The organism is Nocardia sp. NBC_00511, assembly GCF_045161165.1.
Taxonomy (GTDB): domain Bacteria; phylum Actinomycetota; class Actinomycetes; order Mycobacteriales; family Mycobacteriaceae; genus Nocardia.
The window spans coordinates 4,766,741-4,823,213 of record NZ_CP107849.1 but is presented as its reverse complement, the minus strand read 5'-3'; the positions used below and the strand labels follow the sequence as shown (position 1 = coordinate 4,823,213).

The following is a 56,473-nucleotide window of genomic DNA, read 5'->3' as shown; positions in this document are numbered from 1 at the left end:
CGTTGGTGAGCCGCTCGGCGGATTGATTCAAGAGCGAACCCCACTCAAGGGTGTCGCAGTAACGCTTCTGCCCGTCGAGGAGTGTGGCGTAGGCTATCCCGAGCCCGGCAATAAGAACGCTGGCGTCGGGGTAACCGCGCTCTTCTGCAATATTCGAGATCACCGTGTGAAAGATCAGGGCGGGACTGGACGCGGTGCCCTTCAACGCAATCGCCCGGGCTCCGAGCAGCAGCATCAGAGGGTTGTTCGCTGCCTCGTGCATCACATGATCGACCTGACGGACCAGCCACAGCGCGGTATCGGTGTCTAGCTGATAGAAGCTCTTCACGATCCGGCACTGCTCGTCTTCAGACATCGGACAGACCATGAGGTCGGTGGTGGTGACCGACCGGGTAAGCATGGCGCGCATTGCCGTGAGCCCGCGCCCGATCAATACCAGGTCGGCACGTCGGTCCGCCGTCAGGAACTGTTTGAACTCATCCTCAAGCTCCTCCCGCGTCCCGACTGGGATCTCGGTTACCCCGTCGACGGCGATGACGACGTCGGGGTCGGCCAAAGCTGCGGTACCCACTGCGGGATGAGCACCGATGAAGGTGTGCCGGTTAAGCCCCCCTGCGACCAGCGCCGCGAGCCGGCCGGGTATGTAATCCTCGGCGCTGACCGCGATTACCACCGCGCCGCGCTCGGCCGCGCGGCGCTGCATGTCGAGTACGACCGTGGACTTCCCGCTGCCCGATGCCCCAGCCAACAAGCGGACCGCATTTTTTTGTGCCCAGTTCTCCAGAAGCTGCGGCTCGGCTGCCGACCCGATGCCGATGGCAACGTCCGGCCGACACGCCAGCTCGACCGGTGAAACGTCGGGGCGTGCGAGGACCGACGCGCAGAATTTGCTCTTGAGCGAGGCATCCCATTGCGTGCTCGGTATATGGTCTTGCGGCGTTGCCAGCAACGCCAGCACTTCGTCGCGCGCGATGATCCGGGCGTCGTCGTCGGCCAAGCCGCTGCGTTCAGTGACGGTGTTGATCAGCTCAAGTACAACCCAACGACTCCGTTCTTCGGCTTCGGCCGTGCTGGTTACGTTAGGTAGGAGCGCCCTTGCGCGCTTCTGCGCCGCGTCGATGAGATCGGCATAGGCCAGCCCTTCGGCGCGAATAGAGGCCCGCATCAGGGACTCATCGCTGACGACTACGCTTCCCGTCTTACCGGCGATGAGCTGGCGGATATCGTGCATGTCGCCCGACGCGGCCCTTTCCAGCGCATCGCGCACTTTCACGCCCGTCGGGCCGAGCCGCCCGTCAGTGACGAATTCATAGGTGGCCCCGGGATTATCACCCGCCAGCCCCGACCAGCGAACCAGCTCGTCGATGAGCTCCTGTTGACCCCAGGTATCACTCTGATTGCGCAGTTTGAATTGAGAACCTTTGACAAGATGTCCATCCTGCGAACGGATTTCGACGTCAATGATGTCGTTCTCCGCCTCGACGCGGATGGCATGCAGGCTGGGGTCTGCGGCGATGGTCAAGGCCATTTGCACGGCCTGGGCGTGCTGATAGGCGAACCCTGCCGATGCATCGACACCGCCCATATAGTCTGCATCCTTTCCTGGATAGCGCCGGGCTGACCCCAGCCGCAGATTCTATCGCCGTCGCTGTGGTGGCCGTCGGCGACTCGGGGTAGTCCGGCGGGTCATGACGTGGCAACGTCATAGGACCAGACATCCAATGGGGAGTTCGAATCTGCCGCTGGCACTGCTTCGATCACGCCGCACAGCGTCCTCACCATCGGATCGCCGGACCTGAATCGATTCTGTGGACACGAGTTCTCAGGAGTCGTTCTCAAGGATGATCGGCTCTGACGGATCGGAACCCGCGGCCAGGTTCGTTATGCCAGCTCTCGCCCGGTTCGAGTCGAGAACGGCGCGGATGTCTGGTGCGTCGGGGTTGAAGGCGGCTTCGTTGTAGGGCTGGCCGGTGCCGGTGTGGTGGGCTATGCGGGGGCCGCGTTCGGGTAAGTCGGCCAGGTGGAGTCGTCGGGTAGTGGTGTCGCTCTGGGGTGTCCACAGTGCCCAGACCGGGCCTGTAGGTCCGTCGGGATGCGAATGGTCGCGGGCCGTGGTAGCGATCACGACGCCGGGCATATTGCCGGACAACGCCCGGTGCAGTGCTACCCGTAACGTCGTCTCGCGGCGGGACGAGTGCAGCGAGAACAGCAGGATTCCGAACTCGTCGGTGGGGAAGCGCTGGTAGGCGGCGAGTTTGCCGGTGAGAGTGGTCAATGATTCTGTGCCGGTGTCGTATTCGAGGAAGAACCGCACCGTGCGGTCATGCTGTTCCCAGCAGCCGTACCCGTCGGGGCGCAACCCGATGGTTTCCCCGGAATAGAGGTCCAGGCGGAAGCAGTTGGCGCACTGGCGCTCCGACCACCATTGGGTCAACCCTGCCACCGGATCCGGGTGGGTGGTGTCTCGGTGGAGGGCGGGGTTGCGTTGTGCGGCCAGGGCACAGAAGAAGTCGTTAACCCCGAGACGGTGGGCGAGAGTGGGCGAGCACGCCAGTCGTTCCAGCATCAGGGCGTGCGCACCAGGGGCGGGTGGTTTCTCGGCGTGTGTGGCGGCGATCAGACGTGCGCCGAGATAGCCGAGGGCGTGGCGGGTTTGGCTGGTGCCGCCGCCGTAGAGCGACTCACGGAAGGCGAACACCATGCCCATCTCGCGTAGTTTCCGCAGCCGGTCTTGTGCGCGGCGGGTCGAGGTGAATTCCAGGGCGGCGATCAGGTCGGTGGTGAGCACCTTGTGTTCGGCGAGGATCGAGAGCAGGCGTCGGTCACGGTCGAGCAGACGGAACCACGGACTCGCGTCCGGATGCCCACGACGGTGAACGGCGTGCCCACCGCGCAGCCGGGGGTGTGAGTGCGTATGAGTATCGATACTGAGTCTGGATTTCGCCCCACTACTCCGATTCTGTCGTTGACCGGCGCGGCCGCGGTAGCCATGTTCGGCGTTTGGGGTGGCGGCTATAGGACGCCGAGCGGGCGCCGCCCCAAACGCACTGCCATCCGCCGACCCATCCGCAACCGCACCATCGTCATTACCGGTCATCGGGCACCACCGCCCGCCATTTCCCGGGAACCCACCGGGCGAATCATGATGTCCGGCCCGTCGACCAGCACCGCCCGGTTCGTATGCTGGTCCGTCAGGTCCACCGAATCGAGGCCGATATCGCAGACTATGCGATGTCGGCCTTGTTTCTGTTTCTGGGGAGGTGGTGCATGAGCGAACCCCAGCGTCTGATGACGAATGTCGCTCAACGGATCGTCGGCGCGGTCAAGCGGGCGACCGAAGGCCGGGTGCATCCGGAGTTCGCCGGAACCAGCGGCCGGGTGAAGTCGACCGTGGTCGATGTCGAGGAAGCCGAGCGGCGCAACCTCGCGGCCGTGCAGGCCGCGGCGGAGGGCGGATCCCAACCCCGAATCGGATCACCCGGTCGTCTGGAGACCCTGCTACATCCCAGACGCACCTACCGGCCGAGTTCCGAGGAGAAGGAGATGCGGCGACTCTTCGGCCCTTCGGGTCCGGAGCATCGGATCGTCGGTCAGCACGACGAAATGGCAACGGCGGGTAGCGATCTCGAGCGAGGCGCGGTCAAGAAGCAGGTCTACCGCGCGGAGTCGACCGATGGCGCCCGCGCCCGCGCCATCGTCAAACCCTTCACCGGTGAAATCCGCACGCGGCGGGCCATCTTCCGGACGCCGGGCGCGCAGGGTGCGCGCGAGGTGGGTATGTACCGCCTCAGCAATATGCTCGGCTGGGATCGGGTGCCGCCCGCGGCGCTCGTCGAGGACGCGGCCGGGTTGGGTCCGAGCGCGGTGATGAAGTGGGTGCGGTCCCACGACAGCCTCGAGGTGTCGAAATACGATGTGGCCGACCAGCATCGGATGGCGGTGCTGGACTACATCGGCGGCAATTCCGATCGCAATCCGTCGAACTTTCGCACCGTCTTCGAGCATGGCCGGCCCCGGCCGGTCGCGATCGATCACTCGCTGACCTTCCCGGAGTACCGGGACGCGGAGTTCGGGATCAGCTCGGAGTTCATCGGGACGCACATGGCGACGAACGCGCCCCTGCACGCCGACGTCCTGCGCGATGTGCGTGCCCTGCACCCGGATGCGTTACGGTCCGGACTCCGGGATCTCGGCATGAGCGCCGACGCGACCGAGGGTGCGGTGGCGCGGCTTCGGGAGATCCAGACCAACGGCAGAATCACCGGCGAGGCATGGCATCCGGGCAAGTTCATTTGAGGATGGTGATGACGAAATGGATGAATACACACCGACTCTGATCGCGCTGTACGACTGTGGCGCATGGGATCCCGAGCGGGTGGCCGAGTTTCGATTGACGGTCGCAGGCACCGCGGCCCTCACCATCGTCGCGGCGGGTGGATGCCGGATCGCCGAGGAATGGCACGGTTCCGGCATCGAGATCCTCGATACCGGAACCCGGGTGCTGCCCGCCGAGGGCGCCCGGTTCATGCGCGCCCTGCTCCAGCCGTTCGGCATGAGCTACTACGACATCGTTGACGAGTCGCCGTAGCCGGTGCGGCCGGTTTTTCCCCGACCGCACCGGGTCATGGTGTGCCAGAGGCGATTATCAGAAGGAGCCGGTGCTCGGCTTGGGGGTGGTGGTGGGGGTGGTGGTCACGTCGGCGACGGTGACCGCCTGGGTGGTGGTCGAACCGGAGACGCCGGTGCGGCCGGAGAAGGTGGCGGTGATGTTGTAGTTGCCTGCGGCGCCGGGGGTCCAGCCGATGGAGGCGGTGCCGTTGGCGGCGACGGGGATGGTGCCGAGGACCTGGTCACCGGCGTTGAACTGGATGGTGCCGCCCGCGGCTGCGGGGGAGACGGTCGCGGTGAGGGTGGTGGGGGTGTTGACCTTCGCGCCGCTGACCGGGGCGAGGGTGGTGGTCGAGTTGGCGTCGCTGGACACGGTCAGGGACGGGCCCTTGTCGGTGTAGTTGCCCGCGCCGAGGGAGCCGTTGTAGCTCATGGAGGTCGACAGTGGGGTGTCGCGGGCGCAGTTGACGCCGACGGTGTACTGCACCTCGAAGGTCTGCGACTTCGGCGAGATGTTCGGGTACACAGGGTATTTGACGACGCTGAAGGAGGCGCTGACCGAGTCCGGGGCCGAGGTGTCGAGGCTGACCTGGTCGCCGCCCATCTTGCCCGAGCCCGCGACGGGGGTCAGGCAGGTGGGGTGCGCGTCCTTGACCGAGTAGATGTACTCGACCGGGATGCCGGTGCGCTCGAACATCGTTGTGACGGTGATGGTTTCACCGGCGATCGGGGTGGTGTCGGACACCGTGCGGGTGAACTTGCTGTTCCCGTCGGTCCAGGTGACCGTGCCCGATGCGCCGGAGGCGGTGCCGGGGAACGCCGCGACCGCGAGTCCGGCCGCCACCGCGAGCACGGCTGCCGAACCGGCTGCCCGCCGCATATTGCTGTCCATCATTTTGTGTCTCCCACAGACCTCGGGTGTCCCTCGACATCGAGGGTTTGCCGCACCCGAGTCGCAGCATTAGATCACGGTCAAATGGTCAGCGGACCAGTTTCTGAAATGATCGTGAGTCAGTTTTTGCGAAGTGTCTCGATCAAGGGACCGAGACGGGGCGCAGGCAGCTTTCCACCGGCGTCACGATGGAGCAGAGCGCGGGTTTGCGGGTTGGCCGGTAGTTGGCCGGGACACCGCCCTGTGCGGTGATGGCGCGGAACGCGGCGACGGCGTCGGTGGGGCGTCGGGTGAGAGTCGGGTCGTTCTTCGCGTCCACCGTGTAGAGGCCGAATCGCGGTGAGTAACTGCCCCATTCGTAGTTGTCGGTGAGGCTCCAGTAGTTGTAGCCGATCACGTCGATGCCGTCGGCCTTGGCGCGTTGCAGCCAGTACACGGTGTCGCGCAGGTGGTCTGCGCGGTCGTAGCCGTCGGCGCGCGGCGCCCCGTCGTCGGTGGGCATGCCGTTCTCGACCACGTAGACCGGTAGGCCGGGGAACTTCTCGGCGTAGGTCCGCATGTCGTAGTAGATGCCCTCGGGTTCGATGGCGTTCTTCCACAGTTCGCTGCCGAGTAGCGCGGTGGTCGGCGGATTCGACAGGGACGCACCGTAATAGAAGTCCAGGCCGATGTAGTCGAGTTTGGCGCGGACCCGGTCGGCGAACAGGATGTCGGTCAGGTTCTGCACGATCGGGTACTGCGCGATATTGCTGGTGACCCGCGCGCCGGGCTGGCGGGAGTGGATGTAGTCGTAGATCGCGCTGTGCGCCTGCACCAGTCGATCGAACATGGCGGGCGCGTCCAGCAGCCCGATATCGCCGATCTGGATCGATTGCGCGACATAGCCCATCGGCTCGTTGATGGTCACCCACATCGGGTCGTCGGCCGCGTACCGGTCCACCACCCGCCGCATATTGGTCAGCCAGTCGGTCACCATGCCCTGGTTCTTCCAGCCGCCGCGGTCGGCCTCCCAGCCGGGGATCACCCAGTGGTCGAGGGTGAGCATGGGCCGCATCCCCGCCGCGCGGATCTTCGCGATGACCGCGTCGTAGAACCGGAAGCCGTTCTCGTCCCACGCATTCGCCTGCGGCTGCACCCGCGCCCACTCGATGCTGAGCCGGTAAACCTTCAGTCCCATGCCCGCCGCCAGGTCGATGTCCTCGGCGTAGCGGTCGTAGAAGTCGACCGAATTGCCGTAGGTGTCATGGGCTTTGCCGGAGTTCGCGTAGCGGCTCCAATTGCTGTCGGGCGCATGTCCTTCGGACTGGAATCCCGCCATGGCCACGCCCCACAGGAAGTCCGGTCCCAGTGGCTGGACGCTGCTCGGCGCACCGCCCGCGCTGCCGGTTGCGGACCCGCTCGCGCTTCCCGACCCGGACCCGCTGGAGCTGCCCGACCCGGATCCGGAGCCGCTGATATCGGCCGGTGCCGCGCCCGCGGCGGTGGATCCGCTCGCGGTGATGGCCACGGCGGCCAGTAGTGAGCACAGCATTCGAGTACGTCTCATAGCAGCGAAATCTCCCGGAGTGAGGCGAGCACCGGCCGCCGCCCTATCGGCGTGCCGAACTGGCCGGACTTTACTGGTCGAATGTCCAATTCGGGTCGATTTCGGAGCATTGCCCCGCGTCCGGGCGGGCAGGGGTGATGCGGATGCGCGGCCGGGGGGAGACGCCGATAAAGTTCGAGTGGATGAGTCGTTCTACCGCTGTTGCTGTGCCGGAGTCGCTGGACCGCCGTTTCGGGTGGGGGATGTGGCTGGTTCCGGCGTTTTGTGTGGCCTTGACAGCCCTGTGCCTGATGCTGCCGGTGTATCCGTTCAAGCAGATCACCGGCGGGTTCATCGACCTGCAGGTGTATCGGCTGGGCGTGCAGACGCTGTGGCACGGCGGGGACATGTACGGGTCCCTACCGCAGACCACGATCGGTATCGGGCTGCCGTTCATCTATCCCCCGTTCGCCGCGCTGGTGCTGTCGCCGTTCGCGCTGTTGCCGTGGGACGCGGCCCGATTCGGGTTCTTCATCACCTCGGTGGCCGCGCTGGCGCTCTCGTTCTATCTGGTGGCGCGGCGGGTGTGGCCGGGGGAGAACCGCAAGTTGCTCGGGCTGTGGGTGACCGCGTGCGCGACGCCGCTGGGTCTGCTGCTGGAGCCCACGCATTCCACCCTGGATTTCGGGCAGGTCAACCTGCTGCTGATGGTGCTGGTGGTCGCGGACTGCCTGACCGAGAAGCCGAAGTGGCGGCGCGGCATGCTGGTCGGCATCGCCGCCGCGGTGAAGCTGACCCCCGCCGCGTTCATTCTCTACTTCCTGATCCGGCGTGACTTCAAGGCCGCCGCGACCGCCGCGGTCACCGGTGCGGTGGCGACCGTGATCACGTTCGCGATCCTGCCGCACGCGTCGATGAAGTACTGGTTCGGCGGCCTGGGCAATGTGTCCGGGCTCAGCGGTTCGGCGTTCCACACCAATCAGTCGATCCAGGCGGTGCTGGCGCGCTTCGAGATCCAGCGCCCCATGCTCACCATCCTCTGGCTGATCCTGAGCGCGGCCCTGCTGGCCCTGGTCGTTCCGGCCATGCACCGCGCCGCGAACTACCCGCCGCTGGCGCTGGGCATCAACGCTGTTTTCACCCTCCTGGTCTCCCCGATCTCCTGGTCGCATCACTGGATCTGGATCGCCCCGGCCCTGCTGGCGATGCTCGGCTACGCGACCCAGATGCCGTGGCGTCGCGCGGCGGGCTGGTATCTGACGACCGCGATCACCGCCGCCATCTTCGTGATCGGCCCCCAGAACTGGCTGCCCGACGCCGAACATCGCGAATCACATTGGACGCCATGGCAGCACCTCATCGGTAACACCTACGTCTGGTTCAGCGTGGTGCTGGTGGCGCTGTTCCTGTTCAGTACCCGCCATGCGCGACAGATCGACGAGTCGCGCGATCTGACCACCACTGGGTGATCGCTCGGATCACTGGCGTCGAATCGTCCGGATCAACAGTCGGAGTTCGGTTTCCAGCTGGTCGAGCGCCGGGGGAGCGTCGGGTCCGCGGGCTTCGTCGTGCGTGAAGACCGATCGGGCGAGTCCGGTGCCGATCAGCACCAGGGTCAGCAGGTCGATTTCGGTTGCGGGGATCGGTGATTCGATCTCGCCGCGGGCGCTCGCGCGGTCGATGACGATGGCCAGCCGGGCGCGGGTGGCCAGGTAGACCTCCTCGTGCAGGATGCGGCGCAGTTCGGGATTGTGCGCGGCGTGGCCCATGAGCGACAGCAGCGCGGGTCCCGCGCCCGCGTCCAGGACGCGTTGTTTGCGGGTGAGCAGTTCCCGGATGTCGCCGTCGAGGGCGCCGGTGTCGATGTCGCCGAGTTCGTCGAGGGTGATCTGGCGGGTGACGGCGGCGGTCAGTTCGTGTTTGGACGACCAGCGCCGGTACAGCGACGCGGTGGAGGCTCCGGCGCGCTGGGCGACGGCGGCGGTGGTGAAGGCCGCGTAGCCGGACTCGTTGAGTTCCTCGATGGCGGCCGCGATCAGCGCGCGATCCACGCGGGGATCGTGGCGTCGGCCTTTGCGAGGGGCGCCGGGCGGAGTCGTCATGTCATGGATTCTCCCGTATCTCGCCGGAGGTTCCGACCATATACGAAACGGACTGATTTCGTTTCGCATATGGTGGGGGCATGACCATCGCGACCAGCACGCCGATCACCGACACCGTGGCCGCCGCGCGCGCCGTCTTCGACACCGGATCCACCCACCCGCTGCCGCGGCGCGTCGCGCATCTGCACGCTCTGCGAAACCTGCTCGCCGACCACGAGGCCGAATTCGAGGCGGCGCTGTGGTCGGATCTGCACAAGAACGCCACCGAGGCGCAGGTGACCGAGCTCGAGGTGATCCGCGCGGAGATCGCGCACACCCTGCGCCACCTGCGCCGCTGGGCCAAACCCCGCCGCGCCCCGATTCCCCTGGCGCTCATGCCCGCTCGCGCCCGCCTGCGCCCCGAGCCGCTGGGCGTGGTGCTGATCATCGCGCCGTGGAACTACCCGGTGCAGTTGCTGCTCGCGCCGCTGGTCGGTGCGCTGGCGGCGGGCAATACCGCGGTGCTCAAACCCAGTGAGCTGGCCCCGGCGACGGCGGCGGTCATCGCCCGCCGGATCCCGGAGTACTTCCCGGACGGCGCGGTCCGGGTCGTCGAGGGCGCGGTCGCGGAAACCACCGAACTACTGCGCGAGCGGTTCGATCACATCGTGTTCACCGGCAGCGGCACGGTGGGCCGGGTGGTGATGCGGGCGGCCGCGGCACATCTGACGCCGGTGACCCTGGAACTGGGCGGCAAGTCCCCGGTCTGGTTCGACGACGACGCCCATCTCGACGCCGCCGCGCGCAGGCTGGTGTGGGCGAAGTTCGTCAATGCCGGACAGACCTGTGTCGCCCCCGATTACCTGATGACCACACCCGAGCGAATTCCCGCCCTGGTCAACGCATTGCGCACGGCGATCGCCGAGATGTGGGGCAGCGATCCGCGGGCCGAGGACCATTACGGCCGGATCGTGAACGAGCGCCAATTCGACCGTCTGACCGGGTATCTCGACGGCGTCGACGTGGCGATCGGCGGTCGACGTGACCGGGCCGAGCGCTATCTCGCGCCGACGGTGGTGGTGCTGCCCGCCGGAACGCCGCCGGTGGTCGGCCCCGACGCGGCCCATCCGGTCCTGCGCGAGGAGATCTTCGGCCCGATCCTGCCGATCCTGCCGGTGGCCTCCGCGGCCGAGGCGGTGCGGCTGGTGAAGACCTGGGACAAGCCGCTGGCCCTGTATGTGTTCACCGCCTCGGCGCAGACCCGCGAGCTGTTCGAGCGCGAAACCTCTTCGGGCGCAGTGGTTCACAATGCGGGCGTGGTCCATGTGGCAGCCAGCGGGCTGCCGTTCGGCGGTGTAGGCGCGAGTGGCATGGGCGCGTATCACGGCGGCTACTCGTGGCAGACCTTCAGCCACCTCAAGCCGGTCCTGAACAAGCCACTGGCCCTCGACACCCTCCGGATGATCGCCCCGCCCTACGCACCTCGCGAGATCGGCCTGGTCCGCTGGCTGATGCGGCGCGGTTGATCGCCGCCCCGGAACGGTCGAGCCGGGCCGGGCTGATCGAGATCAAGGAGCTCTGACCGCGCGTTTTCGGGGGAATCGCGACGGTGAGAGCTCCTTGATCTCGCTGTGGGGCGGGGGAGGTGGGTGGGGGTTCGGAAAGTGGGGTTCGGCGGGATCGATACAGCGCGTTTGGTTTTCCTCGAGGCGCGCTCGAGTCGGCGTTTACATACTTCTGGCGCGGACAAGGTGGTTCGTGATCTGTATCGAAGTAGCTCGGCTACCTCCATGATTCGGGATACATCATGAGCGTCAATGTGATCGCGGCGGGCCTTCCTCTGGACGGGTCGACCGACCAGGGGGGACAGCGGCGGGTGCTGGCCATGTTTCCCGGGCAGGGTTCGCAGCGGGAGGGAATGGCCGCGCATTTGATCCGGGAGCACCCCGATACCGCGGGGGCCGTGTTCGAACGGGCCGAAGAGCAGCTGGGGCTGCCGCTGCGCGCGCTGTGCTGTGAGGGGGACGCGGACCGGTTGCGGGCCACCGAGGTGGCGCAGCCCGCGATACTCGTCACCGCGCTGGCCACCTTCGAGGTGCTGCGTGCGGAAGGTTTCGCGCCGGATCTGGTTGCGGGACACAGTCTCGGCGAGTTCGCCGCGCTGACCGCGGCCGGGGTGCTGGAGCTCGGCGATGCGCTCACCCTGGTGCGGCGGCGCGGCGAGCTGATGGCCGAGGTGGCGGCGGCGGTGCCCGGCGCCATGACCGCGGTGTCCGGGGTCGAGGCCGCGCGGATCGAGGAGATCTGCGCCGGGGTCGACGGGGTGGTCGAGCTCGCCAACTACAACGCGCCGGACCAGTCGGTGATATCCGGTACCGCCGACGCGGTCGAGGCGGCGGGGGAGCTGCTGCGCGCCGAGGGCGCGGGCAAGCTGGTCTCGCTGCGGGTGGGGGCGCCGTTCCACTGCTCGCTGATGGCTGCGCTCGAGGAGCGATTCGCGGCCGATCTGGGCCGCGTCGAATTCGCGGAGCCCACCATAGATGTCATCAGTTCCGTTACCGCGCAACGTGTTTCGAGTGGCGATGACGCCCGCGAGCTGTTGCGCCGCCAGCTGACCGCCCCGGTCCGCTGGATCGAGGTGATCGGCGCCGCCGCCGATCGCGGTTGCACCGACTACTTGGAGATCGGCCCGGGACGGGTGCTCTCGGGTCTGGCCAACCGCATGGTGGGCGGGGCCACGGTGCGCAGCACCCAGGATGCGCGCCGCATTGCCGCGGCCGTCGCCGAATACGCCTGAACTTTCCGAAATACCGGACCTCTGTGGTGCTTTCGCGCCACGGGGGCCGCAACCCTCCCCTGAAGAAGGAAGATAACCATGCCCGAAACCAGCACCGACTTCGCGCCCGCCGTCATCGACGCGATCGCCGACGCGCTCGGCATCGACCAGTCCGAGGTGACCCTCGACGCCACCCTCATCGACGAGTTGGGCGCGGAATCCATCGACCTGCTCGACATCCTGTTCCGCATCCACCGCGACACCGGCGTGAAGATCGCGGTCGCCGACGTGCAGCAGCTGCTGCAGGGCGGCATTCCCGACGACGAGTTCGGCGACGAGGACGAGATCGTCTCCGAGATCGGCCTCGCGCACCTGGAAAAGGTGCTGCCGCAGTTCGATCGGTCCAAGCTCAACGGCCCGCTGCGTGGTGAGCAGGTGCTCGGCCTGGTGACCGTGCGCAACCTGGTGGATCTGGTCGCGCAGCGGGCGGCCGAGGGACCGGCCGACGCCGAAGCGGCCGAAGAGGTCGCCTGATGTCGGGCGGTCAGGACTTCGCGGGCAAGGTCGCGCTGGTCACCGGCGCGTCCCGCGGGATCGGCCGGGCGGTCGCGACCACCCTGGCCAAGCGGGGTGCGGCGGTCGCCGTGAACTACCGCTCGCACAAGGATGAAGCCCTCGAGGTGGTCGCCGAGATCGAGGCGGGCGGCGGGCGCGCGGTCGCCATCGGCGCGGACGTCTCCGATGTCACCGCGGCCCACGATCTGGTGGAGCAGACCCGGGATCAGTTGGGCGGCTTGCACATTCTGGTCAACAACGCGGGCATCACCCGTGACGGCCTGCTGCACGACATGGATCCGGCCGCCTGGTGGCAGGTCATCCAGGTGAACCTGGGCGGCGCGTTCAACTGCACGCACGCCGCCGCGGGTCATCTGATGGCGCAGGGTGAGGGCGCGATCGTGAACGTGTCGTCGATCATGGGCGAGAAGGGCCTCACCGGGCAGTCCAACTACTCCACCTCCAAGGGCGCGATGAACGCGCTCACCCTGGCGTGCGCGGTGGAGATGGCGCGGTTCGGGGTGCGGGTGAACGCCGTGCTCGGTGGCGTGATCCCCACCGATCTCATCGGTGACCTGCTGCAACGCGACAACGGCCGGGGCCGCACCCATGTGCCGATGCGCCGCTACGGCGATGTGCAGCAGGTCGCGGAGGCGGTGGCCTTCCTGGCCAGCCCGGCCGCCGACTACGTCACCGGAGAGCTGCTGCGCGTGGACGGCGGCCTGGCGGTGCAGCTCAGTAACGGCCGCCTGGTCTCCCGCTGAACCGAAAGGACGTGACTGCCATGCGATTTCATCTCATCGACCGCATCGAATCCTGGGAACCGTTGCAGCACATCACGGCTCGCAAAATGACCTCGGTGTACGAGAACGTCTGGCAGCCGTCCGCCGCCGGGCCGGTGCTGCCGTTCGGTCTGGCGCTGGAGGCGCTGTGCCAGGCGGGTGCGTGGCTGGTGCTGCTGAGCTCCGGGCACACCCGCCGCGCCGCGCTGCTCACCGTGGGCGAGGTGACCATGTACCGCGACGCGGTGCCCGGTGACGTGCTGCGGATGACCGCGCAGGTGGTGCACGCGACGCCGGAGGCGGCGGTGGTGGACGGCTGGATCGAGGTCGACGGCGAGCGAATCATGGTCGCCCGCAACATCATGTGCGCCCTCATCGAGGCCGACCGGCTCGACGATCCGACCGACACCGAGCGGATGGCGCGTGCCCTGCTCGGCGAGGAGGTGATGTGATGCCCACGCTCACCGATGCCGCGGGCCGTCGCCGGGTGGCGGTGACGGGCGTCGGGGCGGTCACTCCGCTCGGCGTGGACGCCCCGTCCACCTGGGCCGGATTGACGGCGGGCCGCAACGCCATCGGCCCACTGACCACCTTCGACTGCACCACCTTCCCGGTCCGCATCGGCGGGCTGGTGCCGGAGGAGTTCGATCCGGCCACCGCGATTCCGCCGACCGCCGACCGTCGCTGGGTTTCGCGGCCGGGTTTGTTCGGGCTGGCGGCCGTCGGTGAGGCACTGCGTTCGGCGAATCTCGATCCCCGGCACGAGGATCCGTATCCGCCGTCGGCGCGCGGCGTCGCCATGGGCGGCAGTGTCGGCCGCCCGGATCTGGACATGGTGCTGAAGGTCAGCGAAATCCGTTCCGCCACCGGCAAACCCGACGCCTTCGTACGTCCGGCCCCGTCGGCGACGCTGACCGGCAACCAGAACATGGCCCTCAACGCCATGGTCCGATACGTCGGCGCGACCGGCCCGATGGTGGGCATCCACACCGCCTGCGCCGGGTCCGGTCACGCTCTCGGGGAAGCCTTCCGGCTGATCCAGGAGGGCGATGCCCGCATGATGGTGGCGGGCGGCTACGACTCGCTCACCACCTGGGCCGACATCCTCGGCTTCGGTCTGCTCGGCGCGATGACCGACCGCTACAACGACAATCCGGCGCAGGCGTCGCGGCCCTTCGACGCCGACCGCAGCGGCTTCGTCATCGGTGAGGGCGCGGTGGCCTTCGTACTGGAGGATCTCGGTTCGGCCCTGGACCGGGGCGCGCCGATCCTGGGCGAACTGCTCGGCTACGGCTCCACCATGAACGCCTGGCGGATCACCGATTCGCCGCCGGACGGCGCGGGTGCGATCGAGGCCATGGAGTCGGCGCTGGGTGAATCCGGTTTGGGCACCGCCGATATCGACTACATCGCCGCGCACGGCACCAGCACGCCGGGCAACGACGTGTCCGAGACCCGGGCGATCAAGAAGGTGTTCGGCGACGACGCCTACCGCCTGGTGGTGTCCTCGCCGAAGTCCATGGCCGGGCATCTCACGGCCGCGGCGGCGGCGCTGAATCTGCTGGCGGCGCTGGGCGCGATCCGGGATTCGACGGTGCCGCCCACCATCAACCTCGACACCCCGGATCGGGCCCTGGATCTCGACTACGTCCCCCATCGCGCGCGCCGAATGCCGGTGCGGGCGGCCATGATCAATGCCCTCGCGTTCGGCGGTTCCAATACCTGCCTCGTGGTGGGCGCACCCCAGGAGCAGCCATGACCGCGTCCTCCCTCGTACCCGCCGAGTTCGCGGGACTGCCCGCCGAGATGCCGCCGGCCGGTATCGGCACCCCGGGGTTCGATCGAATCCTGGAGGTGAGCCCCGGAGTTCGCGCCGAGGCCCTGCTGAACGTGACCGGCACCCTGCCGTTCTTCGACTCGCATTTCCCGCGCCGCCCGATCCTGCCGGGCGTGCTGCTCACCGAGAGCATGATCGCCCTGGCCGTGCTCGCGGCCGGTGATCCGCTGCTGCGGCTGCGCTCGGCCGAGGGACTGCGCTTCCGCCGCTTCGTGACTCCGGGTGATCAGGTGCGCATCACGGTGGAATTCGTCGGGGTGAGCGAAGATCCGGAGGAGTTCCGCTGGCGAGCCACGGCGAAGGTCGGTCACGCCACCGTCGCGGCCATCCGGAACCTGCGCCTGGTGCGCGGGCCGCTCATCGCGCCGGAGACGAACGACGCTGCCGCCGAGGCGAACTCGTGACCGCGCGACGCGTGGTCGTCACCGGCATCGGCCTGGTGACCGCGCTCGGCGAGGGCGCGCAGGAGACCTGGGCCGCGCTGGTAGCGGGCCGCAGCGGGATCGCACCGCTACAGGCCTACGACCCGTCGCCCCTGCGCACCCGTTTGGGCGCGGAGATCCCCGACTTCGATCCGAGCAAGTTCCTGTCGCTGCGCTCCATGCGCACCTCCACCCGAGGTGACCAATACGGTGTCGCGGCAGCCACTCTCGCGCTGCGGGACGCGGGACTCGAGGAGCGCGATCTCGGCCACCGCACCGGCCTGTATCTCGGTGGCAACAAGGACATCTGCCAGCGCGACGACTCCATCGCCGATATGGAGGCCATTCGTGGCGCGGACGGCGGACCGGATATGCGCAAGCTCGGCGAGCTGGCGCGCGCCATCGTGCCGCCGCTGGCCTACATCGAGGGTTTGCAGAACGGCGGGACCTATCACATCTCGTCGCTGTTCGGCCTGCGCGGACCGAACGCCTTCTACGCGGGCGCTGCCGATTCCGGGGCCACCGCCATCGGACGGGCCATGCGCGCCATCCGCCGCGGCGAGGCCGACATCGCGGTGGCGGGCGGCTACGACGACGCCACCAACTGGTGGGCGATGGCCAAACTCGACGGGCTCGGCGTGCTGTCGCCCCGAAACGATCTGGATGCCGGGGCATTCCGTCCCTTCGACAAGGATCACAGCGGATCCGTCATCGGCGACGGCGCGGCCATCCTGGTGCTCGAAGAGCGGGACAGCGCCCTGCGGCGCGGTGCGCACTGCTACGCCGAACTCGCGGGCTACGGCATGGGCAACGACTGCGTCCGCGCCCCCGCCTCCGATCCGCACGGTCGCGGTCTGGCCCGCGCGGTGACCGCGGCCCTCGCCGACGCACACGCGGACACCCCCGCCGACTGCGTCTTCACCCACGGCTGCGCGACTGCGCTGGGCGACATCAGCGAGGTGCGGGCGCTGCGCACCGCGCTCGGCTCCGATGCTGGACGGGCCGCGGTGACCAGCGTGAAACCGCAGACCGGCCACCTGGTGGGCGGGGCGGGCGCGCTCAACGCGGCACTGGCGGCGCTGGCCCTGGACTCGGGCGTGGTGCCCGCCACCGCCAATCACGAGACCCCCGCTCCCGGTTGCGATCTCGACATCGTGTCCGGCGCCGCCCGCGAGGCGAATCCGAGGGTCGCGCTGGCCCTGGCGCGCGGCCTGGAGGGTCAGGCCGTGGCGCTCACCCTCACCGAATCGAACTGACCGACAGGACTTTCCGCTATGCACGAAAATCATTCGGCGCCGCACCGGCGCATCGTGATCACCTCGCTGGGCGCCATCACCGCGCACGGCGTGGGCGCGGAGGAACTGTGGCAGCGGGTGCGTGGCGGCGAGGTGGCCATCGCGCCGCTGCGTGAGCTCGCGATTCCCGGTCTCCCCATGGCCATCGGCGGCGAGATCCTCGACCCGCCCCGCCCGAAGTACGACTACCTGACCCCGCTGGGTCTCACCGATCCCGAACCCGCCGTGGACTATGCGCTGATCGCCGCCGAGGAGGCGATGGCGGGCGCGGGCCTCGGTGTCCTGGAAGACGGTGCGCCGCCGCGCCCCGACGCATTGCCCGCGCACCGCTGGGGTGTGGCGTTCGGCAGCTGCAACAGTGGTATTCGCAGTGCCGAGAAGGCGGTGCGTCGCGCGGTCGCCGCCGGACGCGCGGTCGACGTGGCAGAGCTGGGGCTCGGTGACGACCGGCATCTGCTGCTGGTGCCGCCGCAGTTCTGCGCGGAGGCGCTCAGTGCGGCGTTCGGCCTGAAAGGTCCGGTGCTGTCGGTGAATACGGCGTGCGCCTCCAGCGCGCACGCCCTGGCACACGCGGTCGAGCAGATCCGCGCGGGCCGCGCCGACGCCATGCTGGTCGGCGGCAGCGACGCGCTCACCGAGACCGCCTACTACGGATTCAACAGCGTCGAGTCGCTGTCCTCGCGTCCGGCGCGGCCGTATTCCCGTGACCGGGACGGGCTTTCGCTCGGGGCGGGCGCGGGCATGATGGTGCTGGTCGCCGCCGAGGTCGCGGCGGCGGCCGGAGCGCCGATCGTCGCCGAGGTGCTCGGCTACGGCATGTCCGCCGACGGCTACCACGCGACGGCCCCGCATCCGCAGGGTGCGGGGGCGGCACGGGCGATCCGCTCGGCCATCGACACCGCCGGACTCGCGCCGGAGGACATCCCGTACATCAACGGACACGGCACCGGTACGCCGAAAAACGATGCGGCGGAGAGCAATGCGGTTCGCGCCGCGCTCGGTGAGGCCGCGCAGCAGGTCGTGCTCAGCAGCACCAAGTCCATGGTCGGACATCTGCTCGGTGCGGCGGGTGCGGTGGAGGCCATCGTGGCCATCCTCGGCCTGCGTGATCAAATGGCCCCGCCCACAGCGGGTTACGCCGAACGCGACCCGGCCTGTGGTCTCGATCCGGCGCCGAACGAGGCCCGCGAGCTGTCCATGCGGGTGGCGGCGTCGAACAACTTCGCCTTCGGCGGAGCCAACGCATGCGTGGTGTACGGGCGGCCCGGCACCGCCCGGCCCGCGCCGGAGCCGGCCCCGGCCGACGAGATCGTCGTCACCGGCATCGGGGTGCTCATGGGTGCGGCCGCCGACGTCGACCAGCTCTGGGCGGCGTGGTCCGGGAGCACGACAGAAGCCGAGCAGCACAAAGGATTACGGCTCGCCCGAGTCACCACGGACCCCGGCGCGGAGATTCCGGCCAAATCGCGACGGCGGATGGACCGCCTCGGCCAACTCGCGGTGGCGACCAGTCAGCAGGCGCTGGCCGCCGCCGGGCTGACCGCGCACGACACGGTGGGCGTGGTCGTCGGCACCGGCGTCGGCCCGATGAGCAGCATCTCCCGCTTCTTCGAACCGACCGTGACGGGCGGACCCACCCAGGGCAGTCCGGCCATCTTCCCCAATACCGTCTTCAATGCCGCCGCCGGGCAGGTGGCCATGGTGCTGGGAGCCAAGGGCCCGACCTCCACCCTGACCTCGGGTCACGCGGCGGGCGCGGCCGCCCTCGGCACCGCCTACGACCTGCTGCGCGCCGGACGCGCGGAGGCCGTGTTGTGCACCGGCGCCGACGAACTCTCGCCCTACGCGCTCGACGCCTACCGTGGTGCGGGCCTGTTCACCGGCCGCCACGGCCGCGACTATCTGCTCGCCGAAGGCAGCATCACCCTGGTCCTCGAGCGGGCGGCGGTGGCTCGCGATCGCGGCGTCACCCCGCTGGCGATGCTCGCCGGATACGCGACCACCTGCGACGCCCTCGGCATCGCCCGCTGGGATCCGCGCGGGCACGGCATCGAACGCGCCATGCGGGCCGCGCTCGCCGAAGCGGGCGTGGATCCGGCCGAGCTCACCGCGGTCTGGACCGCCGCCTCCGGTCTGCCGACCGTCGACGGACCCGAACGCCGCGCCGTCGACCGACTCGGCCTGAACCCGAATTGTGCACGCCACGAACCCAAACGGGTGCTGGGCGACCCGGTCGGCGCGGGCGCGCAGCTCGCCGCCGCCCTGGCGGTCACCGCCTGGCAGCACGGGGCCGAACCCGGCCCGGTGCTGATCAACGGCTCGTCGCTGGGCGGCACCCACACCAGTTTCGTGCTGCGGCACCCCTCGGCCGCACTCACCCGATCGTGAACGGAGACCCCATGCCGACCCTCGAACCCCGACACGTCTCGATCCTGTCCACCGGCTCCTTCCTGCCCGGCGACCCGATCGACAACGCCACCCTGGAGCGCCTGTGCGGCACCCTGCCGCCGGAGGTGCTCGACAACATCCAGGTGCGGCAACGGCACTGGATGATCGAGCCGGAGACCGGCCACCACACCACCGGCACCTCCACCATGGCCACCGCCGCGGCCCGCCGCGCGCTGGCCCGCGCGGATATCGACCCGGCGGATATCGATCTGCTGGTGGTGTCCTCGGCCAGCCCCGAATACCAGCTGCCCGCCGTGGTCACCTACGTGCAGGAGCAGCTGGGACTGGCGCACTGCGCGTCCATCGAATTCCGCGCCGCCTGTACGGGTTTCGTGCAGGGCCTGGACTACGCGCGCCGGATGCTCGCGGACGGCACCTACCGCACGGCCGTGGTGATCGGCGCGGAGGCCATCTCGCCGCTGCTGGTGCCGATGTACCTGGGCGTCGATCCCGACCTGGTGCGCATGCGCGACCGACTGGTCATCAACTCCTTCGGCGACGGCGCCGGTGCGGTCGTGCTGCGTGCCGGTGAACCCGGCAGCGCCGACCCGAACGGCGAATTCGTGTTCGGCACCGCGTGTCTGGGTGGTGACCGCAAGCCCGGCATGCAGATCGTGGGCGGTGGCACCCACGCCCCGGTCTTCGATCAGGCCAAGCGCAAACGTCTCGTGGAGATGAAGCTGGATGTCAACGGCACCGCCACCTTCGGACCGAAGGTCTTCGTGGCGGGCATGAAGGACATGCTGGCCCGCACCGGCCTGACGGTCGCCGAGATCGACGCCTGCGTGCTGCCCGAGGGTAACGCCGACTACTTCACCGCCGAATTCGATGCCGCCGGAGTCACTCCCGAGGATCAGGCGGTGCTGGCCAAGAACATCGTGGAGAACCTCGCCACCGTCGGCGCGACCGGTTCGGCCGCCGTGCCACTGGCGCTCGACGAGGGCTGGGTGCAGGGCCGGGTCCGCCCCGGAGACCAGGTGCTGCTGCTGGCCGTGGAGGCCAGCCGCTACCTGTACGCCGGACTGTCGCTGCGCTGGGAAGCCCCCGCCCCCAAGGAGTCCGGCCGTGTCGACGCCTGAGCAGACCTTCACCCCCGAGTACAACACCGCGATCATCCGGCGCGTGTTCGACGAGTTCGTCAACCAGGGCGACTTCTCCATCGTCGAGGAGATCTACTCCCCGGACATGGTCGACCACCAGCCGCTGCCCGGCGCGCCCAAGGGCACCGAGGGCGTCAAATACACCATCGCCGGTCTGCGCCAGGGCTTTCCGGACCTGCACGTCACCATCGAGGCGCTCAGCGCGCACGACGACTACGTGGTCATCCACAACACCTGGCGCGGCACCTTCACCGGTGAGTTCCTGAACATGGACCCCACCGGTGAGGCCGTCGAGTTCCGGGGCGTGGTGGTGTGGCGGCTGGCCGACGGCCTGATCGCCGAACGCTGGGGTATCGGCGTCGAATCCTCCATGCTGGAGGCGCTCGGTCTGGGCTGGCTGATGTCGGGTGCGTTGTCGCGCAAGGGCCGTCGCCGCGGCGGCATGGATCTCGCGGAGCTGGCGGCCGCCGCCACCGCGCTCACCGGAACGGACGAGCCGTGACGCAGCGGCCGCTGACCGTCATCATCTCCGGTGGCGGGATCGGCGGCCTGGCCGCCGCCCTCGCCCTGCGGCAGCGTGGCATCCGGGTGCGGGTCTTCGAGCGCGCCACCGAACTGCGCGACGGCGGTGCGGGACTGCACATCTGGACCAACGGCACCCTGGCCCTGCGCTACCTGGGCGTGCTCGACGAGGTGCTGGAGACCGCGCCGGTGCAGCACGTCACCCACTTCGGGACGTGGCGCGGAGATCTTTTCGGTTCGTGGCCGGTGGGCGACTTCATCGACCGCTACGGTTGCCCGACCATCGCCGTCGAGCGCTCGGTACTGCACCGGGTGCTCACCGCGGCCGTGTCGGCCTATGACACCGACGCCGAGATCCGAACGGGTGCAGGCGTTGTCGGTTTCGAACAGGACGCGTCCGGTGTCACCGTCGAACTCTCCGACGGTGACCGGGTGCGCGGCGACATCCTGATCGGCGCGGACGGCATCCACGGCGCGGTGCGCCCCGGACTGCTCGGCGAGCACCCGGCGCGCTACACCGGCTACATCGCCTGGCGCGGCAAAGCCCAACTGCTGCACGAGAAGATCCCACCCGGCACCTTCTACGCACTGTTCGGCCCCGGCACCCGCTTCACGTTCTACGATGTCGCACCCGGTGTCGTGCACTGGATGAGCGTCGCCAACGGCGCGCCCGGCGGTCGTGACAGCGGCGATCCGCGCGAACTGCTGGCGCAGCGCCATCGCGGCTGGATGTCGCCGATCGACGAGATCCTCGCTGCCACACCGGAACAGGACATCATTCGCGGTGACGTCATGGACCGCGCGCCGGATCGGCGCTGGGGGAGCGGCCGGGTCACGCTGCTCGGCGACGCCGCCCACCCGATCACCTTCAATATCGGCCAGGGCGCGTGCCAGGCCCTCGAGGACGCCCTGGTGCTTGCCGAGGAACTCGACACCACCGATCCGGTGAACGCGTTGCGCCGCTACGAGAAACAGCGCCGCAAGCGTACGGCCGGTCTACAGCAGGTCGCCTGGCGCATCGGCAGGCTCGGCGCACTGGAGAACCCACTGCTGATCCGCGCCCGCGAGCTCGGCATGCGCATGGTGTGGCCGCGCCTGGTCTTCCGGATCGCCGAACGTGACCAGATCTCCTACGCCACCCGCTGGCGCACCCCTCCGGCCCCGAAGCCGCTGCCGGACAGCACCTTCCAGACAGACGGAGCATGAGATGAAACAGAGCCAGACCGAGAGCGACTTCTTCGGCGACTTCGCCGAATCCTGGTGGGACGACGACTCCGCCATGAAGGGCCTGGTCTCCTTCCAGCGCCCGCGCTTCGAATACTTCGATCAATTCGTCACCGACTGGTCGGGCAAGAAGGTCCTCGACGTCGGCTGCGGCGGCGGGTTCACCACCGAATACCTCGACGGTCGGGGGGCCGTGGTGAGCGGGATGGATCCGTCTCCGCGCCTGGTGGCCGCCGCCGGCGCGCACGCCGAGGCGACCGGCAAGGCCATCACCTACTCCGTCGGTCGCGCCGAGGCGCTGCCCTACGAGGACCACAGCTTCGACGTCGTCACTTGTGTGGACGTGCTCGAACATGTCGACAACCCGGCGCTGGCCGTGAGCGAGATCGCGCGGGTGCTGAAGCCGGGCGGAATCTTCTGCTACGACACCATCAATCGCACCCTGCTGGCGCGGCTGGTGATGATCTGGATCCCGGAGTACCTGACCGGGATGGTGGCGCGCGGCACCCACCACCATCACCAGTTCATCAAGCCCGCGGAACTGGCCGCGCACCTCGAGGCGGCCGGGCTGAAGCCGCTGGCCAAGCAGCGCGGGCTGACCATTCTCGGCAAGAAGCGCGACGGCAACCTGATCATGTTCACCACCCGGGATCTGTCGTCCACCTATATCGGCGCGGCGGTGCGATCGTGAAGGCGGTCTTCTACCGGACCTACGGCGACGCCTCGGTGCTGGAGTACGGCGAGCTGCCGGTGCCGAAGATGGCCCTCGACGGTGTGCTGCTCGACGTGAAGGCCGCCGCCGTCAACCCGATCGACTGGAAGGCGCGCGAGGGCTACCTGGACCCGTTCGCCGACACCGTGTTCCCCATCGTCCCCGGTGCGGACGTCTCCGGTGTCATCCGCGAAATCGGCATCGGCGTCAGCGAATTCGCGGTCGGCGACGAAGTCGTGGGATGTGTCCGCGAGGACTACCTCAGCCGCGGCAGCTTCGCGGAGGTGATGCCCGCACCCGTGCGCGCACTGGCGCTCAAGCCGCCCAACATGGGCTGGGCCGAGGCCGCCGCGATGCCGCTGGCGGCACTCACCTCGTATCAAGCCCTGGTGCGTGTGCTGGATGTGCGCTCGGGCGAGACCGTGCTGGTGCACGGCGCGGCGGGCGGCGTCGGCAGTGTCGCGGTGCAGCTGGCCCTGCACCTGGGCGCGCGGGTGATCGGCACCGCGAGCGAGCGCAATCACGAGTTCTTGCGTAGCCTTGGCGCTGAACCGGTGAATTACACTGTGGGACTTTCGGATTCGGTGCGGGCTCTGGCACCGGATGGGGTCGATGTCCTGCTCGACGCGGTCGGCAAGCGAATCGGACGCACGGTGCTGCCGCTGCTGGCCCCGCACGGCCGGTTCGCCTCGGTGGTCGATCCGAAGGCCCGCGAACTCGGCGGGGCGTACGTGTTCGCCCGGCCGGACACCGGTGATCTGCCGGTGGTGGCCGCACTGGCGGGCAAGGGCGTGTTCCGGGTTCCGGTCGGCGCGATCTTCCCCCTGCGCGATGCCGCGCAGGCTCATCTGCTCAGTCAGGGCGGGCATGCCCGCGGAAAGGTGGTCGTCGCCGTCGACGTGGCCGCCTGCGAGGAGGAAAAACCTTACGATGAACGGTAATTCGAAGATCGCGACCCGCACCCAGGCGGTCGTCCGGCAGATGGCGTGGTCGCAGGCGCTGGCCCGGATCGCCATCGGCACCGGCATGCTCACCCAGCCCGCCGCCGTCTCCAAGTCGTGGTCGGGACACTACGACGAGGAGGCGTCCTCGCTGCCGACCCGTGCCTTCGGCACCCGCGACGTGGTGATCGGGCTCGGCACGGTCTGGTCGCTGCGGCGCGGACATCCGGTGCGGCACTGGTTCGTGCTCGGCGTCGCGCTGGAACTGGTGGATGCCACGGTGACGCTGAACAAGCGTGAACGGCTCGGCATCACCGGGAAGCCCGATACCTGGGAGTTGTTGACAGCAGCGGGATTAGCCGGAGGAATTCTGGTTGCCGCGGCTTTGCGGGAGTAATGCCGGGCGCACTCCCCTTATATCCGATCACAGCGCGGACCGGGCGAGAATTGGCCATCACCACAATCACATTTCGATGAAATATGTTGTCCGACAGGGTGCAAGATAAGATTCGAAACACTCAACGATGTTGACCACAGACGGCCTCGAGGTGGAGGCACGACCGCGACCTTTCCCACCGTCCGTCATTCGCCGAGGATTTGCAAAATGGAAATTCTGTTCCTGTTCGCCGTAGGTATTTCAATTATGACGACCGCTGTCGTGTACGGCACCGATTTTTTCTGCGCCCTGGTGCTGCGCACGGCGTTCGCCCGGATCGACGATCCGGCACTGGCTGCCACCACCGGCCGCATCCACGAGGTCGCCGACAAGCGGATGCCGATTCCGGGCGCGGTCGGCGTGGTGACCGCCGTCATCGCCGCCGCGCTGGCCTTCTTCCAGGGGGCGGTGGCCTCGGGAATCCTTGCGGCACTGGCCGTCGCGGTGCTCGCGGTCTGGCTCGGCATCTACGCCCGCATCAGCGCGCCGATCAACAAGGAGCTCACCACGGCGGTACTCGCCGATCAGGTCCCGGCCAACGTCCGGGAACTGCAGCGCACCTGGGACAGCGTCATCGTCGTCCGGGTCGCCCTGCAGGGAATCGCCCTGGTCGCACTATTTCTCGCGGCGCTGTCGGTGTAATGGGCAGCGCCGCAATCGAACCCGTCCGCGCGAGGCGTACGACGGCGGGAAGCGAAGGCGTGACAATGATTCAGTTCAAACTTCTCGGCCCGCTACAGCTCCACGTCCACGGCAAGGTGGTCGACCTGGGCCCGCCCCGGCAGTGCAGCCTGCTGGCAGCCCTGCTGGTGGACTCGGGCCGCCCGCTGACCATCGATACGCTCATCGACCGGGTGTGGGGCGACTCGCCACCGGTCGCCGCGCGGGACGCGGTCTACACCTACGTCGCCCGGTTGCGCGGTCTGCTGACCGAGGCCACCGCGGGCACGGGCGGCCCACCGGTGCAGGTGAATCGGGGTTCCGGCGGCTACATGCTCTCGACGCCGCCGGACTCGGTCGACCTGTGGCACTTCATGGATCTGGTCGACCGGGCTCGCGCCGCCGACATCGACGACCCGGATCGCGCCGCGCAACTGGCCGCCGGTCTGAACCTGTGGAACGGCAGCGCCATGACCGGCCTGGACAGCGAATGGGCCAGGCGGCTGGGTGAATCGCTGCACCGGCTCAAGCACGAGGTGACCGCCGACTGGGCGGACGCGGAGATCCGCCGCGGCAATCATTCGCTGGTGATCAACCGGCTGCACACCGCCCTGCTCGAGGAACCGCTCGTGGAAGGCCTGCACGAGCGGCTGATTCGCGCCTACTTCCTCAACGGTGAGACCGCGCTGGCCCTGCGGCAGTTCGAGCTCGCCCGCCGGATGATCGCCGACGAGCTGGGCGCTGACCCCAGCCCGGGCATGCGGGAGCTGCACAGTCGGATCCTGCGCGGTGACCTCCCGGAGCTGGACACCCCGGTGCACCCCACCGTGAACGTCCGCTCCGACTCCGACGGCCACCGCGCCCACGCGCTCACCCTCGCGGTGGCCCCCGACACGCTGCCGCTGGCCCCGCTCGGATTCAGCGGCCGGGACGCGGAATTGGCGACGCTGACCGGCATGCTCACCGACGATCCCGCGCCGCGCCCGGTGCTGGTGACCGGTGGCGCGGGCGTCGGAAAGACCGCACTGGTGCTGCAGGCCGCCGACTGCCTGCGCGACGACTTCCCCGGCGGGCTGCTGTACGCCGATCTGGCCGACGAGCCAAGCACCACACCGGAAATGGTGCTCGGCCGACTGCTGACCGCACTGGGCACCCCCGCCGACGCCATGCCGTCCGGACTCGCCGAGCGCGTCAACCTCTACCGCGCCCGGCTGGCCCGCCGCCGCGTGCTCGTCATTCTCGACAATGCCGCCACCGAGGCCCAGATCATTCCCCTGCTGCCCACCGGCAGCTCCAGTACGGCCCTCATCACCAGCCGATTCGCGTTGGGGCTCACCACGGTCCGAACCTTCGTGCTGCACGAGCTCTCCCGCACCCAGGGATTGCAGATGCTGGTCGCCACCGTCGGCCGCGCGCGCGTACTACCGGAATGGGAGGACGCGGGGATCGTCGCCGATCACTGCTCCGGCATTCCGCTCGCGCTGCGCGCCGTCGCCTGCCGCATGACCGCGCGCCCGCACTGGACCTTCGCCCGCATGCTCGCCCGGATCAGCGACGAGCAGCGGCGACTCGAACTCGTCTCCTACCAATCCCTCGATATGCGAGCCAGTTTGGACCTGACCTTCGAACAGCTCGACACCACCGCGGCCACCCTGTTCCGCGAACTGGGCCGACAAGCCCCCTCCGGAGCCGACTTCATCGCCCCCGACCAGCCCGGTCTGAGCCCCGACGAACTCGAGGACGCCATGGACCGCCTGGTCGACGCCTACCTGCTCTCGGAGGTCGGCCGTGACGACACCGATCGCGCCCTCTACCGCATGCTCGACATCCACCGCATCTACGCCAAGCACCTGGGAGACTGACATGGCGCGTGCCGTGCACCACACCACCCCCTACCCATACTCCGACGAACTGTTCCACCGCGCCCTGGGCACCCGCGAGTACTGGGAGCAGCGGATTCGCGAAATCGACGGTGCGGACGCGGAATTGGCGGCCTTCGAGGTCGCGTCGAGCGGCACCACCGTCACCGTGAACACCGTCATCCCGGCGTCGTCGCTGCCCGGCCCGGCCGCCACCTTCCGGCCCAACGGCGTGCGCTACAGCTACAGCGAGAGCTGGAGCGAACCCGTGGACGGCGTCGCGCGCGGCCGAATGGAGGGCAAGGTCGAGGGCATGACCATCGCGCTCACCGCCGATCTGCTGGTGCGCCGCACCGACGCGGGCTGCGAGTTCACCATGGACGGGTCCATCGAGGCGCGAGTTCCCCTGATCGGCAGGCTGATCGAGGGTGACATGGGCAAGACCTTCGTGCGCACCGCCGCCGCCATCGACGAGTTCACCCTGAAGTGGCTGGAGAACGCGGCATGAACCAGCCCGTACTGATCACCGGCGCGACCTCCGGCCTCGGGCTGGAGACCGCGAAAGTACTTGCCGGTCAAGGTGTCCCGCTGATCCTCGCGGGTCGCGACGCGAAACGGTCGACAGCGGCCGTGGACAGCATTCGCGCGCACGCGCCCGATGCCGAGATCGAACTGCTGGAACTGGAACTGGCCTCGCTGGATTCGGTCGCCGCGGCGGTGGCGGAGCTGCATCGGCGCGAGGTCGCGCCCCTGCGCGCCATCGTCTGCAATGCCGGATTGCAGATCGTCGATCAGGTGCGCAGTTCGGCCGACGGCTACGAAATGACCTTCGCCGTCAACCATCTCGGCCATTTCGCCCTCGTCACCGGCTGCGCCGACCTCCTTGCCGCGGGTTCGCGGGTGGTGGTGGTGTCCAGTGACGTCCATCAAGGCCCGCGCAAGTCCATGGGCTTCCCCGCCCCGCAGTGGCGTGATCCGCGCGCACTGGCCACCCCGGACACCGACGGCGCCGCCGGTCGCGACGGCCGGGTCGCCTACGCCACCAGCAAACTCGCCAATGTCTACTTCACCTACGAGTTGGCCCGGCGCTGGGCCGAGCGCGGCATCACCGCCACCGCGTTCGATCCGGGGCTGATGCCCCAGACCGGGCTCTCACGCGGCTATCCCGCGCCCGCCCGCATCGGATTCCGTTTCCTGGCACCGATTCTCATCCGCGTCATGCCCATCGCGCGCACCGTCACCCGCTCGGCGGCGGACCTCGCGCGCCTGGCCGTCGCACCCGAGCTGGCCGAGACCACCGGCAAGTACTTCACCGGAGCCGACGAGGTGCCCAGCGCACCCGAGTCCTACGACGAGGACCGGGCCGCCGCGCTGTGGCAGGTCTCCGCAGAACTGGTCGAGGCCGCGCGCCGCGTGCCACCGGCCGAACGGCGGTGACCGCGTGCTGATCCGAATCGCCCAGTTCGCCCAGCGCCGGGCGCGGGCCGTGCTCGTGGTGGCGGGACTGGCCGCCGTCCTGTGCTACGGCATCGGCTGGTCGGCCCCGATGCACTTGAAGACCGGTGGATTTCAGGACCCGGGCTCCGAATCCACCTGGGTCGACAACTATCTCGAACAGCACTTCCCGGGTGCGGCGCCGAATGTGGTGCTGCTGCTCACCGCGGCCGGGGGCATCGACTCACCGGCCGCGGGCACGGTCGGCGAGCAGCTCACCGGTGAGCTGGCCGCGAATTCGGATCTGCAAGGCGTGCAGTCATATTGGAACGTCGCCACCGAGGTGCGGCCCGCCCTGCGCAGCAGTGACCGCAATAGCGCGGTCATCATCGCGTACGCGCGCGGTGACGACACCGAAGCGCCGAAGGTGGCCGCCAAGCTCGCGGACAAGTACAACGGCTCCCGCGACGGCGTGCGGATCAGTGTCGGCGGCGAGGCGGTCGCGCTCGCGCAGATGAGCAAGCAGGTCACCCTCGACCTGGTCACCATCGAAGCCATCGCGATCCCGCTGGCCGGCATCGTCCTGGTGCTGGTGTTCGGCAGCCTGCTCGCCTCGATGCTGCCGTTGCTGGTCGGTGTGGTCACCATCGGCGCGGCCCTCGCGGTGCTGCGCATCCTGTCCGCGGTCGGCGACGTGTCGATCTTCGCGTTGAACATGACGACCGCGCTCGGCTTCGCGGTGGCCCTGGACTCCAGTCTGTTCATGGTCAGCAGGTTCCGGGAAGAGCTCGCCGCGGGCGCGGACACCACCGCCGCGGTGGTGCGCACCGTGCAGACCGCCGGGCGCACCGTACTGTATTCCGGTCTCACCGTGGCGCTTTCGCTGGCGGCGCTGCTGGTGTTCCCGCTGTACTTCCTGCGCTCGTTCGCGTACGCGGGGCTGGCGGTGCTCGCCGCGGCGGTGTTCACCACGCTGTTCGTGCTCCCGGCCGCGTTGGCGCTGCTGGGTTCCCGCGTCGACGCTCTCGATGTCCGGAAGTATCTGCGGCAACGGCTGGGTCGTCCGGAACCGGTGCCCGGACCGGTGGAGCAGGATCGCTGGTACCGCTTCGCCATGGGGGTGATGCGCCGTCCGGTGCTCGCCATCGTGGGCGTGGTGGCGGCGCTGCTGCTGCTCGGATCACCTTTCCTGAACATACATTTCGGCTGGGCGGACGATCGGGTGCTGGCCGCCGGCTCGAGTCGCACGGTCGGGGACGCCTCCCGCACCGATTTCTCCGAGAACCTGACCTCCGGCATCCTGCTGGCGCTGCCCGACACCCACGGCGACAACACCGCCATCGCCGCCTACGCGCACACGCTGTCCCAGGTCCCCGGGGTGACGTCGGTGATCTCCAGCGGCGGCGTGTACGGCAACGGATTGCAGTTGGCCGGAGCGCAATCCGCCATGACCGGCGACGCGGGCAGCTATCTGCGCGTCGGCACCCGCCTGGATCCGTACTCGACCGCGGCCAAGCAGCAGCTCGATCAGTTGCGCGCCGTTGCGGCGCCGGGCCGGGTGCTGATCGGCGGACCGGCCGCGCGCAATGCCGACGCGGTCTCCGCGCTGGCGGCCCGAGTTCCCCTGGCCCTGAGCCTGATCGCGCTGTCGATGTTCCTGGTGCTGCTGGTGTTCACCCGCAGCGTGGTGCTCCCGATCAAGGCCCTGGTGCTGACCGTGCTGTCGCTGGCGGCCACCTTCGGGGCGATGGTTTGGATCTTCCAGGACGGGCATCTGTCCGGCGCACTGGGTTTCACCCCGACCGGGTTCCTGATCCCCACCATGCCGATCCTGATGTTCTGCCTGGCCTTCGGCGTCTCGATGGACTACGAGGTCTTCCTGCTGTCGCGCATTCGTGAGGAGTATCTGGCCTCCGGCTCCACCGATCGTGCGGTGGCGGTCGGAATCGCCCGCACCGCACGCATATTCACCGCGGCGGCCGCGCTGCTGGCCATCGCCTTCGTCGGCATGACCTTCGCGGGCGTCTCCTTCGTCCAGCTCTTCGGCCTGGGCCTCACCCTCGCGGTGCTGGTCGACGCCACCGTCATCCGGACCATCCTGGTTCCCGCGCTCATGCGGACGATGGGCCGCCTGAACTGGTGGTCTCCCGTCCGATCCCATCCGCTCGCCGTGCCCACACCCGAACCAGAAACCGTTTGACCGCGACCGGGAGACCTACTCGGCGGATGATGTCGGGCGTCAGGGCTGGGCTTCTGCCTTCGGTGAAGGTCCAGCCCACTCGGATGTTTCGCATTCGCAGTCCCTTTCGTCCGGGGGCCCGGGGGCTCCGGGCTCACGGACGATCCTGCGTGGGGATCGGCAAACGAATGACAGTCATTCGGCAAGAGCAGGTAAGAATAGGTGGGTGCTGAGGGTCTTCGATGAGGAATTCGCGCGCGAGCCCTGGGGCGTGCTGACCGCGCTGCGACGCGACAGCGGGGGCGTGCACCGGGTGGCCACCCCCGACGGGCCGCCCGCCTGGCTGGTCACGCGGTACGACGACGTGCGGGCCGGGCTGCTCGACGACGGGCTGTCCACCAATGTGACCTACGCGCGCGGCGACGACTATCGCGGCTTCTCGGTGCCCGCGCCACTGGATGTGTTCCAGCGCAGCGAATTCGACGAGCTGGCTCGTCTCCGCGGGGCCGTGGTGGGGGAGCTGCGGCGGGGCGGCGGCTGGAGCGAGCGGGTCGGAGAGTGGGTCGGACGGTGCCTCGACGAGGTGGCGGGCGCAACCGAATTCGACTTCGTGGAGCGGGTGGCGCTGCCGCTGCCCGCCCTCATGCTCGGCGACCTGCTCGGGCTGACGGGCGAGGTGCGGGAAGCGCTTGCGGGGTGGGCGGATTCGACCATGCGCCCCGGGGTCGCGCCGCGGGCCCGCGACACCCTCACCACCATGGCCGAGATCATCGGCGCGGTCCTCGAACAGGCTCGCAAAGGTGCGGACGACACCATGGCGTCGCGGCTGGCACGGTCCGGAATCGGCGGTGGGGCAGCGGATTCCGGTGAGCTGCCCGGACTGCTGTTCTACCTGCTTTTCGTCTGGTACGAGGTCGTCATGGACGTGCTCGCGGGCGCGGTGCTGACGCTGTCCGGCAGACCCGACCAGCGAGTCGTGCTGGCGGCCACGGACAACCCTGACGGAGCCGTGGACGAACTGCTGCGGTTCCTGTCACCCCAGGTGCTGGCCGGGCCGCGATTCGCGGTGACGGACCGGGAGATCGGCGGGCAGCGGATCGCGGCGGGGGAGACGGTGCTGCTGTGCCTGGCATCCGCGAACCATGACCCGTCGGTGTTCACGCGTCCGGAGACCCTGGATCTGGGTCGGACGTCGAATCCGCAACTGGCGCTGGGCCATGGCGCACACGCCTGCGTCGGGATCGGCTTCGTGCGGCCGGTGGTGGGTGCGGTGCTGACCGAGCTCTATCGCCGACTGCCCGACCTGCACGCTCTCGGCGACGAGCGGGAGGTGGTGTGGCGCTCCGGGTTCCGCCATCGCGGCCCGCTGAGCCTGCCGGTGCGGACGTTGGCTGGAACGGGGCGAGCATCGTCGATCGCCCCATCCTGATCGCGCGGGCCGGCCGATGCCCTCCCCTTCGGGGACAGCGGGTCCGGCCCATGGTCGCGCGGTCCGGACGAGTATATGATTTCGCTCACCGAGCCTGTCAACTGCAGGAGACAAGATAAGAATGGCTGCCGGACAACAGCATCCGTTCACCACCGCCCTCAACACCCTGATCACCGCCATGCATCCGCCGGTGGCCAGGGACGGCGGCCCGGTGGAGATCACCCACCGCGCCCTGGCCGAGGACATCACCGGCACCACCGGCGTCAGCCTCTCGGCCAACTATCTGTGGAAGCTGCGCACCGGGCAGACGGTGAACCCGTCCTTCGAAACCCTTGAGGCATTGCGCGCCTACTTCGGGCTCGACAGCCTCGACCCGCTCACCAATCCGGAGCTCGCGCGGGAACGCGGCCGAGAGCTGGCATTGGTCAACGCGCTCAAGGGAAAAGCCGACTCGGCGGCGCTGGAACTGGTCCTGCGCGACGGCCTGGCGCACGGTATCGTTCGGCCAGAGGCCATCGTCGCGATGCTCGACGTGCTGCGGCGAATCGAAGGCCTCGACAACGGGGAAGTCATGTGAGCCATGCGGATCGCGGTCTGGGACGGCTCGGGTAGTGAGCATTCGATGATGGATCACCGGCGCCTGCGCCGTGAGCTGCGCGGCCTCGGGCTGCCCGCCCACTTCACGGTGGCGCAACTCGCGGAATCGCTGGCCCGCCGCCGCGGCCGGCCGCTGCGGCTGCGCCCGGAACCGCTGCCGGTGGCCGGGCTCTCCGGCGGCCTGCTGGTCACCCGCGACATCGATTTCATCGCCTACCAGTGCAATACCTCCGAACTGCACCAGGATCACATCGTCTGCCACGAGTTCGGGCATCTGCTGGCCGGGCACGAGACCGTGACGGTGACCGGCAACGACGCGCTGCGCCTGCTCGCACCCAATATCGACCCGGCCGTGGTGCGGCGCATGCTGGGCCGCAGCTGCTCCTCCGAACAGGCCGAGCAGGAGGCCGAGCACATCGCGGATCTGCTGATGGCCCACCACATCACCCGCTGGACCTCGCACGCGGAATGGGTGCTGCCCGACGGCGTCTCGGACGACATCCGCAACTTGCTCGACACACTCGGACCGGGATTCGACTGAACACCATGCAATTCGCTCTCGTCTACGGCAGCATCGGCGCCCTCGCCCTGCTCGCGTCCGGTTGGCGCGTGGCCCTCGCGCTGCGCGCCCCGCAAGCCGCCGCGCGCTGGGCTGTCGCCATCGCGATCGCCTGCGCCGCACTCGGTTTCGAGGCCGCGGTGCCGCAGATCTACAGCTGGATCGGCCGTACCTCGGGCATCCCGAACCTGGCCTCGCTGATCGTCTACTCCGCGATCGCCACCGCCGTGCTCTCGCAGCTGGTGTGGACGAGCTACCTGGTGGCCCCGGATTCCCCCGGCCGCTACCTGGGCGCGCGGACCATCGTCGCCGTGAACGTGGCGGTCGTCGCGGTGATGGCGATCCTGTTCGCGCTCGCACCGGTGCACGACGAGGTCCACGCCACCGACTTCGACGACCACTACGCGAAAGTGCCCGTGGTGGACGTCTTCCTGGGCATCTACCTGTGCGCCTACACCCTTGCCCTGCTGCGGCTGATCCTGCTGTGCCGGGCCTGGCTGCCGCAGGTGCGCACCCAGCCGTGGCTGCGGCGCGGCCTGCTGCTGCTGTGCCTGGGCTCGACGGTGGCGCTGGGCTACAGCGTCGGCAAGACCATCGCCATCGCCGGGGCCTGGGCCGGGTTCGCCACGCACCGGCTGAACATCGAGATCGCCCCGGCCTTCGCCAGTCTCGGCGCGGCGGCCATGACGATCGGCTACCTGTGCCCGTCGCTGCTGCCCAACGCCCTGACCGCCGCGCAGCGCGCCCGCGCCCTGCCGCGCCTGCGCCCACTGTGGTCGGCGCTGTGCGAGGCGGCCCCCGAACTGTCGGCGTCCGCGCCGCCCGGCGGCGCGGCCAAGGATCGGGTGTACCGCCGGGTCATCGAGATCCGCGACGCGCTGCTGATCCTGCAACCCCGGCTGACACCCGAGATGACCACCCGGGCGGTGGAATTCGCGGACGCGCTGCGCATTCCGGCCAGCCGTCGCGAAGCGGCCATCGAGGCGGCACGGATCGCGCAGACCCTGCACGTCGGCCGGTCCGCCGCCGTCGACCACGGCGAGTCCTTCCACCGCCCCGAAATCCCGTCCTTCCAGGGCGAACTCACCTGGCTACTGGCGGTCTCGCGGGCATACCACACTTCGCCGATCATCACCGCCGTGCTGGCCGACCTGGAACACACGGCACCGCCGGTAACGTGAAAACCCATGCCGTGAACCCGTTTTCAGCGGCCGTGACGGGCTCGCGGCGACTTCTCCCCCTGACGAAACCGTCCGATGCCGCTATCCTGTCCCCTGCGGGTGTGGTGTTCGGTATCCCCTTCATCGAACACCCCTCCCGTCCAAAGTTCGGGGAATCCGCTGCGCCCCAACCATATTCGAGTGGGTGCGACAATGAAGAGAACGACCGTGGGCGTGGCGATGCTGGCCGGGGCGGTGCTGATCGGCGCGACCGGATGCTCGGGTTCCGGATCACCCGGTACGCCGACCACCTCCAATAACGCGGTGCTGCCGGTGGGCACGCTGACCTCCGCCGACGCGATCACCCCGAGCATCGGGGACGCGCCGGGCGCAACCAGCCGGACCCCGGCCGCCGCGCCGGTGGACCCCGCGACGCCGGTCTGCGCCAACGGCCAGATCGCCGTCACCGGAACCGCGATGCCCCCCAACGGGACCCGCAGTGGCGTGCAACTGGAGTTCACCAGCGCCACCGGCGTGACCTGCCGGATGACGGGCTTCCCCACCGTCGACGTGCTGACCATGTTCGGCCAGCACGTACACGCGCAGAAGACCAACCGTGGCGCGATGGGCGGCCAATCCGACCCGCTCGCCGACCCGGTTGCCGTCCTGATCAAGCCCGGCCATCCGGTGCACGCCGTCCTCGAGGGCTCGACCCTGCAGAACGACGGCCAGCCCTGCCCGGTCTCGCGCTCCTTCCTGGTCAGTCCGCCCGACACCACCGACATCCGCATCCTGCAGGGCGATGCCTACCAGTGCGACGTCCAGATCCATCCCGTCGGATAGCGTGAGCCCATGGGCGAAGACGCGCGGGCCGGACTGAAGTTCTCGAGTCTGGACGCTCCGCTGTTCGACGGCGCCGAGGCCACCAAGGGCGAGTTGATCGACTACCTGGAGGCGGTCGGCGAGCGCATGGTGCCGTATCTGCGGGAGCGGCCGCTGTCGGTGGTGCGGGTGCGGCCCGGCCAGGAACCGTTCATGCAGAAGAACCTGCCCAAGTACACGCCGGACTGGCTGCCGCGGGTGACGCTGTGGGCGGGCAGTTCGAAACGCGAGATCTCCTACGCGCTGGGCGAGGACCTCCGCACCCTGCTCTGGTTCGGCAACCAGCGCGCCGTCGAGTACCACGTCACGCTGCTGCTCGCGGAGAACCTGGTGGACTACTCCGGTGGCCCCACCTACCTGGTGCTGGACATCGACCCCGTGCCCGGCGAGCCGTTCGGTCAGGTGGTCGCGGCGGCCGAATTGATCCGCCGCGCACTGGAGAACGACGGACTCTCCGGTGCCGTCAAGACCAGCGGATCCAAGGGCGTGCACATCTTCGTCCCGGTGGCCTCCGGTGTCGACATCGAGGACGCCGCCGCGGCCACCCGCGCCATCGCGGCCCGGGCCGAACGCCTGGACCCGCACCTGGCCACCACGGCCTTCATTCGAGAAGACCGCGGCGGCAAGGTGTTCCTGGATTCCACCCGGGCGGGCGGGGCGACCGTGGTATCGGTCTACAGCCCCCGCATCCGCCCAGGCGCGACGGTGTCGTTCCCGGTCAGCTGGGCCGAGCTGCCCGGAATCGACCCGCACGATTTCACCATCCGGACCGTGCCGAACCTGCTCGGCGACCGCGACCCGTGGGGCGAGTACCTGCCCGAACCACAGTCGCTCCCAGCGGATCTGATAGCGGAGGGCCACACCATCCCGGTGGCCCGGGTGCAGGCCATGCACGAGGGCAAGCGCCGCGCCCAGGCCCGCCGCAAGGACTGACCCTCACGCGTCGACCGTGTGCCGGGTGAGCAGTCGTTCGGCCGCGTCGTACTCGTAGAGCTCGGCGTAGCGGCCCCAGTCGATGGCGATGCGCAGTTGCTGGCGCGCACCGTCTTCGGTGAACCCACGCCGCAGCAGATCCAGGAAGAAGCCGTCGCGCAACCGTTCCCCGGGCGCGGTGCTCAGCGCGTGATCGATCGCGCCGACCAGCGGGGCCTTGGCCCGGGCCAGGCGCGCGAAAATCGCCTTGGCACTGTCGATGTCGGCCTCGGTGAACATCGACCCGTCGACGGTGAGCTCGATATCGCCGTCCACGGTGGTGGCCAGCCCGAGCATGGTGGCGGCGTCGACCAGCGGCATCAGATCGTCCACCTCGAAGCGCAGGCCGCCCGCGAGCTCCGGCAGATCCGCGCGCCCGCCGCCCGCGGCCACCAGATCCAGCATGCCGCCCAGCCCGTCCACCCCGGCGTCCGGCAGCGGCCGGGTGGTCGGGGTCGGCGTGAAAGCGCTACGGCCACCGTCGAATCCGACGTCGGTGAGCATCCGGTAGGCCTGATCGACCAGCGCCTGGAAACCCGCCCCGCGCGGATCGCGGGGATGATCGAGACCCACCCGGATCTCACCCTTGATCCGGCCGGGGTTGTTGTCCAGCACCAGGATTCGATCGGCCAGCTGCACCGCCTCATCGATATTGTGGGTGACCATCAGCATGGTCTTGGTCGGGAACGCGGTCTCGTCCCACAGCCGCATCAGCTCACCGCGCAGGTTCTCGGCGGTCAGCACGTCCAGCGCCGAGAACGGCTCGTCCATCAGCAGCACCTCCGGCTGCACCACCAGCGCGCGAGCGAACCCGACCCGCTGACGCATCCCGCCGGAAAGCTCCTTGGGATAGGCGTTCTCGAAGCCGTCGAGCCCGATCATGTCGATGGCGTCGGTGACCCGCTCCTCGCGCTCCCAGACCGCGACGCCGCGGGCGCGCAACCCCAGCTCGACGTTCTGTCGCACGGTCAGCCACGGCAGCAGCGCGAAGGTCTGGAACACCATGGCGGTACTGGGATTCGGCTCGGTGATCTCGCTGGTGCGCAGCCGCGCCGAGCCGGCCGACGGCTGCACCAGCCCGGCGATGATGCGCAACAGCGTGGACTTGCCGGACCCGGATTTGCCCAGCAGCGCGACGATTTCGCCCTCGCGCAGTTCCAGGCAGACCTCCGAGAGCACCGGCAGCTGCTCCCCGGAGGGATTGGTGAAGGTCTTGGTGACGCGGTCGACGGTCACGATTGCGGTGGACACGATGGTCCTCCTTTCGAAAGTTGTTTCAGCTCAGGGAGAATCGCGCTTCGGTGCGGCGCTGAAGTCGCCGCCACACCAGGCGGTTGATGCTCACGGTCACGATGCTCATCACCACGGTGCCCAGCAGCACCTTGGCGAAGACGTCGTCGGCGGTGGCATTGGTGATGTACGCGCCCAGCCCGTAGGCCTCCATCCGGGTGTGCCCGGCCTCGACCACCTCGCCGACCAGCGTGGCGTTCCACGCGCCGCCGAACGCGGTGATCGCGCCGACCAGGTAGCCGGGTGCGATCGCGGGCAGGATGAACGACTTCCAGCGCTGCACCCCGTGCACGCCGAGATCGTCCATCGCCTCGCGCAGGTCCGTCGGAATCTGCCCGGCCGCCGCGATGACGTTGAACAGCACGTACCACTGCGCGCCCAGCGCCATCAGCACGATGCCGCCGAAGTTCAGCGAGATGCCCGTGTAGGTGAGCGCCGCGATCACGAAGATGAACAGGAACTGCGCCGGGAAGCTCACCAGCACCTGCACCACCGGCTGCGCGAAGCGGCAGATCCGCGGATTCATGCCGATCCACACCCCGACCGGCACCCACACCAGGGTGGACACCACCAGCAGCACCATCACGCGGGACAGGCTGGCCAGGCCCAGCAGCGCGGTCGGCCCGAATTCGGCCAGGCCCACGGTCCTTTCGAAGTAGGCGGCCAGCGTCCAGGTGCCCCAGGCCAGCACCGCGAACAGCAGTCCGAAGAACAGCACGTCCCCGGCTCGGCTGCCGGTGCGGTCGTCGTAGGCGGAGCGGGTGCTGCGCCCGAACACCCGCATCCCGCGGTCGATCCCCTCACCGACCGGCCGGAGCATGCGGGCGAGCCGACCCGGCACCGTGCTGCGACGCAGCAGGTCCAGGACGAGACTCCTTGGTGCCGAAGCGCTTTCGGTGTTCTCCACCCGGAACCGCTCGGCCCAGGCCGTCAGCGGCCGCCAGAACAGCACGTTCACCAGCACGATGGTGATCACCATGACGAGCGCGCCGAGCATCAGCGTGCCGACCTGCGCCTGCGAGGTGGCGGCCGCGATGAAGCTGCCCATGCCGGGCAGCGCCTCGTCCCGGCCCGACACCGTGATCACCTCGGAGGCCGCGAGCATGAACCACGCGCCGCCGAAGCTCATCATTCCGTTCCAGATCATCGGCACCATGGCGGCCGGAATCTCCAACTGCCACAGGCGCTGCCAGCGGGTCAGCCGCATCATGCGGGCGGCCTCGTCGAGTTCGCGCGGCACCGTGCGCAGCGCCTGGTAGTAGGCGAAGGTCATGTTCCAGGCCATGGCGGTGAAGATGGCGAAGCTGCACGCCGCCTCCGCGCCCAGGTAGGAGCCGCGGAACAGGGCCACGAACGCGGTCACCGTGATGGAGACCAGGGCCAGCACCGGCACCGACTGCAGCACGTCCACCATCGGGACCAGCACCTTCTCCGCCCGCCGGGAGCGTGCCGCCCACTGGCCGACGACCAGGCTGAACAGGATGGAGGCGACCAGGCCGATGAACATGCGCAGGGTGGTGCGGGCCGCGTAGTAGGGCAGTTCGGCCGCGTCGGTGGAGACCGAGCCGACGGCCGCGTCGGGCGTCCAGGGGACGGACATGTCGCGAAAGAGCCTGAGCACCACCAGGATCAGCAGCACCGCGGCGGCCACGATCAGGTAGTCGACCGTGCGCAGCCGCCCGTGTGCCCGGGGTGCCCGCGGCGTCGTGCCGGGACGATTCGGAATTGCGAGTTCGAGGGTCATCGGGAAGTTCTCTCGTGAATACCGCCGCCGCGCGGGGATATGCGGGCAGCATCGAATACCGCCGGGCACGATCGTGCGGACGGGTCATGAGATCGGTGGATATCCGAATTCATTCGCGGAATTGCGCACACGAATATGCGGTGCGCCGAATGGGCACCGTGAATTCAGCAATTGTGGAACGGGAGGGTCAGCGGCCCGATCCGGGAGGGACCGGCCCGCCGGTAGATCCGGGATCGTCGTCGGATGTCGTCATGGTGCTCGGCCTCCTTCCTGGTCGGCGCGATGGGTCAGCGCACGTGGGGGAGGTCGCCCGGAACACTCGGGTAGGGACGGACACCCCTCTCGTCAGAGCTTCGGCACTGTACGACGTGTTCCGCGTCGGAAAGCCACTTCGGATAACCCCTTAATCCGGAGAAATCTGTCCTAACCTTGGGCGTCTCTCGACGTCGTCAGATCAGTGGCCTGTGTTCATACAGGAGCCTCGCCTATCGAGGTGCGATATCGAACCTAGTGAAATGCTGTGCATAAGTCAAAGATCGCGTATTCACAGTGGTGGAGCGATATGTCACAGCAACCGACCGCAGTCCGGTCGATCGCACCGGGCGGGTGTGTCGCCTACGCTGGTCGGCGTGGTGAGAGCAGGAGCTGCGGCGGTGGGTATCGCCCTGATCGGGGTGATGGTCGCCGGCTGCGGCGGGTCGTCGCCGTCGGCCGCGCCGACGACCACCTCGGTCGTGCCCGCGGTGGTGTCGCCGTCGGCCAACACCGTCGGTCTGTGCGGCGGCGTCACCGATGCGGAGGTCGCGCAGGACACGGGTCTGACCGGACTGCACCGGATCGCGGTCAATCCGATGAGCTGCGCCTGGCAGCCCGCCGCCGGCGGCGACTACGCCGTGGTGTTCCAGTGGTTCCGGGGCAGCCCCCTGCAGGCGCGGCGCACCGAGATCACCACCGGCACCCCCGCCACCGTGCAGGTCGCGGGCGACGCGGGCATCGAATGGCACACCGACAACTCGTGCGAGGTGGCCGTGGCCTTCGGTGACACCGACTTCGTCGACTGGAGCTTGACCGCCGCCGCGGATTCCGCACGGCCGCAACCGTGTAAGGCCCTGGAACAGCTCGCCACGAGCACGTTGACGAAGGCGGGACAGGGATGAACCGGCGAGGGTGGTCGCGAATCACGCTGGCGGCGTTGACCATCGCGAGTCTGGCGGGCTGCTCGCACGGTGGTTCCGGCGACCAGGTGCGCCCCGCCGACGATCCCAACTTCCTGGCGGGCTGCGGCCCCCTCGACGATCAGAAGCTGGCGAGCTCGATCACCGTGACGGGGCTGCACCAGCAGCGCAACCCCACCATCTGCGACTGGACCGCCACCAATGCCGGTGGCGGCCCGGTCGACATCACCTACGCCTGGTTGCGCGACGACACCCTGTCCCGGGAGACCGAGATCGCCGCGCAGACCGGATACCAGATCGAGCGCATCGTGGTGAAGCACTACGGCGGCATGTACTGGCGCGACCCGGCGAACCCGGATACCTGCGCGGTGACGGTGGCCGATACCGGCACCGTCACCTGGTGGGTGCAGAACCGAGACCATGCGGCACAACCGGATCCGTGCGCGGCGGCCATGACGCTGATGCAGGCCACGCTGTCGGTCGACGGGGTCTAGATCGGTCACCAGTGGTAGGGGTGCCCGCCCAGCGACGCGTTGTAGATCGCGGTGCGGGGACGGGCGGCGCGCATGTTGACGCGCTCCTGATCGGTAAGTCGCGCCCGACCGCGCCAGCGTCGGAAGAACGCTCCGACGGTCAGGGCGGTGGTGGTGTCGCGGGTCGGGAAAGCGATGACTGCCATGATGGCCTCCTTGACGGAATGCAGGCTGCCGCACCGTTTTCCGTGCGCACCGAAGGCCCGCACGCAGTGGTGCGGGTCGAAGAGGGTGCGGGGATCTCAGGCGTGCACGGTGCCGCAGCGAGCGGTGAATGGAATCGACTGGTGATCCGGACTCGGATACGGACTGTCATCGGATGTCATGGTCGTTTCTCACCTCCTCGCCGCCGGGACGCACGTGGACGTCGCTGTTCGTGCTGCCAGACCACAGTGGCCCGGGGGCTCGTCCCGAGTCAAGGCGCCGCACGGGTATTTACGCATTCCGCCCGTAGATCACACCGGGCGTAAAAACTGGCGGCGCACCGCCCCAACGGCCGGAACGTGGCCTAGTGTTCCAGGAAGGTGGCGACGATGTTCCAGAACATGGCCGGGTCGACCCGGTCGAAATCCCAGCTCTCGGTGAGGCTGTGGGTGGTGCTCACGATGGCCGGGACGTCGAAGTCGTGCCGGGTGGCCGTGCCCTTGGCCTCGATAGCGGTGACGACATAGGCGGTGGCGGTTTCTGCGGTGTGGGGCACGGGCGAAGCTCCAATCGAGTACCGGTCCGGATGGGTCGTGCGGGTGCGCGAGGTCGCGCGTCGTGGCGTTTCCGTCCAGTTTTCTTTCCGCCTGCGGCGCAGGGGAGTTCCGAAGACGCCAACTCGGTGCCGGGCACGCCAACCTTGCTACATGGTTGCCCGAATACCGTACGGTAGGTGCGATTTCGGCGTGCGAGCGGGGTCTGATCGCTCAGGAATCGTCGCGGTCCCGCCAGCGGTGCACCGCCCGGCGCAGGCTCGCCGGGTCCGCGTAGCCCAGGAATTCCGCCTGCTGAGCACGTGGAAGATGTTCGGCCCGTTGCAATCTGCGCCGCCGCGCCCGATCCACCTCGCGCCGCCAGCCGGTGTCGTACTCGGCCAACCGGCGCTGTAGCGAACGCGGGGAGGTCAGCAGCCGCCGCGCTACCGTTTCCAGCGTCGCGACGCCCTCCACTAGCGCCTCGTCGATGACCGTGCCCAGCTGATCGAGCCAGGTCGCGCCGAACTGTGGAGTGGCAGGCAAGGTTCCGGCGTAGGCCAGCAGTACCGACGTCAACTCCGGGTCGGCGCCCTTCATCGGTAGCGCCAGGTCGGCCGTCCGCAGCGTGAGGGCGTCGGTGTCGGCGACGAAATCGATTGAGGTGGTACCGAAAAGCTCGGCGAACGCCGCCGCCGACTCGGGCTCCCGCTGGCGCAGGCCCACCCGCACCGGCACCACCGGATACCGGGTGGCCGACCGGGCTCGGCCGATGATCAGGGCGAAAGCGGCCTGTACCAACAACTCTCGGCCGCGGCAGTCCTCCACCACCGAGGCCACCTCGAAGCGGGTCTCCTCCTCGGTGCGCGCCGTGATCCGCAGGCTGTAACACGTTGTGAGACTGCCGGAGTGGAGCACGCACGAGTCGAGGGCGTCCCCGAGCGTCGGCGCGGACAGGAACAGGTACTCCAGCAGACCGAATTCGCCGGTCGTGGCCTCGTCGCAGGCCCGGAGACCGACGTCGGGATCACCGGTCTCGTGTTCGAGAAGTTCCCACAGCCGCAAGCAGTATCGGGGTGGGACGCGTACTGATTCGCCGCCCTCCCGCCAGTTCGGCACGCCCGCCTGGCGGGCCAGCCGCTCGGCGTCCAGACCGGCCTGTGTGGCGCGCTCGAGCACGAAGCGGGACATGAGAATGCTGTCGGCGCAGTCGTGTCGGGTGTTCACGGCATCGGTCACCGTTCGAGGCGACGCCGGGCGTCGTCGAGTTCGCGGCTGAAACTGGTGCCCGCCGCGGCCAGTCGGCGCTGCAGGGTGCGCGGGCTGACGTGCAGGCGGCGCGCGATATCACCGAGCGACACCGACTCCTGCGCTGACCCGGCCGCCGAACCCAGCGAATCCAGTTCGCCCGCAACGAGATCGGCCCAGGCGGTGGCGGGCGGCAGGTGCAGCCGACTGGCGGACGCGCCGCGCCGCAGCACCGCCGCCAAGCGCGGATCGGCGGTGTGCTGACGTCGTTCCAGATCGGCGTGGCACATCGTGAGGGTATTGCGTTCGGCGCCGAATTCGATTGCCGCCGTGCCGAAGAACTCGGTGAAGGCCGTATGCCGCCGGGGTGAGCGCTGCCGGAAGGTCACCGCCGCCGGGGTGATCGCGGCCTTGGCGCAGTGCCGAGCCCGCGACAGCAGGAAGGCGAAGCTGGCCTGGGCGGCGATCTCCGCGCCGCGGCTCTCGTCCTGCGCGCGGGTGGTGAAGATGGTGTGACGCTCGGTCACCGCCGTCACCTCCAGTCGCCTGCTGCTGGTCATGCAGTCGCCGAATTCCGCCGCCGCGCGCAGTCCCGCTCCCACGGTGTCCGCGGTGGTGACCAGGTATTCGAGCATGCCCAATTCTCCGGTTCCGAAGCGTTCGCCCCCGCGTAATCCCACGTGCGGCTGTTCGACCCGATGCTCGAACAGCTCCCACAGCCGCTGATAGCAGTGGCCGGGCACGCTGCCCTGCGGCTGATCCACCGTCGCGCTGCCCAGTCCCGCCGCGCGGGCCAGCTCGGCCGGATCCAGCCCCGCGGCCTGCGCCCGGACCAGCACGAAGCGCGGTAGCAGCACGCTATCCGAGGTCGTCATGGGATGCCGTTTCTCCGATCCGATCGAGTGCGGCCGCGCCCGAGTCCGGTTGTTCCGAACGGAGTTTGCGCGCGCGGTCCACCTCCAACGTCCAGGTGGTGCCGGATTCGTGCAGTCGCCGCTGCAGGGTGCGCGGGCTGGTGAACAGCCGCCGGGCCACCTGGTCGAGGGAGGGCTCGGCCGCGGTGAGGGTCTGCGCCAGCACGCCGGCGATGCGGTCGGGCCATTCGGTGGCGCGCGGGGGCGGCGGCGGCATGGTGGCGGCGTGGCGGCGCAGCACCGCGGCGAGCATGCGGTCACCGGTGACCTGTCGCAGGTCGAAGTCGGCGGTGCGGAAGGTGACGGTGTCGATCGGCGCGCCGAAATCCACTCGGGCCGAACCGAACGCGTCGGTGAACGCGGTGTGGTCGCGGGGCGCGCGTTCGCGGAAGGCGACGCGCACCGGGTCGATCGGGCGTCCGGTCATCTGCCGGATCCGGGAGACCAGCACCCCGATCACGGCCTGCACGGCCAGATCCCGGCCGCGGCCCGCCCCGTTGATCATGAACAGTTCGAAATTCGCCTCGGTCTCGGTGGATTCGGCGGCCTCGAAGCGATAGTTGGTGCTCGCGGTGCCGACGTAGGGTCCGGCCACCGCCAGACCCTCGCCGAGGGTGTCGGCGGAGGAGACCAGATAGTCGACCAGACCGAACTCACCGATCCGGTACCCGCCGATGGTGCGCAGCGTGGTGCCCGGGTCCCCGGTCTCGTGCTCGAACAGTTCCCACAGCCGCGGGAACAACTCGCTCGAGACCCGCGAATCGCCGTCGCCGACCTGCCAGTCCGGCATTCCGGCCGCCCGCGCCAGTCGCTCCGGATCCACCCCGGCCGCCGCCGCGCGAGTCAGGATGAACCGGGGCATCAGCACGGTGTCGGAGGTCTGCATCAGCCCATGGTGCGGCGAATCCCCAGCCGAAACCGGGAATTCGCCTAACTGTGAGACAACCCGCAACACCCGTCCGCACCGGCGGATACTCCGAATACGACGGGTGCGCCGGAGGTACGCCGCTCAGGCACGCAGGAAGGTCGCCGCTATGCCCCAGAACCGCCGCCGGTCGAGGGCATGGAAATCCCAAGTGCCGGTGAGGTTGTGGGTGGTGGTGACGATTCCCGGCACGTCGAAGTCCGTACGGCTCGCCGCGCCCTTGGCCTCGAGGGCCTCGATGACATAGGCGGTGGCGGATTCCACGGTGTGGGGCACTGGTGCTCCGATCGGTCGTAGCGGCAAAGGGGGCACTGCGATTCAGGGCTTTGGATCGGTCAGAACGTCCTCGTAGCGGTACTCGGTGGGGATTGTCTCGCCGGCCGCGTGGGCCTGCTCCTCACGGCGGCGCAGGTCGACACGACGGATCTTGCCGGAGATCGTCTTCGGTAGTTCGGTGAATTCCAGACGGCGCACACGCAGATAGGGAGCCAGGTGGTCGCGGGCGTATTCGAGGATGACGCGCGCGGTTTCGTGGTTAGCCTCCCATCCTGCCGCCAAGCTGACGTACGCCTTGGGCACTGCGAGGCGCGTGTCATCCGGCTGCGGCACCACCGCGGCCTCGACCACGGCCGGATGCTCGATCAGCACGCTCTCCAACTCGAAGGGGGAGACCTTGTAGTCGGAGCATTTGAAGACGTCGTCGGTGCGGCCGATGTAGGTGATGTAGCCGTCCGCGTCGCGCGCCGCGACGTCGCCGGTGTGGTAGTAACCGCCCGACATCACCGCCGCGTTGCGCTCCGGATCGCCCAGGTAGCCGGTCATCAGATTGACCGGCGCCGCGGCGAGATCCAGGCAGATCTCGCCCTCGTCGGTGAGTTCGCCGGTGATCGGATCCACCAGCACCACCGGCACGCCCGGCACCGGCCGCCCCATCGAACCGGGCTTGAGCAGCTGTCCGGGCGTATTGCCCACCTGCAGCGTGGTTTCCGTCTGCCCGAAGCCGTCGCGGATGGTCAGCCCCCACGCCTTCTCGACCTGCGCGATGACGTCCGGATTCAACGGCTCACCCGCACCGAGGATTTCACGCAAACCGAGCGGACGCTCGCCCAGATCGGCCTGAATCAGCATGCGCCACACCGTCGGCGGCGCGCAGAAGGTGTTCACCTCGGCCCGCCGCAGCTGATCGAGCAGCGCCGCCGCGTCGAAACGCGTGTAGTTGTAGACGAACACCGTCGCCTCGGCCAGCCAGGGCGCGAAGAAACAGCTCCACGCGTGCTTGGCCCAGCCCGGCGCGCTGATGGCGAGGTGGACGTCGCCGGGCCGCACGCCGATCCAGTACATGGTGGACAAGTGACCGACCGGGTAGCTGATCTGCGAGTGCTGCACCATTTTCGGCTTGCTCGTGGTACCGGAGGTGAAGTACACCAGCAGCGGATCGGTGGCCTCGGTGAGCGCCCGGAATGGTCCCGCGGATTCGATGGCCGCGGCATGCGCGTACTCGTGCCAGCCCTCGACCGCCGCGCCCACCACGATGCGGGTGTAGTCGCCCGGCACCTCGTCGAACTTGGCAGTGTCCGCGGCGTTGGCGATGACGAAACCCGCTGCGCCGCGCTCGATCCGGTCGGCCAGATCGGCCGCGCCGAGCGCGCCGGTGGTCGGCATGATGATCGCGCCCAGCTTTGCCACCGCCAGCATGGCCTCCCACAGTTCGACCTGATTGCCCAGCATCAGCATCACCCGGTCACCGAGCCCGACCCCGAGCCCGGACAGCCAGGTGGCCACCTGATCGGAGCGGTCCGCCATCGCCGCGAAGCTGACGCGCTGTTCGGAGCCGTCCTGCTCGACGATCCACAGCGCGGTCTTGTCGTTGCCCCGCGCGATCACGTCGAACCAGTCGGTGGCCCAATTGAATTCACCGGTCAGCCGCGGCCATTCGAACTCGCGCAGGGCCGCGTCGTAGTCGGTGGCCGCGGCCAGCAGCGTGTCACGGGCGGCGCGGTAGGCGTCGGTATTGGCGGTCATGCGTCCTCCTGGGCGGACAGGCCGAGCAGTCGCGTGCCGATCTCACGCATCTCGACCTTGCGGATCTTGCCGGTCACCGTCATCGGGAACTCGTCGACGAGGTGTACGTAGCGGGGAATCTTGTAGCGCGCCAGCTTGCCCGCGCAGAACTCGCCCAGGCTCTCGGCGGTGAGCGCGGACGCGCCCTCGCGCAACCGGATCCAGGCCATCAGCTCCTCGCCGTACTTGGCGTCGGGCACCCCGATCACCTGGGCGTCGAGGATGTCGGGATGGGTGTAGAGGAATTCCTCGATCTCGCGCGGGTAGATGTTCTCCCCGCCGCGGATCACCATGTCCTTGATCCGGCCGGTGATGGCCACGTAGCCCTCGTCGTCCATGGTGGCCAGGTCGCCGGTGTGCATCCAGCGTGCGGAATCGATGGCGTCCGCGGTCTTCTCGGGCTGTTCCCAGTAACCGAGCATGACCGAGTAGCCGCGGGTGCACAGTTCCCCGGCCGCGCCGCGCGGCACCGTCACCCCGGTGACCGGGTCCACGATTTTGATCTCGATGTGCGGCCCGGCCCGGCCGACGGTGGCGGTGCGCTGGGCCAGCGAATCGTCGCGGCGGGTCTGCGTCGACACCGGGGAGGTCTCCGTCATCCCGTAGCAGATGCTGACCTCGCGCATGCCCATTCGGTCGATCACCTGCTTCATCACCTCCACCGGGCACGGTGACCCGGCCATGATGCCGGTGCGCAGCGACGACAGGTCGTAGCTGTCGAACTCCGGATCGGCCAGCTCGGCGATGAACATGGTGGGCACCCCGTAGAGCGACGTACAGCGTTCCGCCGCAACGGCTTCCAGGGTGGCGCGCGGATCGAACGCCGGAGCCGGGATCACCATGGCGGCACCGTGACTGGTGGCGGCCAGATTCCCCATGACCATGCCGAAGCAATGATAGAAGGGCACGGGAATGCAGATGCGGTCCTGCTCGGTGTAGCCGCACAGCTCGCCGACGAAGTACCCGTTGTTGAGAATGTTGTGGTGGCTGAGGGTCGCACCCTTGGGGAAACCCGTTGTGCCGGAAGTATATTGGATGTTGATCGGATCGTCGGTCGACAACGCCGCGCCCGCCGCCACCAGTAGTTCCGGGTCCGCCGCACGGCCGTTGTCGAACACTGCCAGCCACTGCGGACTGTCCAGCAGCACCACCTGTTCGAGCTCCGGGCACTCCGGCCGGACCTCCGCGATCATGCCCGCGTAGTCGGAGGTCTTGAAGAACGGCGCGGCCACCAGCAGTCGAATCCCGGCCTGCCGCAGCACATATCGCAGTTCGTGCGAGCGGTAGGCGGGATTGATGTTGACCAGGATCGCGCCGATCTTGGCGGTGGCGTACTGGGTCAGCGTCCACTGCGGGCAGTTCGGGGCCCAGATGCCGACCCGGTCGCCCTTCCCGATCCCCGCCGCCAGCAGGCCCAGCGCCAGCGCGTCCACCTCCGCGGCGAGCTCGCGATAGGTCCACCGCAGACCGGTGGTGTGGTCGATCAGCGCCTCGCGATCCGGATGCGTGGCCGCGGTCCGATCCAGGTTCGCGCCGATGGTGTCCCCCAGCAGTGGTGCGTCCCAGACGCCGGAGGTATAGCTTTGTCCGCCCGTGCTCTCGCTCACATGGATAGGATCTACGTCACACCCACCCCCGACTACCCCCGGAAGGGGCTACCCGAGATGACCCCGGCCGCCGACGGCGTATCGCACCTCAGCGATGGCCTGCTGCGTCCCAGCGACGGTGACGCGCTGCGCGCCGAGCTGCGGGTTCTCTCGTCGCTGTCCGGTCTGCCGGTGGTCTTCGGCGGTCCGGTGCACGCCGGGTCGGTGGTCCTGAACGAGTTCGTCGGCACCCGCACCGACGGCATGCGCGGGCTGGTGGTCGCGCCCAGTTCGGGGCTGGGCGGTGCCGCGGTGGCGACCGGGCGGCCGCGTTCGGTGGCCGACTATCGCTCGGCCTCGACCATCACCCACCACTACGACGTCCCGGTGCTGGGGGAGGGGCTGCGGGCCGTGGTCGCGGTGCCGGTGGTGCTGGGCGGGGACGTGCGCGCGGTGCTGTACGTGGCCAACCGGGATTCCGGGGCGATCGGCGATCGCATCGCCGACGAGATGGTGCAGGCCGCGCGGCGGCTGGGCACCGAGCTCGCGATTCGCGACGAGGTGGATCGGCGGCTGCGGCTGCGCGCGGTCCGGGAGACCGCCACGACGGCGGATGCGGTTGTCACCGAACAACTTCGGGAACTGCACACCGAGCTGCGGGACATCACCCAGGGAGTCTCGGACGCCACGGCGCGCACCCGCCTGCGGGCAGTGTCGGAGAAGCTGGCCCGGCTGGTCTCGGGTGTCGCCGCCCCCGACGCGGCGGTCACCCTCGCGCCACGTGAACTCGACGTACTCGCTCACGTGGCGCTCGGCTGTACGAATCTGGAAGCGGCCCAGCGGCTTTCGCTGCGCGCGGAGACGGTGAAGAGCTACCTGCGCAGCGCCATGACCAAACTGGGCGCGCACAATCGCCACGAGGCGGTCGTGCGCGCACGCCGCCTCGGGCTGCTGCCCTAGTTCATCGGGTCATTCGGTGGCCAGGTGCCGGATGGTTTCGCCGCCCTTGGCGTGGTGCAGGCGGCCGAATTTGCTGTCGAGCAGATGAGCCATGCTGTCCGCGGCCCCGGTGTAGGCATCCTCGACGGTCGCGGCCGCGTGTGTCGTCGCGACCGGTGGCTGACCCTTCGGCCGCGCCTCGAGGGTGCACTTCTTGTCTTCGGACCCGCCCTTGTGACCGTTCACGTCGGTGATGTGGGCTTCGACCCGGGTGAGGTGCTCCGCGAATCGATCCAGTACCGCGGCAATGGTGTCCGTGGCTTCCTGGGCGATCGCGCCGCCGCCGACGTGCTTGTCGGCGAAGACCTGGATTTGCATGGCATCTCCACTCTCTCGGAATAGCCGAGAACTTGCTGACATCCCCGACTTTACCCGTACTTGACGGTTCCCGTGGGTCATAAACATCACCGGTGTCCGCACCGGTCCCGACGGTAGGCTCGGGATGAGTCGTGTCGGTCAGCGGGTCGCGAGATCCAGCACCGTCAGCGCCAGGTCTTCGGCCGCCTGCGGATGGCCCAGCGCCCGGGCCGCGGCGGAAACCGCTGCACGGGAATCGGATTCGGTGAGCAGCTCGGTGAGCGCGGCCCGCAGATTGGCGGCGGTGGCGTCGTCGCCGATCAGGGCGCGGGCCGCATTGTGCTCCGCGAGGATGCGGGCATTGCGAATCTGTTCGCCTCCCACCGAATGCGGGTACGGGATCAGCACCGACGGCTTACCGAGGGTGGTCAGTTCGGCGAGAGTGCCTGCGCCGGAACGGGAAAGCACCACATCGGCCAGGGCCAGCACATCGGCGATCTCGGGACCGATGAACTCGCGCACCAGATATCGGCCGCGCACCGCCTCGGGCAGCGTGGTGGCGAACTCGCGGACCTGCTCGTAGGAGCGGCGGCCGCACTGGTGAATCACGTTGGCGGAGTCCAGGAGTGCGGGCAGCAGCTCGCGGATCAGATCGTTGATCTGTACCGCGCCCTGCGCGCCGCCGGTGATGTAGAGCGTCGGCAGTTCAGGGGTATAGCCGTCCCAGTCCAGGGCCTTGACCGCGGCGGCCGGGTCGCCGGACACCAGCGCGGGGCGAATCGGATTGCCGGTGACCACGGCTCGGCCCCGGACCTTCGCGGGCAGCAGGGGCAGCGAGGCCTCGGAGCTCAGCGCGATGCGGTCGGCCATCCGCGCCAGCAGCTGATTGGCCTTGCCGATTCCGGTGGTCTGCTCGTGGATGACCAGCGGTCGGCGTCGCAGCGCGGCGGCCATGCCGATCGGCGCGCAGACGTAGCCGCCGGTGCACAGCACCGCGTCCGGTCGGAAGCGGCGGACCACGCCCTGGGCGGCGAGCACGCTCACCGGCACCCGGAAGGCATCGCGAGCATTGTCCGCATTGAGCATTTTGAGCGGATTGCGGTCGCGCCGCAGCTTTCCCGCCTTGATACCGGTGAACTCGATGTCGTTCTCGCTGGCCACCCGCTGCTCGAGACTATCGGGCGTGCCGACCCACAGCACCTCCGCGGTGGCGCCGCTGGCCGCCACCAGATCGCGCAGCGCCCGGACGGCGGCCACCGCCGGATAGGTGTGCCCACCCGTGCCGCCACCGGCCACGATCACCCGCACGCTGCCGCGGGAACTCAATCGGCGCAGGATCGAGTCGCGGTCGGCATCGGGATTCGGCATGGTGGGGCCTCTCCTGGAGTGGGTGACGGGGCAGCGCCCAGGCTATCGCGAGCGCGGGCGAATCGACCGGTCCGGGAGGTACCGGTCGGTCGGCGAGGATTGCGGGGTGTTGGCGAGACGCCGCCCGCCCTCTACCATGATTGTGACGCTGATCACGTTGCCGCAGTGACGATCTCGAATCCCGACCCCCGGAGGTTGCCATGAGTGCGTCGACAGCGGCAGGGTCCGCGTTCCTCCCCGAGGACGGCCGCCGCGGCCGGGAATCCGGAAACGGCACGCGCGCAACGAGTTTGCTGTCCCGGGCCCGCATCCTGACCGCGCCCATCATGCGCACCGCCGTCGACACGCTCCCCGGTGACCTGCGGTCCATGGCCGCCTATCACCTCGGCTGGTGCGAGGCGGGCAGCGGCAGCACGCTGTCCGGGCGGGGACTGGGACCCGCGCTGGTGATCGCGGCGGCGGAGGCGGCGGGCTGCCCGGCGGAGGGGGCGACACACGCGGCGGCCGCGGTGGAGTTGGTGCACAACTTCACCCTCATCCACGACGATGTGATGCTCGGCGACCTGGTGCGGCACGGCCGTCCGGCGCTGTGGCGGGTGTGGGGCGTCGACGACGCGGTGCTGGCGGGGGACGCGCTGCACAGCCTGGCGCTGTGGACGCTGTGCGACGGGCCGCGCGCGGCGCTGAGCGCGGTGGCGCGGCTCGAGGACGCGGTCATCGAGCTGTGCCTGGGGCAGCATCACGATCTGGCCTCCGAGGACGGGCTGGATTTCACACTCGACGGTTGCCTGGAGGTGTTGCGGCACAAGAGCGCCGCGCTGCTGGGCTGTGCGTGCGCGGTGGGCGCGCTGTGCGCGGGTGCCCCGTCGGAGGTGGTGGCCGCGATGGACCGATTCGGGCGGGAGGTGGGCATCGCCTGCCGGATCGTGCACGACATGCGCGGCATCTGGGGTGATCCGGCCCGGCCGACCCGACCGGTCGGGTCGGATCTCTTGCGGCGCAAGCACACTCTGCCGGTGGTCGCCGCGCTGAACTCGCCGACTCCGGCCGGACGGGAGTTCGCCGAGATCTACGCGGCCGACCGTCCGATGGACCAGGCGACCGCCGCCCACGCGGCCCAGCTGATCGAGCGCGCGGGCGGAAAAGCCTGGGCGCAAGCGGAATCCGTGCGCCACGTGCGGGCGGCGGCAGCCATGGTGGCGGGCCCGCGAACCGGCGATCTGCTGGCCCTCGCGGAATCCGTCGTGAATCGCGAGCGGTGAATACGAATGGGACAAAACAATTCGACCGGGCGGTTCATATTGTGCCCCAGAGTATTTCCGCAACCGGGACGATCAACCTGACTTGACGCCGCCCGTACGCCTGTTGCGGATCGTTTGCGCAGGTGAGCCCCCATGGGTCGCCGCAACCCACCGGCCGGTTAGGGACTTAGGTAATCAATTCACCGGACTTCATTGCTCCAAAACTGCTGGGCTGACAGGATCGTCTACGAGCGGTGAACGGGTTCGAAGCGTTCACTCTCGAAATCTCAACCAGGCGTGTGCTTTTCGATTCTCGGCGGCCAACGGCCGTATTCCGTCATGCCTATTCCCAGGAGTTCGCTCATGAGCGCCGCAGCTGTCACCGCACCCTGGCAATTGCAGGCGCTCGGTCGGGGATCGGCCCGGGAACTGGTGCGGGAACTGGCACACGCCGCCGCGGGCGCGCATACCGGCGTGCTGCGGGTAACCGGAGAGCCGGGCGGGGATCTGCACGTCGTCCACGGGCTGGTGGTCGCCGTGGCCTCGCCCGGTGCGCCCGGTGTGCGAGAACTGCTCTCGCGCCCCGGGCGCATCTCCACCGGAGTAGCGGATTTGAACGTGGTGGCGTTGATGTCGGCAGTGGACGGCGCCTTCGCCATCGCGTCCGGCTGGATCGGCGGCTGCCAATGGCAGACCCTGCCCGCCGAATCCAGTGTGCCCCAGGATTCGATGCCGCCAGTGCCCGGCGTCGAGTCCTGGTGGCTACTCCTGGAAGTCGAGCGGCGGCTCTGCGCGCTGGCGCACGGTCGCATCTCCCCGCACCGCAACAATCTGCTGCTCACCGAGCGCGGCCGGGTGCTGCTCAGCACGCCCGGCACCGGTCAGCGCGGTGAGATCCTGCTGTGGGCCGACGGCCGCCGCAGTTGCCGCGATATCTCGATGCTGTTGTCCCGCAGCCTGTATGCGGTGACCGTCGAGGTGGTCCGGATGCTCGACGACGATCTGCTCGCCATCGCGCCCATCGAACCCGAACGGCCCGCCGCGACCGAGTCCGCGCCCGCGAGCGGCGGCCGCTCGCTGCTGCCGCGCCGTCGTCGCGGTGCCAGCGGCATCAACGACACCCTCCCGCCGCGGCCACCGCAGCCGCAGCAGCGCGGCCAGCGAGCCGTCACCCCGCGGAAACCGGAAAGGACATCATGAACACAACGAGCGCCTCCAGTAGTCCGGGCAGCCTGACGGACAAGATCACGACGCTGGTCAAGGTGCTGCGCTCGGAGGTTCCCGAATGCATCGCCGCCGGGGCCATCGACATGGAGACCGGAATGCTGCTGGCCGTCGAGACCGTGGACAACCATCCACAGGAGGTCCTCGACCTGCTCGCCGCGGCCACCCTCGACCTGTTCCAGGGCCGCAATGTGGTGATGATCGAGAGCATTTGGAAGGAACGGCGCGGAATCATCCAGGACAGCCACTATTTCCAGGAGATTCTGGTCAACAGCGACAATCTCACCCACCTGTTCATTCGCACCGAGAGTCGTGACGACGTGGTGATCGTGGTGGTGTGCCGCAAAACGGTGAATGTCGGCATGCTCTTCGCACAGGCGCGACGAGTACTGAAAGACATCGGCCGACTCTGACTTGGCGGGAAGCGGGTGGGTCGCGATGAATTCTCGCGGCCCACTCCCGCATGTCCGGGTCCGGTCAGGGAATGCGGGCCACCGCGCCGAGCATGGACACTGCTTCGGGGCGGGGATGCGGGCGGTATTCCTCCGGCCGCCAGGTGGTGACCGCGGTGATCCCCGGCGGCACCAGGGTGAGACCGTCGAAGAATTTCGCGAACTCGGCGCTGGAACGCAATTGGAACGGCACCCCGCTGCGCTGGTTCGCCTCCGAGGAGCGCGCCAGCTCGTCCTCGTCGAGGTGGTCGCTGGTGGCGTGCGACATCACCAGGTAGCTGCCGGGGGCGAGGGGTTCGATCAGGGTGCGTAGCAATTCGTAGGGCTGCTGCTCGTCGGTCATGAAGTGCATGACGGCGACCACCATGAGCGCGACCGGCTGCGAAAGGTCCAGGGTGGCCAGCAGATCGGGGTGGCTGAGTATTTCGGCGGGGCGGCGCAGGTCGGCGTCCAGGTAGGCGGTCGCGCCCTCGGGGGAGCTGTCGAGCAGGTGCCGGGCGTGGACCAGCACGATGGGGTCGTTGTCCACGTAGACGATCCGCGATTGCGGGGCGATGCCCTGCGCGATCTCGTGCACGTTGCCCGCGGTCGGCAGGCCGGTGCCGATATCGAGGAACTGCCGGATCCCGGCCTCGGCGGCCAGATAGCGGGTGACCCGGCGCAGGAAGTTGCGGTTCTCCACGGCTGCCAGGCGTACCGTCGGAAACGCCTCCGCGACCGCGTCCGCGGACTCGCGATCGGCCGCGAAATTGTCCTTGCCACCCAGCCAGTAGTCGTACCGGCGGGCCGGATGCGGTTTGGTGGTGTCGACGCGATCGGCGGCTGAATCCGAGTTCACAACGCTCCCAATGCTTTTCGGCTACTGTCTGATCATGTCAGCTCGAGTTGCGGACCGGTAGCGGCAATTTCTGCCCGGACTCCGCGGCACCGCCGGAAGGTTCGTCATGCAGTTGCGCTACAGCCCCTACGATTTCGATGTCCATGCCGATCCGTATCCCTACTATGCCAGGTTGCGTAGCGAGGCCCCGATCTATCGGAACGAGACCGACGACTTCTGGGCCTTCTCCCGCCACGCCGACGTGCTGTCCGCCCTGCGTGACTCCGATCGCTACTCCAGCGTCAACGGGCTGCGGATGGAACCGGCCTTCTGGGGCCCGCAGGCCGAGCACTTCTTCTCCTTCGTCGCGATGGATCCGCCCAAGCACACCCGGCTGCGCGGCCTGGTCACCCGCGCGTTCACCGCGCACCGGGTGCAGGCCCTCGAACCGCGACTGACCGAGATCGCGCGCGGCCTGCTGGAACCGCTGCTCGAGCGCGGCAGCTTCGACCTGATGGCCGATTTCGCCGGGCCCTTCCCGACCGACGTGATCTCCGAACTGGTCGGCGTGCCCGAGAGCGATCGCGAGATGCTGCGCAAGCTCGGCATGGAGATCATGTACACCGAGGAGGAGTCGACCGATCTGCGCCCGGAGGCCATGGCCGCCATCGGCGCACTGGTCGGCTACTACACCGAGCTCACCATCGAACGCAGCAAGGAGCGCCGCGACGATCTGCTGTCCGGACTGCTCGACGCCGCCGACGGCGACGACCGCCTCACCCCCGAGGAGATCGTCGGTGTGCTGATCCTGCTCGTCGGCGCGGGCATCGAGACCAGCATGCTGACCTTCGGCAATGCCTGGAACGCGGCCGCCCAGCATCCGAAGCAGCGACAGCAGGCCCTCGACGGCCGCGTCGACGATTGGATCGCGGAGGCCATGCGCTGGGATCCGGCCACCCAGACCCAGTTGCGCACCACCACCGCGCCGATCACCCTGCACGACACCGACATTCCGGCGGGTGCGCGCATCCTGCTGCTCACCGGATCCGCCAACCGTGACCCGGAGGTGTTCACCGACCCGGACGCCTTCGACCTCGACCGCGACACCGCCGCATCCTTGGTCTTCGGCAGCGGCCGGCACCACTGCCTCGGCTCGAACCTGGCGCTGCTGGAACTGCGGGTGGCGTTGCGGGAGATCAACGCGCGCGTCGCCGATTTCGAGGTGGACCTCGCGGGGGCCAAGCGCATCCACGCCTCCAACAACCGCGGCTTCGCGAGCTTGCCCACCACGGTGACGCTGCGCTGACCGTCGGCAATCGGAGTAAGACGCTGCGGCCCCGGACTCTCCGGGGCCGCAGTGCTGTCCGGAGCCGGGACGCCCCGGAATGCGGGGTAGGTGGAACAGCCTGTCGCGGGTACCGGCAACCTGCGGATCGTCGGCCGCGGCAGCGGCATCGACCGGGGGGTGCCACGCGGACAAGACTGGACGTTTGCTCAGTTCGGACGGTGGCGCGTTGGCGACGCGGAGATGTGCCGGGACAGTGGCATCGGTGGGTCTTCGCCGTGGTCACGGGCCTCGGGGCCGGTGATTCTGTGGGCTTGCGATTGAACCGACCACTGTGCGTGATCACGATCTCCTTTCTCGGCGAGCGGAATTGCCATGCCGTTGCTACGGTGTGCCGATCGCCGACCCGCACTGCTGCCGGATCTCTGGTCGGCGGTACGCGTTTCGATCGGCAGCTGGAAGGACGCCGTCGATGCCCGTGCCGGTTGCCGCCTGGAGAGATTCGGCGGAGCGGCGGCGAAGTCCTGACGTCGCAGCACTTCTTCGGCTGGTTGCCGAGCCCGCGTCACCGCGTCGCATGCCCCGCACGCCGCGGATCCCGCTGGCCCCCGCACAGGAGCGGATGTGGCAGGCCGCGGCCGCCGGATACTCCGCTGACTGGAATGTTGCTCGTGCGTTTCGAATTCGTGGCGCAGGGGTGAACCTTTCGGCGCTGCGGGCCGCCATCGACGATGTGGTGCGTCGCCACGC

Annotated in this window: 56 protein-coding genes and 1 riboswitch (2 of these 57 cut by a window edge); of the genes, 38 read left to right on the top strand and 18 right to left on the bottom strand. The window is 68.8% G+C overall.

Annotated elements, in window-relative coordinates; translation table 11 throughout:
• Together OG300_RS22630 and OG300_RS22625 are read right to left on the bottom strand one after the other, a co-directional pair.
• A protein-coding gene (locus OG300_RS22630; protein WP_405484678.1) for a hypothetical protein crosses the window boundary here: on the bottom strand, nt 1-1,585 show its 5' portion. It extends 962 nt beyond the left edge of the window; only the first 1,585 of its 2,547 coding nucleotides appear in the window; it begins with the start codon at nt 1,583-1,585; its stop codon lies off the left edge, out of view.
• 237 nt (nt 1,586-1,822) lie between these two features.
• Complete coding sequence (locus OG300_RS22625) at nt 1,823-2,836, bottom strand: replication-relaxation family protein (protein WP_405498633.1); 1,014 nt, start codon at nt 2,834-2,836, stop codon at nt 1,823-1,825.
• 431 nt (nt 2,837-3,267) lie between these two features.
• On the opposite strand from OG300_RS22625, the gene OG300_RS22620 reads away from it, so the two are divergent.
• Both OG300_RS22620 and OG300_RS22615 read left to right on the top strand, forming a co-directional pair.
• A complete protein-coding gene (locus tag OG300_RS22620; RefSeq protein ID WP_405484676.1) occupies nt 3,268-4,296 on the top strand; it encodes a hypothetical protein in 1,029 nt (342 codons plus the stop codon).
• Nucleotides 4,297-4,312: 16 nt separating this feature from the next.
• The gene (locus tag OG300_RS22615) at nt 4,313-4,588 is read left to right on the top strand and encodes a hypothetical protein (protein WP_405484674.1); all 276 of its coding nucleotides are present in this window, start codon (nt 4,313-4,315) and stop codon (nt 4,586-4,588) included.
• Nucleotides 4,589-4,645: 57 nt separating this feature from the next.
• Here the strand turns inward: OG300_RS22615 and OG300_RS22610 are convergent, their stop codons facing one another.
• Nucleotides 4,646-5,503 (bottom strand): Ig-like domain-containing protein, encoded by an 858-nt coding sequence (locus tag OG300_RS22610; RefSeq protein WP_405484672.1) that lies wholly within the window; start codon nt 5,501-5,503, stop codon nt 4,646-4,648.
• Between the two features lie 139 nt (nt 5,504-5,642).
• Nucleotides 5,643-7,046 (bottom strand): family 1 glycosylhydrolase, encoded by a 1,404-nt coding sequence (locus OG300_RS22605; protein ID WP_405484670.1) that lies wholly within the window; start codon nt 7,044-7,046, stop codon nt 5,643-5,645.
• A 182-nt stretch (nt 7,047-7,228) separates the two neighbouring features.
• On the opposite strand from OG300_RS22605, the gene OG300_RS22600 reads away from it, so the two are divergent.
• On the top strand, nt 7,229-8,494 hold the full coding sequence (locus OG300_RS22600; protein ID WP_405484668.1) for a glycosyltransferase 87 family protein: 1,266 nt from the start codon (nt 7,229-7,231) through the stop codon (nt 8,492-8,494).
• Between the two features lie 9 nt (nt 8,495-8,503).
• On the opposite strand, the gene OG300_RS22595 is transcribed toward OG300_RS22600, so the two are convergent.
• Entirely contained in the window at nt 8,504-9,127 is a 624-nt protein-coding gene (locus tag OG300_RS22595) for a TetR/AcrR family transcriptional regulator (RefSeq protein WP_405484666.1), read from the bottom strand.
• An 80-nt stretch (nt 9,128-9,207) separates the two neighbouring features.
• On the opposite strand from OG300_RS22595, the gene OG300_RS22590 reads away from it, so the two are divergent.
• The 26 genes from OG300_RS22590 to OG300_RS22465 all read left to right on the top strand — a co-directional run bounded on the left by OG300_RS22590 (nt 9,208) and on the right by OG300_RS22465 (nt 35,848).
• Nucleotides 9,208-10,632, top strand: coding sequence for an aldehyde dehydrogenase family protein (locus OG300_RS22590; RefSeq protein ID WP_405484664.1), 1,425 nt, complete (start codon nt 9,208-9,210; stop codon nt 10,630-10,632).
• 281 nt (nt 10,633-10,913) lie between these two features.
• Complete coding sequence (gene fabD / locus OG300_RS22585) at nt 10,914-11,903, top strand: ACP S-malonyltransferase (protein WP_405484662.1); 990 nt, start codon at nt 10,914-10,916, stop codon at nt 11,901-11,903.
• Between the two features lie 78 nt (nt 11,904-11,981).
• Nucleotides 11,982-12,416, top strand: coding sequence for an acyl carrier protein (locus OG300_RS22580; protein ID WP_405484660.1), 435 nt, complete (start codon nt 11,982-11,984; stop codon nt 12,414-12,416).
• Nucleotides 12,416-13,201, top strand: coding sequence for an SDR family NAD(P)-dependent oxidoreductase (locus OG300_RS22575; RefSeq protein WP_405484658.1), 786 nt, complete (start codon nt 12,416-12,418; stop codon nt 13,199-13,201). The genes OG300_RS22580 and OG300_RS22575 overlap by 1 nt, the downstream gene beginning before the upstream one ends.
• A gap of 20 nt (nt 13,202-13,221) precedes the next feature.
• Entirely contained in the window at nt 13,222-13,671 is a 450-nt protein-coding gene (locus OG300_RS22570; protein ID WP_405484656.1) for a 3-hydroxyacyl-ACP dehydratase FabZ family protein, read from the top strand.
• The gene (locus OG300_RS22565; RefSeq protein ID WP_405484654.1) at nt 13,671-14,978 is read left to right on the top strand and encodes a beta-ketoacyl-[acyl-carrier-protein] synthase family protein; all 1,308 of its coding nucleotides are present in this window, start codon (nt 13,671-13,673) and stop codon (nt 14,976-14,978) included. The genes OG300_RS22570 and OG300_RS22565 overlap by 1 nt, the downstream gene beginning before the upstream one ends.
• The gene (locus tag OG300_RS22560; RefSeq protein ID WP_405484652.1) at nt 14,975-15,460 is read left to right on the top strand and encodes a 3-hydroxyacyl-ACP dehydratase FabZ family protein; all 486 of its coding nucleotides are present in this window, start codon (nt 14,975-14,977) and stop codon (nt 15,458-15,460) included. Before OG300_RS22565 ends, OG300_RS22560 begins: the two co-directional genes overlap by 4 nt.
• Entirely contained in the window at nt 15,457-16,734 is a 1,278-nt protein-coding gene (locus OG300_RS22555; RefSeq protein ID WP_405484650.1) for a beta-ketoacyl-[acyl-carrier-protein] synthase family protein, read from the top strand. Before OG300_RS22560 ends, OG300_RS22555 begins: the two co-directional genes overlap by 4 nt.
• An 18-nt stretch (nt 16,735-16,752) precedes the next feature.
• Nucleotides 16,753-19,161, top strand: a complete 2,409-nt coding sequence (locus OG300_RS22550; protein ID WP_405484648.1) for a beta-ketoacyl synthase N-terminal-like domain-containing protein — start codon at nt 16,753-16,755, stop codon at nt 19,159-19,161.
• A gap of 11 nt (nt 19,162-19,172) precedes the next feature.
• Nucleotides 19,173-20,300, top strand: coding sequence for a 3-oxoacyl-ACP synthase III family protein (locus OG300_RS22545; RefSeq protein WP_405484646.1), 1,128 nt, complete (start codon nt 19,173-19,175; stop codon nt 20,298-20,300).
• Nucleotides 20,287-20,823: an ester cyclase gene (locus tag OG300_RS22540; protein WP_405484644.1), complete on the top strand. Its 537-nt coding sequence runs from the start codon at nt 20,287-20,289 to the stop codon at nt 20,821-20,823. The genes OG300_RS22545 and OG300_RS22540 overlap by 14 nt, the downstream gene beginning before the upstream one ends.
• Complete coding sequence (locus tag OG300_RS22535; RefSeq protein WP_405484643.1) at nt 20,820-22,049, top strand: FAD-dependent monooxygenase; 1,230 nt, start codon at nt 20,820-20,822, stop codon at nt 22,047-22,049. The genes OG300_RS22540 and OG300_RS22535 overlap by 4 nt, the downstream gene beginning before the upstream one ends.
• Before the next feature lies 1 nt (nt 22,050).
• Nucleotides 22,051-22,758, top strand: coding sequence for a bifunctional 2-polyprenyl-6-hydroxyphenol methylase/3-demethylubiquinol 3-O-methyltransferase UbiG (gene ubiG / locus OG300_RS22530; RefSeq protein WP_405484641.1), 708 nt, complete (start codon nt 22,051-22,053; stop codon nt 22,756-22,758).
• Entirely contained in the window at nt 22,755-23,720 is a 966-nt protein-coding gene (locus OG300_RS22525) for an NADP-dependent oxidoreductase (protein WP_405484640.1), read from the top strand. The genes ubiG and OG300_RS22525 overlap by 4 nt, the downstream gene beginning before the upstream one ends.
• Nucleotides 23,710-24,117, top strand: coding sequence for a hypothetical protein (locus OG300_RS22520; protein WP_405484638.1), 408 nt, complete (start codon nt 23,710-23,712; stop codon nt 24,115-24,117). Before OG300_RS22525 ends, OG300_RS22520 begins: the two co-directional genes overlap by 11 nt.
• Before the next feature lie 246 nt (nt 24,118-24,363).
• On the top strand, nt 24,364-24,798 hold the full coding sequence (locus OG300_RS22515) for a DUF1772 domain-containing protein (protein WP_405484636.1): 435 nt from the start codon (nt 24,364-24,366) through the stop codon (nt 24,796-24,798).
• 65 nt (nt 24,799-24,863) lie between these two features.
• Complete coding sequence (locus OG300_RS22510) at nt 24,864-26,678, top strand: BTAD domain-containing putative transcriptional regulator (protein ID WP_405484634.1); 1,815 nt, start codon at nt 24,864-24,866, stop codon at nt 26,676-26,678.
• Between the two features lies 1 nt (nt 26,679).
• Entirely contained in the window at nt 26,680-27,183 is a 504-nt protein-coding gene (locus OG300_RS22505) for a DUF2505 domain-containing protein (protein WP_405484632.1), read from the top strand.
• Nucleotides 27,180-28,112: an SDR family NAD(P)-dependent oxidoreductase gene (locus tag OG300_RS22500; protein ID WP_405484630.1), complete on the top strand. Its 933-nt coding sequence runs from the start codon at nt 27,180-27,182 to the stop codon at nt 28,110-28,112. Before OG300_RS22505 ends, OG300_RS22500 begins: the two co-directional genes overlap by 4 nt.
• A gap of 4 nt (nt 28,113-28,116) precedes the next feature.
• A complete protein-coding gene (locus OG300_RS22495; RefSeq protein WP_405484628.1) occupies nt 28,117-30,309 on the top strand; it encodes an MMPL family transporter in 2,193 nt (730 codons plus the stop codon).
• 205 nt (nt 30,310-30,514) lie between these two features.
• Nucleotides 30,515-31,717, top strand: coding sequence for a cytochrome P450 (locus tag OG300_RS22490; RefSeq protein WP_405484626.1), 1,203 nt, complete (start codon nt 30,515-30,517; stop codon nt 31,715-31,717).
• A gap of 121 nt (nt 31,718-31,838) precedes the next feature.
• Nucleotides 31,839-32,294 carry a hypothetical protein gene (locus OG300_RS22485; RefSeq protein WP_405484624.1) on the top strand — a complete coding sequence of 152 codons (456 nt, stop codon included), beginning with the start codon at nt 31,839-31,841 and terminating at the stop codon, nt 32,292-32,294.
• Between the two features lie 45 nt (nt 32,295-32,339).
• Complete coding sequence (locus OG300_RS22480; RefSeq protein ID WP_405484622.1) at nt 32,340-32,855, top strand: hypothetical protein; 516 nt, start codon at nt 32,340-32,342, stop codon at nt 32,853-32,855.
• A 5-nt stretch (nt 32,856-32,860) separates the two neighbouring features.
• On the top strand, nt 32,861-34,054 hold the full coding sequence (locus OG300_RS22475) for an MAB_1171c family putative transporter (protein ID WP_405484620.1): 1,194 nt from the start codon (nt 32,861-32,863) through the stop codon (nt 34,052-34,054).
• A gap of 192 nt (nt 34,055-34,246) precedes the next feature.
• Nucleotides 34,247-34,876: a DUF4232 domain-containing protein gene (locus tag OG300_RS22470; protein ID WP_405484618.1), complete on the top strand. Its 630-nt coding sequence runs from the start codon at nt 34,247-34,249 to the stop codon at nt 34,874-34,876.
• Nucleotides 34,877-34,885: 9 nt separating this feature from the next.
• On the top strand, nt 34,886-35,848 hold the full coding sequence (locus OG300_RS22465; RefSeq protein WP_405484616.1) for a DNA polymerase domain-containing protein: 963 nt from the start codon (nt 34,886-34,888) through the stop codon (nt 35,846-35,848).
• 3 nt (nt 35,849-35,851) lie between these two features.
• On the opposite strand, the gene OG300_RS22460 is transcribed toward OG300_RS22465, so the two are convergent.
• The gene (locus tag OG300_RS22460; RefSeq protein WP_405484614.1) at nt 35,852-37,138 is read right to left on the bottom strand and encodes a nitrate/sulfonate/bicarbonate ABC transporter ATP-binding protein; all 1,287 of its coding nucleotides are present in this window, start codon (nt 37,136-37,138) and stop codon (nt 35,852-35,854) included.
• A gap of 25 nt (nt 37,139-37,163) precedes the next feature.
• Nucleotides 37,164-38,921, bottom strand: coding sequence for an ABC transporter permease (locus OG300_RS22455; protein ID WP_405484612.1), 1,758 nt, complete (start codon nt 38,919-38,921; stop codon nt 37,164-37,166).
• Nucleotides 38,922-39,251: 330 nt separating this feature from the next.
• Nucleotides 39,252-39,421, bottom strand: a riboswitch (M-box (ykoK) riboswitch).
• Between the two features lie 129 nt (nt 39,422-39,550).
• Here OG300_RS22455 and OG300_RS22450 point away from each other — a divergent pair.
• Nucleotides 39,551-40,078: a DUF3558 domain-containing protein gene (locus OG300_RS22450; RefSeq protein WP_405484610.1), complete on the top strand. Its 528-nt coding sequence runs from the start codon at nt 39,551-39,553 to the stop codon at nt 40,076-40,078.
• Nucleotides 40,075-40,590 (top strand): DUF3558 domain-containing protein, encoded by a 516-nt coding sequence (locus OG300_RS22445; protein WP_405484608.1) that lies wholly within the window; start codon nt 40,075-40,077, stop codon nt 40,588-40,590. The genes OG300_RS22450 and OG300_RS22445 overlap by 4 nt, the downstream gene beginning before the upstream one ends.
• A 5-nt stretch (nt 40,591-40,595) precedes the next feature.
• Here OG300_RS22445 and OG300_RS22440 read toward each other — a convergent pair whose 3' ends face one another.
• From OG300_RS22440 to OG300_RS22405, 8 genes are all read right to left on the bottom strand, one after another.
• Complete coding sequence (locus tag OG300_RS22440) at nt 40,596-40,775, bottom strand: hypothetical protein (RefSeq protein ID WP_405484606.1); 180 nt, start codon at nt 40,773-40,775, stop codon at nt 40,596-40,598.
• 362 nt (nt 40,776-41,137) lie between these two features.
• Entirely contained in the window at nt 41,138-41,329 is a 192-nt protein-coding gene (locus tag OG300_RS22435) for a hypothetical protein (protein WP_405484604.1), read from the bottom strand.
• Nucleotides 41,330-41,540: 211 nt separating this feature from the next.
• Entirely contained in the window at nt 41,541-42,545 is a 1,005-nt protein-coding gene (locus OG300_RS22430) for an AraC family transcriptional regulator ligand-binding domain-containing protein (protein ID WP_405484602.1), read from the bottom strand.
• Complete coding sequence (locus OG300_RS22425) at nt 42,542-43,429, bottom strand: AraC family transcriptional regulator ligand-binding domain-containing protein (RefSeq protein WP_405484600.1); 888 nt, start codon at nt 43,427-43,429, stop codon at nt 42,542-42,544. The genes OG300_RS22430 and OG300_RS22425 overlap by 4 nt, the downstream gene beginning before the upstream one ends.
• Nucleotides 43,413-44,354 (bottom strand): AraC family transcriptional regulator ligand-binding domain-containing protein, encoded by a 942-nt coding sequence (locus tag OG300_RS22420; protein ID WP_405484598.1) that lies wholly within the window; start codon nt 44,352-44,354, stop codon nt 43,413-43,415. The genes OG300_RS22425 and OG300_RS22420 overlap by 17 nt, the downstream gene beginning before the upstream one ends.
• Nucleotides 44,355-44,477: 123 nt before the next feature.
• Nucleotides 44,478-44,669, bottom strand: a complete 192-nt coding sequence (locus OG300_RS22415; protein ID WP_405484596.1) for a hypothetical protein — start codon at nt 44,667-44,669, stop codon at nt 44,478-44,480.
• Between the two features lie 42 nt (nt 44,670-44,711).
• On the bottom strand, nt 44,712-46,415 hold the full coding sequence (locus OG300_RS22410; protein ID WP_405484594.1) for an AMP-binding protein: 1,704 nt from the start codon (nt 46,413-46,415) through the stop codon (nt 44,712-44,714).
• The gene (locus tag OG300_RS22405; protein ID WP_405484592.1) at nt 46,412-48,061 is read right to left on the bottom strand and encodes an AMP-binding protein; all 1,650 of its coding nucleotides are present in this window, start codon (nt 48,059-48,061) and stop codon (nt 46,412-46,414) included. The genes OG300_RS22410 and OG300_RS22405 overlap by 4 nt, the downstream gene beginning before the upstream one ends.
• 57 nt (nt 48,062-48,118) lie before the next feature.
• On the opposite strand from OG300_RS22405, the gene OG300_RS22400 reads away from it, so the two are divergent.
• Nucleotides 48,119-49,000 (top strand): LuxR C-terminal-related transcriptional regulator, encoded by an 882-nt coding sequence (locus OG300_RS22400; RefSeq protein ID WP_405498632.1) that lies wholly within the window; start codon nt 48,119-48,121, stop codon nt 48,998-49,000.
• A 9-nt stretch (nt 49,001-49,009) separates the two neighbouring features.
• Here the strand turns inward: OG300_RS22400 and OG300_RS22395 are convergent, their stop codons facing one another.
• Both OG300_RS22395 and OG300_RS22390 read right to left on the bottom strand, forming a co-directional pair.
• Entirely contained in the window at nt 49,010-49,357 is a 348-nt protein-coding gene (locus tag OG300_RS22395) for a ribosomal subunit interface protein (RefSeq protein ID WP_405484590.1), read from the bottom strand.
• A 138-nt stretch (nt 49,358-49,495) separates the two neighbouring features.
• Nucleotides 49,496-50,704, bottom strand: coding sequence for a UDP-N-acetylglucosamine--N-acetylmuramyl-(pentapeptide) pyrophosphoryl-undecaprenol N-acetylglucosamine transferase (locus OG300_RS22390; RefSeq protein WP_405484588.1), 1,209 nt, complete (start codon nt 50,702-50,704; stop codon nt 49,496-49,498).
• 200 nt (nt 50,705-50,904) lie between these two features.
• Here OG300_RS22390 and OG300_RS22385 point away from each other — a divergent pair, with 200 nt between their 5' ends.
• The 3 genes from OG300_RS22385 (at nt 50,905) to OG300_RS22375 (ending at nt 53,582) form a co-directional block, all read left to right on the top strand.
• Entirely contained in the window at nt 50,905-51,966 is a 1,062-nt protein-coding gene (locus tag OG300_RS22385) for a polyprenyl synthetase family protein (protein ID WP_405484586.1), read from the top strand.
• A gap of 342 nt (nt 51,967-52,308) precedes the next feature.
• Nucleotides 52,309-53,145 (top strand): hypothetical protein, encoded by an 837-nt coding sequence (locus OG300_RS22380; RefSeq protein WP_405484584.1) that lies wholly within the window; start codon nt 52,309-52,311, stop codon nt 53,143-53,145.
• Complete coding sequence (locus tag OG300_RS22375; RefSeq protein WP_405484582.1) at nt 53,142-53,582, top strand: hypothetical protein; 441 nt, start codon at nt 53,142-53,144, stop codon at nt 53,580-53,582. Before OG300_RS22380 ends, OG300_RS22375 begins: the two co-directional genes overlap by 4 nt.
• A gap of 64 nt (nt 53,583-53,646) precedes the next feature.
• On the opposite strand, the gene OG300_RS22370 is transcribed toward OG300_RS22375, so the two are convergent.
• The gene (locus OG300_RS22370; RefSeq protein ID WP_405484580.1) at nt 53,647-54,459 is read right to left on the bottom strand and encodes an SAM-dependent methyltransferase; all 813 of its coding nucleotides are present in this window, start codon (nt 54,457-54,459) and stop codon (nt 53,647-53,649) included.
• Nucleotides 54,460-54,565: 106 nt separating this feature from the next.
• On the opposite strand from OG300_RS22370, the gene OG300_RS22365 reads away from it, so the two are divergent.
• The 3 genes from OG300_RS22365 to OG300_RS22355 all read left to right on the top strand — a co-directional run.
• Entirely contained in the window at nt 54,566-55,744 is a 1,179-nt protein-coding gene (locus OG300_RS22365; protein WP_405484578.1) for a cytochrome P450, read from the top strand.
• 354 nt (nt 55,745-56,098) lie between these two features.
• Complete coding sequence (locus OG300_RS22360; protein WP_405484576.1) at nt 56,099-56,251, top strand: hypothetical protein; 153 nt, start codon at nt 56,099-56,101, stop codon at nt 56,249-56,251.
• 49 nt (nt 56,252-56,300) lie between these two features.
• Nucleotides 56,301-56,473, top strand: partial view of a condensation domain-containing protein gene (locus OG300_RS22355; protein ID WP_405484574.1) — the 5' portion only. The gene runs 1,210 nt beyond the window's last position; the window shows 173 of its 1,383 coding nt (coding positions 1-173); its start codon is at nt 56,301-56,303; its stop codon lies beyond the right edge, outside the window.

What these genes read in the sequence shown, in the direction of transcription:
- OG300_RS22440 (WP_405484606.1), bottom strand. Translation starts at nt 40,775, where the DNA reads ATGGCAGTCATCGCTTTCCCGACCCGCGACACCACCACCGCCCTGACC.
- OG300_RS22390 (WP_405484588.1), bottom strand. Translation starts at nt 50,704, where the DNA reads ATGCCGAATCCCGATGCCGACCGCGACTCGATCCTGCGCCGATTGAGT.
- OG300_RS22485 (WP_405484624.1), top strand. Translation starts at nt 31,839, where the DNA reads ATGGCTGCCGGACAACAGCATCCGTTCACCACCGCCCTCAACACCCTG.
- OG300_RS22545 (WP_405484646.1), top strand. Translation starts at nt 19,173, where the DNA reads ATGCCGACCCTCGAACCCCGACACGTCTCGATCCTGTCCACCGGCTCC.
- OG300_RS22465 (WP_405484616.1), top strand. Translation starts at nt 34,886, where the DNA reads ATGGGCGAAGACGCGCGGGCCGGACTGAAGTTCTCGAGTCTGGACGCT.
- OG300_RS22455 (WP_405484612.1), bottom strand. Translation starts at nt 38,921, where the DNA reads ATGACCCTCGAACTCGCAATTCCGAATCGTCCCGGCACGACGCCGCGG.
- OG300_RS22500 (WP_405484630.1), top strand. Translation starts at nt 27,180, where the DNA reads ATGAACCAGCCCGTACTGATCACCGGCGCGACCTCCGGCCTCGGGCTG.
- OG300_RS22605 (WP_405484670.1), bottom strand. Translation starts at nt 7,046, where the DNA reads ATGAGACGTACTCGAATGCTGTGCTCACTACTGGCCGCCGTGGCCATC.
- OG300_RS22515 (WP_405484636.1), top strand. Translation starts at nt 24,364, where the DNA reads ATGACGACCGCTGTCGTGTACGGCACCGATTTTTTCTGCGCCCTGGTG.
- OG300_RS22600 (WP_405484668.1), top strand. Translation starts at nt 7,229, where the DNA reads ATGAGTCGTTCTACCGCTGTTGCTGTGCCGGAGTCGCTGGACCGCCGT.
- OG300_RS22580 (WP_405484660.1), top strand. Translation starts at nt 11,982, where the DNA reads ATGCCCGAAACCAGCACCGACTTCGCGCCCGCCGTCATCGACGCGATC.
- OG300_RS22590 (WP_405484664.1), top strand. Translation starts at nt 9,208, where the DNA reads ATGACCATCGCGACCAGCACGCCGATCACCGACACCGTGGCCGCCGCG.
- fabD (WP_405484662.1), top strand. Translation starts at nt 10,914, where the DNA reads ATGAGCGTCAATGTGATCGCGGCGGGCCTTCCTCTGGACGGGTCGACC.
- OG300_RS22425 (WP_405484600.1), bottom strand. Translation starts at nt 43,429, where the DNA reads ATGACGACCTCGGATAGCGTGCTGCTACCGCGCTTCGTGCTGGTCCGG.
- OG300_RS22380 (WP_405484584.1), top strand. Translation starts at nt 52,309, where the DNA reads ATGAGCGCCGCAGCTGTCACCGCACCCTGGCAATTGCAGGCGCTCGGT.
- OG300_RS22410 (WP_405484594.1), bottom strand. Translation starts at nt 46,415, where the DNA reads ATGACCGCCAATACCGACGCCTACCGCGCCGCCCGTGACACGCTGCTG.
- OG300_RS22475 (WP_405484620.1), top strand. Translation starts at nt 32,861, where the DNA reads ATGCAATTCGCTCTCGTCTACGGCAGCATCGGCGCCCTCGCCCTGCTC.
- OG300_RS22615 (WP_405484674.1), top strand. Translation starts at nt 4,313, where the DNA reads ATGGATGAATACACACCGACTCTGATCGCGCTGTACGACTGTGGCGCA.
- ubiG (WP_405484641.1), top strand. Translation starts at nt 22,051, where the DNA reads ATGAAACAGAGCCAGACCGAGAGCGACTTCTTCGGCGACTTCGCCGAA.
- OG300_RS22385 (WP_405484586.1), top strand. Translation starts at nt 50,905, where the DNA reads ATGAGTGCGTCGACAGCGGCAGGGTCCGCGTTCCTCCCCGAGGACGGC.
- OG300_RS22550 (WP_405484648.1), top strand. Translation starts at nt 16,753, where the DNA reads ATGCACGAAAATCATTCGGCGCCGCACCGGCGCATCGTGATCACCTCG.
- OG300_RS22365 (WP_405484578.1), top strand. Translation starts at nt 54,566, where the DNA reads ATGCAGTTGCGCTACAGCCCCTACGATTTCGATGTCCATGCCGATCCG.
- OG300_RS22470 (WP_405484618.1), top strand. Translation starts at nt 34,247, where the DNA reads ATGAAGAGAACGACCGTGGGCGTGGCGATGCTGGCCGGGGCGGTGCTG.
- OG300_RS22560 (WP_405484652.1), top strand. Translation starts at nt 14,975, where the DNA reads ATGACCGCGTCCTCCCTCGTACCCGCCGAGTTCGCGGGACTGCCCGCC.
- OG300_RS22575 (WP_405484658.1), top strand. Translation starts at nt 12,416, where the DNA reads ATGTCGGGCGGTCAGGACTTCGCGGGCAAGGTCGCGCTGGTCACCGGC.
- OG300_RS22520 (WP_405484638.1), top strand. Translation starts at nt 23,710, where the DNA reads ATGAACGGTAATTCGAAGATCGCGACCCGCACCCAGGCGGTCGTCCGG.
- OG300_RS22595 (WP_405484666.1), bottom strand. Translation starts at nt 9,127, where the DNA reads ATGACGACTCCGCCCGGCGCCCCTCGCAAAGGCCGACGCCACGATCCC.
- OG300_RS22610 (WP_405484672.1), bottom strand. Translation starts at nt 5,503, where the DNA reads ATGATGGACAGCAATATGCGGCGGGCAGCCGGTTCGGCAGCCGTGCTC.
- OG300_RS22510 (WP_405484634.1), top strand. Translation starts at nt 24,864, where the DNA reads ATGATTCAGTTCAAACTTCTCGGCCCGCTACAGCTCCACGTCCACGGC.
- OG300_RS22620 (WP_405484676.1), top strand. Translation starts at nt 3,268, where the DNA reads ATGAGCGAACCCCAGCGTCTGATGACGAATGTCGCTCAACGGATCGTC.
- OG300_RS22420 (WP_405484598.1), bottom strand. Translation starts at nt 44,354, where the DNA reads ATGCAGACCTCCGACACCGTGCTGATGCCCCGGTTCATCCTGACTCGC.
- OG300_RS22375 (WP_405484582.1), top strand. Translation starts at nt 53,142, where the DNA reads ATGAACACAACGAGCGCCTCCAGTAGTCCGGGCAGCCTGACGGACAAG.
- OG300_RS22480 (WP_405484622.1), top strand. Translation starts at nt 32,340, where the DNA reads ATGATGGATCACCGGCGCCTGCGCCGTGAGCTGCGCGGCCTCGGGCTG.
- OG300_RS22400 (WP_405498632.1), top strand. Translation starts at nt 48,119, where the DNA reads ATGACCCCGGCCGCCGACGGCGTATCGCACCTCAGCGATGGCCTGCTG.
- OG300_RS22565 (WP_405484654.1), top strand. Translation starts at nt 13,671, where the DNA reads ATGCCCACGCTCACCGATGCCGCGGGCCGTCGCCGGGTGGCGGTGACG.
- OG300_RS22360 (WP_405484576.1), top strand. Translation starts at nt 56,099, where the DNA reads ATGCCGTTGCTACGGTGTGCCGATCGCCGACCCGCACTGCTGCCGGAT.
- OG300_RS22445 (WP_405484608.1), top strand. Translation starts at nt 40,075, where the DNA reads ATGAACCGGCGAGGGTGGTCGCGAATCACGCTGGCGGCGTTGACCATC.
- OG300_RS22395 (WP_405484590.1), bottom strand. Translation starts at nt 49,357, where the DNA reads ATGCAAATCCAGGTCTTCGCCGACAAGCACGTCGGCGGCGGCGCGATC.
- OG300_RS22505 (WP_405484632.1), top strand. Translation starts at nt 26,680, where the DNA reads ATGGCGCGTGCCGTGCACCACACCACCCCCTACCCATACTCCGACGAA.
- OG300_RS22570 (WP_405484656.1), top strand. Translation starts at nt 13,222, where the DNA reads ATGCGATTTCATCTCATCGACCGCATCGAATCCTGGGAACCGTTGCAG.